50 protein-coding genes (2 of these 50 only partly in view) are annotated in these 55,845 nt (G+C 69.4%); 26 read left to right on the top strand and 24 right to left on the bottom strand.

Annotated features, from left to right (window positions below; genetic code table 11):
• Positions 1 to 328 carry the start of a response regulator transcription factor gene (locus tag ACSQ2F_RS16900; protein WP_436026858.1) on the bottom strand. It extends 359 nt beyond the left edge of the window, so 328 of the gene's 687 nt are visible here — the first part of the coding sequence; its start codon is at positions 326 to 328; the stop codon falls past the left edge of the window.
• Positions 329 to 430: 102 nt separating this feature from the next.
• Here ACSQ2F_RS16900 and ACSQ2F_RS16895 point away from each other — a divergent pair, with 102 nt between their 5' ends.
• Positions 431 to 778 (top strand): GFA family protein, encoded by a 348-nt coding sequence (locus tag ACSQ2F_RS16895; protein WP_436024891.1) that lies wholly within the window; start codon positions 431 to 433, stop codon positions 776 to 778.
• 22 nt (positions 779 to 800) lie between these two features.
• On the opposite strand, the gene ACSQ2F_RS16890 is transcribed toward ACSQ2F_RS16895, so the two are convergent.
• The 3 genes from ACSQ2F_RS16890 to ACSQ2F_RS16880 form a co-directional block, all read right to left on the bottom strand.
• Positions 801 to 1,358, bottom strand: coding sequence for a YcbK family protein (locus ACSQ2F_RS16890; RefSeq protein WP_436024889.1), 558 nt, complete (start codon positions 1,356 to 1,358; stop codon positions 801 to 803).
• Entirely contained in the window at positions 1,355 to 3,016 is a 1,662-nt protein-coding gene (locus ACSQ2F_RS16885) for a L,D-transpeptidase family protein (protein ID WP_436024887.1), read from the bottom strand. Before ACSQ2F_RS16885 ends, ACSQ2F_RS16890 begins: the two co-directional genes overlap by 4 nt.
• Positions 3,017 to 3,142: 126 nt before the next feature.
• Positions 3,143 to 3,322, bottom strand: coding sequence for a DUF3606 domain-containing protein (locus ACSQ2F_RS16880; protein ID WP_436024885.1), 180 nt, complete (start codon positions 3,320 to 3,322; stop codon positions 3,143 to 3,145).
• A gap of 200 nt (positions 3,323 to 3,522) precedes the next feature.
• Here ACSQ2F_RS16880 and ACSQ2F_RS16875 point away from each other — a divergent pair, with 200 nt between their 5' ends.
• The 6 genes from ACSQ2F_RS16875 (at position 3,523) to ACSQ2F_RS16850 (ending at position 6,496) form a co-directional block, all read left to right on the top strand.
• A complete protein-coding gene (locus ACSQ2F_RS16875; protein WP_436024883.1) occupies positions 3,523 to 3,939 on the top strand; it encodes a nuclear transport factor 2 family protein in 417 nt (138 codons plus the stop codon).
• Between the two features lie 5 nt (positions 3,940 to 3,944).
• Entirely contained in the window at positions 3,945 to 4,616 is a 672-nt protein-coding gene (locus tag ACSQ2F_RS16870) for a DUF2238 domain-containing protein (RefSeq protein WP_436024881.1), read from the top strand.
• A gap of 3 nt (positions 4,617 to 4,619) precedes the next feature.
• Positions 4,620 to 4,889 (top strand): hypothetical protein, encoded by a 270-nt coding sequence (locus ACSQ2F_RS16865; protein WP_436024879.1) that lies wholly within the window; start codon positions 4,620 to 4,622, stop codon positions 4,887 to 4,889.
• Positions 4,890 to 4,902: 13 nt separating this feature from the next.
• On the top strand, positions 4,903 to 5,208 hold the full coding sequence (locus ACSQ2F_RS16860) for a DUF1330 domain-containing protein (RefSeq protein WP_436024877.1): 306 nt from the start codon (positions 4,903 to 4,905) through the stop codon (positions 5,206 to 5,208).
• Between the two features lie 20 nt (positions 5,209 to 5,228).
• Positions 5,229 to 5,606, top strand: a complete 378-nt coding sequence (locus ACSQ2F_RS16855) for a class I SAM-dependent methyltransferase (RefSeq protein WP_436024875.1) — start codon at positions 5,229 to 5,231, stop codon at positions 5,604 to 5,606.
• 233 nt (positions 5,607 to 5,839) lie between these two features.
• The gene (locus ACSQ2F_RS16850) at positions 5,840 to 6,496 is read left to right on the top strand and encodes a class I SAM-dependent methyltransferase (protein WP_436024873.1); all 657 of its coding nucleotides are present in this window, start codon (positions 5,840 to 5,842) and stop codon (positions 6,494 to 6,496) included.
• 45 nt (positions 6,497 to 6,541) lie between these two features.
• Here the strand turns inward: ACSQ2F_RS16850 and ACSQ2F_RS16845 are convergent, their stop codons facing one another.
• The 9 genes from ACSQ2F_RS16845 to ACSQ2F_RS16805 form a co-directional block, all read right to left on the bottom strand.
• Complete coding sequence (locus ACSQ2F_RS16845; protein WP_436026857.1) at positions 6,542 to 8,398, bottom strand: glucokinase; 1,857 nt, start codon at positions 8,396 to 8,398, stop codon at positions 6,542 to 6,544.
• Positions 8,399 to 8,504: 106 nt separating this feature from the next.
• Positions 8,505 to 10,304, bottom strand: coding sequence for an alpha-amylase family glycosyl hydrolase (locus ACSQ2F_RS16840; protein WP_436026855.1), 1,800 nt, complete (start codon positions 10,302 to 10,304; stop codon positions 8,505 to 8,507).
• 67 nt (positions 10,305 to 10,371) lie between these two features.
• On the bottom strand, positions 10,372 to 10,821 hold the full coding sequence (locus ACSQ2F_RS16835; protein WP_436024870.1) for a pullulanase-associated domain-containing protein: 450 nt from the start codon (positions 10,819 to 10,821) through the stop codon (positions 10,372 to 10,374).
• A gap of 94 nt (positions 10,822 to 10,915) precedes the next feature.
• Positions 10,916 to 11,806, bottom strand: a complete 891-nt coding sequence (gene malG / locus ACSQ2F_RS16830; RefSeq protein ID WP_436024868.1) for a maltose ABC transporter permease MalG — start codon at positions 11,804 to 11,806, stop codon at positions 10,916 to 10,918.
• Positions 11,807 to 11,818: 12 nt separating this feature from the next.
• Positions 11,819 to 13,351 (bottom strand): maltose ABC transporter permease MalF, encoded by a 1,533-nt coding sequence (gene malF, locus ACSQ2F_RS16825; protein WP_436024866.1) that lies wholly within the window; start codon positions 13,349 to 13,351, stop codon positions 11,819 to 11,821.
• A gap of 66 nt (positions 13,352 to 13,417) precedes the next feature.
• Entirely contained in the window at positions 13,418 to 14,620 is a 1,203-nt protein-coding gene (malE, locus tag ACSQ2F_RS16820) for a maltose/maltodextrin ABC transporter substrate-binding protein MalE (RefSeq protein WP_436024864.1), read from the bottom strand.
• A 44-nt stretch (positions 14,621 to 14,664) separates the two neighbouring features.
• A complete protein-coding gene (locus tag ACSQ2F_RS16815) occupies positions 14,665 to 15,741 on the bottom strand; it encodes an ABC transporter ATP-binding protein (RefSeq protein WP_436024862.1) in 1,077 nt (358 codons plus the stop codon).
• Positions 15,742 to 15,760: 19 nt separating this feature from the next.
• On the bottom strand, positions 15,761 to 17,431 hold the full coding sequence (locus ACSQ2F_RS16810) for an alpha-glucosidase (protein ID WP_436024860.1): 1,671 nt from the start codon (positions 17,429 to 17,431) through the stop codon (positions 15,761 to 15,763).
• Positions 17,432 to 17,628: 197 nt separating this feature from the next.
• Positions 17,629 to 18,894 carry a maltoporin gene (locus ACSQ2F_RS16805; protein WP_436026853.1) on the bottom strand — a complete coding sequence of 422 codons (1,266 nt, stop codon included), beginning with the start codon at positions 18,892 to 18,894 and terminating at the stop codon, positions 17,629 to 17,631.
• A gap of 441 nt (positions 18,895 to 19,335) precedes the next feature.
• Here ACSQ2F_RS16805 and ACSQ2F_RS16800 point away from each other — a divergent pair, with 441 nt between their 5' ends.
• Together ACSQ2F_RS16800 and ACSQ2F_RS16795 are read left to right on the top strand one after the other, a co-directional pair.
• Entirely contained in the window at positions 19,336 to 20,319 is a 984-nt protein-coding gene (locus tag ACSQ2F_RS16800) for a glucokinase (RefSeq protein WP_436026851.1), read from the top strand.
• 63 nt (positions 20,320 to 20,382) lie between these two features.
• Entirely contained in the window at positions 20,383 to 21,210 is an 828-nt protein-coding gene (locus tag ACSQ2F_RS16795) for an SHOCT domain-containing protein (RefSeq protein ID WP_436024858.1), read from the top strand.
• A gap of 41 nt (positions 21,211 to 21,251) precedes the next feature.
• Here the strand turns inward: ACSQ2F_RS16795 and hexR are convergent, their stop codons facing one another.
• On the bottom strand, positions 21,252 to 22,148 hold the full coding sequence (gene hexR / locus ACSQ2F_RS16790) for a transcriptional regulator HexR (RefSeq protein WP_436024856.1): 897 nt from the start codon (positions 22,146 to 22,148) through the stop codon (positions 21,252 to 21,254).
• A 53-nt stretch (positions 22,149 to 22,201) separates the two neighbouring features.
• The gene (gene pgl, locus ACSQ2F_RS16785; RefSeq protein WP_436024854.1) at positions 22,202 to 22,921 is read right to left on the bottom strand and encodes a 6-phosphogluconolactonase; all 720 of its coding nucleotides are present in this window, start codon (positions 22,919 to 22,921) and stop codon (positions 22,202 to 22,204) included.
• Between the two features lie 90 nt (positions 22,922 to 23,011).
• On the opposite strand from pgl, the gene edd reads away from it, so the two are divergent.
• The 8 genes from edd to ACSQ2F_RS16745 all read left to right on the top strand — a co-directional run bounded on the left by edd (position 23,012) and on the right by ACSQ2F_RS16745 (position 31,552).
• Entirely contained in the window at positions 23,012 to 24,967 is a 1,956-nt protein-coding gene (gene edd, locus ACSQ2F_RS16780) for a phosphogluconate dehydratase (protein WP_436024852.1), read from the top strand.
• Positions 24,954 to 25,574, top strand: coding sequence for a bifunctional 4-hydroxy-2-oxoglutarate aldolase/2-dehydro-3-deoxy-phosphogluconate aldolase (gene eda, locus ACSQ2F_RS16775; protein WP_436024850.1), 621 nt, complete (start codon positions 24,954 to 24,956; stop codon positions 25,572 to 25,574). Before edd ends, eda begins: the two co-directional genes overlap by 14 nt.
• A 17-nt stretch (positions 25,575 to 25,591) precedes the next feature.
• On the top strand, positions 25,592 to 27,058 hold the full coding sequence (gene zwf / locus ACSQ2F_RS16770) for a glucose-6-phosphate dehydrogenase (RefSeq protein ID WP_436024848.1): 1,467 nt from the start codon (positions 25,592 to 25,594) through the stop codon (positions 27,056 to 27,058).
• Between the two features lie 64 nt (positions 27,059 to 27,122).
• Entirely contained in the window at positions 27,123 to 27,746 is a 624-nt protein-coding gene (locus ACSQ2F_RS16765; protein ID WP_436024845.1) for a LysE family translocator, read from the top strand.
• Between the two features lie 99 nt (positions 27,747 to 27,845).
• The gene (ada, locus tag ACSQ2F_RS16760; RefSeq protein ID WP_436024843.1) at positions 27,846 to 28,928 is read left to right on the top strand and encodes a bifunctional DNA-binding transcriptional regulator/O6-methylguanine-DNA methyltransferase Ada; all 1,083 of its coding nucleotides are present in this window, start codon (positions 27,846 to 27,848) and stop codon (positions 28,926 to 28,928) included.
• On the top strand, positions 28,925 to 29,623 hold the full coding sequence (locus ACSQ2F_RS16755; protein ID WP_436024841.1) for a 2OG-Fe(II) oxygenase: 699 nt from the start codon (positions 28,925 to 28,927) through the stop codon (positions 29,621 to 29,623). The genes ada and ACSQ2F_RS16755 overlap by 4 nt, the downstream gene beginning before the upstream one ends.
• Positions 29,620 to 30,270, top strand: a complete 651-nt coding sequence (gene alkB, locus ACSQ2F_RS16750) for a DNA oxidative demethylase AlkB (protein WP_436024839.1) — start codon at positions 29,620 to 29,622, stop codon at positions 30,268 to 30,270. The genes ACSQ2F_RS16755 and alkB overlap by 4 nt, the downstream gene beginning before the upstream one ends.
• 73 nt (positions 30,271 to 30,343) lie before the next feature.
• The gene (locus tag ACSQ2F_RS16745; RefSeq protein ID WP_436024837.1) at positions 30,344 to 31,552 is read left to right on the top strand and encodes a YbfB/YjiJ family MFS transporter; all 1,209 of its coding nucleotides are present in this window, start codon (positions 30,344 to 30,346) and stop codon (positions 31,550 to 31,552) included.
• Between the two features lie 15 nt (positions 31,553 to 31,567).
• On the opposite strand, the gene ACSQ2F_RS16740 is transcribed toward ACSQ2F_RS16745, so the two are convergent.
• The gene (locus ACSQ2F_RS16740; RefSeq protein ID WP_436024835.1) at positions 31,568 to 31,723 is read right to left on the bottom strand and encodes a DUF3096 domain-containing protein; all 156 of its coding nucleotides are present in this window, start codon (positions 31,721 to 31,723) and stop codon (positions 31,568 to 31,570) included.
• A 51-nt stretch (positions 31,724 to 31,774) separates the two neighbouring features.
• The gene (locus tag ACSQ2F_RS16735; RefSeq protein ID WP_436024833.1) at positions 31,775 to 32,887 is read right to left on the bottom strand and encodes a S1C family serine protease; all 1,113 of its coding nucleotides are present in this window, start codon (positions 32,885 to 32,887) and stop codon (positions 31,775 to 31,777) included.
• Positions 32,888 to 33,066: 179 nt separating this feature from the next.
• Here ACSQ2F_RS16735 and ACSQ2F_RS16730 point away from each other — a divergent pair, with 179 nt between their 5' ends.
• Both ACSQ2F_RS16730 and gudD read left to right on the top strand, forming a co-directional pair.
• Positions 33,067 to 34,023, top strand: a complete 957-nt coding sequence (locus ACSQ2F_RS16730; RefSeq protein WP_436024831.1) for a Bug family tripartite tricarboxylate transporter substrate binding protein — start codon at positions 33,067 to 33,069, stop codon at positions 34,021 to 34,023.
• A 50-nt stretch (positions 34,024 to 34,073) separates the two neighbouring features.
• A complete protein-coding gene (gene gudD, locus ACSQ2F_RS16725; protein WP_436024829.1) occupies positions 34,074 to 35,408 on the top strand; it encodes a glucarate dehydratase in 1,335 nt (444 codons plus the stop codon).
• Positions 35,409 to 35,706: 298 nt separating this feature from the next.
• On the opposite strand, the gene ACSQ2F_RS16720 is transcribed toward gudD, so the two are convergent.
• On the bottom strand, positions 35,707 to 37,635 hold the full coding sequence (locus tag ACSQ2F_RS16720) for a PhoX family protein (RefSeq protein WP_436024827.1): 1,929 nt from the start codon (positions 37,633 to 37,635) through the stop codon (positions 35,707 to 35,709).
• A gap of 145 nt (positions 37,636 to 37,780) precedes the next feature.
• Between ACSQ2F_RS16720 and ACSQ2F_RS16715 the strand changes: the two genes are divergently transcribed.
• The 5 genes from ACSQ2F_RS16715 (at position 37,781) to rtcA (ending at position 43,473) form a co-directional block, all read left to right on the top strand.
• Positions 37,781 to 38,305, top strand: a complete 525-nt coding sequence (locus tag ACSQ2F_RS16715) for a hypothetical protein (RefSeq protein WP_436024825.1) — start codon at positions 37,781 to 37,783, stop codon at positions 38,303 to 38,305.
• A gap of 12 nt (positions 38,306 to 38,317) precedes the next feature.
• A complete protein-coding gene (locus ACSQ2F_RS16710) occupies positions 38,318 to 38,551 on the top strand; it encodes a hypothetical protein (RefSeq protein WP_436024823.1) in 234 nt (77 codons plus the stop codon).
• Positions 38,552 to 38,626: 75 nt separating this feature from the next.
• Positions 38,627 to 41,359 carry a DEAD/DEAH box helicase gene (locus tag ACSQ2F_RS16705; RefSeq protein ID WP_436024821.1) on the top strand — a complete coding sequence of 911 codons (2,733 nt, stop codon included), beginning with the start codon at positions 38,627 to 38,629 and terminating at the stop codon, positions 41,357 to 41,359.
• A 60-nt stretch (positions 41,360 to 41,419) separates the two neighbouring features.
• Entirely contained in the window at positions 41,420 to 42,205 is a 786-nt protein-coding gene (locus tag ACSQ2F_RS16700; RefSeq protein ID WP_436024819.1) for an SDR family NAD(P)-dependent oxidoreductase, read from the top strand.
• A gap of 161 nt (positions 42,206 to 42,366) precedes the next feature.
• Positions 42,367 to 43,473 (top strand): RNA 3'-terminal phosphate cyclase, encoded by a 1,107-nt coding sequence (gene rtcA, locus ACSQ2F_RS16695; RefSeq protein WP_436024817.1) that lies wholly within the window; start codon positions 42,367 to 42,369, stop codon positions 43,471 to 43,473.
• 78 nt (positions 43,474 to 43,551) lie between these two features.
• On the opposite strand, the gene ACSQ2F_RS16690 is transcribed toward rtcA, so the two are convergent.
• The gene (locus ACSQ2F_RS16690) at positions 43,552 to 44,034 is read right to left on the bottom strand and encodes a DUF1854 domain-containing protein (RefSeq protein WP_436024815.1); all 483 of its coding nucleotides are present in this window, start codon (positions 44,032 to 44,034) and stop codon (positions 43,552 to 43,554) included.
• 21 nt (positions 44,035 to 44,055) lie between these two features.
• Positions 44,056 to 46,320, bottom strand: coding sequence for an ABC transporter ATP-binding protein (locus ACSQ2F_RS16685; RefSeq protein WP_436024813.1), 2,265 nt, complete (start codon positions 46,318 to 46,320; stop codon positions 44,056 to 44,058).
• A 184-nt stretch (positions 46,321 to 46,504) separates the two neighbouring features.
• Here ACSQ2F_RS16685 and ACSQ2F_RS16680 point away from each other — a divergent pair, with 184 nt between their 5' ends.
• Together ACSQ2F_RS16680 and cphA are read left to right on the top strand one after the other, a co-directional pair.
• Positions 46,505 to 48,715, top strand: a complete 2,211-nt coding sequence (locus tag ACSQ2F_RS16680) for a cyanophycin synthetase (protein ID WP_436024811.1) — start codon at positions 46,505 to 46,507, stop codon at positions 48,713 to 48,715.
• 46 nt (positions 48,716 to 48,761) lie between these two features.
• The gene (gene cphA / locus ACSQ2F_RS16675) at positions 48,762 to 51,332 is read left to right on the top strand and encodes a cyanophycin synthetase (protein WP_436024809.1); all 2,571 of its coding nucleotides are present in this window, start codon (positions 48,762 to 48,764) and stop codon (positions 51,330 to 51,332) included.
• A 76-nt stretch (positions 51,333 to 51,408) separates the two neighbouring features.
• On the opposite strand, the gene ACSQ2F_RS16670 is transcribed toward cphA, so the two are convergent.
• The 4 genes in view from ACSQ2F_RS16670 to ACSQ2F_RS16655 are tightly spaced (at most 41 nt apart) and all read right to left on the bottom strand, a layout consistent with a single transcriptional unit that may run on beyond the window.
• Entirely contained in the window at positions 51,409 to 52,641 is a 1,233-nt protein-coding gene (locus ACSQ2F_RS16670; RefSeq protein WP_436024807.1) for a TetR/AcrR family transcriptional regulator, read from the bottom strand.
• A gap of 41 nt (positions 52,642 to 52,682) precedes the next feature.
• Positions 52,683 to 53,813, bottom strand: a complete 1,131-nt coding sequence (locus ACSQ2F_RS16665) for an ABC transporter ATP-binding protein (RefSeq protein ID WP_436024805.1) — start codon at positions 53,811 to 53,813, stop codon at positions 52,683 to 52,685.
• A complete protein-coding gene (locus ACSQ2F_RS16660; protein WP_436024803.1) occupies positions 53,806 to 54,786 on the bottom strand; it encodes an ABC transporter ATP-binding protein in 981 nt (326 codons plus the stop codon). The genes ACSQ2F_RS16665 and ACSQ2F_RS16660 overlap by 8 nt, the downstream gene beginning before the upstream one ends.
• A 2-nt stretch (positions 54,787 to 54,788) precedes the next feature.
• Positions 54,789 to 55,845: the 3' portion of an ABC transporter substrate-binding protein gene (locus ACSQ2F_RS16655; RefSeq protein WP_436024801.1), read on the bottom strand. The gene runs 635 nt beyond the window's last position; the window shows 1,057 of its 1,692 coding nt (coding positions 636–1,692); the start codon falls outside the window, past its right edge — the gene reads right to left on this strand; the stop codon is at positions 54,789 to 54,791.

Genomic DNA, 55,845 nt, shown 5'->3' with positions numbered 1-55,845 from the left:
CTTCAAGCTCGGGGAAGTCGAACGGCTTGGTGAGGTAGTCGTCCGCGCCCGCGTTGAGTCCGGCCACCCGGCTCTCCAGGCTGTCGAGGGCGGTGAGGATGAGCAGCGGCACCTCCGGATGCGCCGCGTGCGCCCGCTTGAGCACCGTCAGCCCGTCCACCATCGGCAGGCCCAGGTCGATGATGCCGAGGTCGAAGGGTTGATTGAGCAGCAGGTACTCGGCCACCGCGCCGTTGGGCGCCAGCACCACCTCGAAGCCGGCGCCACGCAGGCTGGCCGACAGGGCATCGGCGAGGGTGGGATCGTCTTCGGCGAGCAGCAGGCGCATGGCGGGAGGGGATGGCACGCGACGGATTGTGGCATGTGACCTTCGTTGTTCTACCATCCGGAAGGCCGACGAGAACGGCCGGCGACACCCGGAGGAAACGTCATGACGCACCAGGGAAGCTGCCACTGCGGACGGATCCGCTTCAGCGTGGACGGCGACATCGACAGCGCACTCGCCTGCAACTGTTCCATGTGCCAGCGACGCGGCTCGCTGCTCTGGTTCGTGCCACGCGAGGCGTTGCGGCTGCAGACGCCCGACGAGGATGCGGCCACCTACACCTTCAACCAGCATGTGATACGACACCGGTTCTGCCCCGTGTGCGGCATCCATCCGTTCGGGGAGGGCACCGACCCCAAGGGCCGTGCCATGGCGGCCATCAACATCCGGTGCGTGGAGGACATCGACCTCGCGGCCGTGCCGGTCACGCACTACGACGGTCGGGCCAGCTGAGCCCCGCGCCCGACCGCGCGGGTCACCAGTGGCGCACGCGCCCGGTGTCGATGTGCACGAACTGGTCGCGCGGGTAGTAGCCCACGCCTCCGCCCTTGAGCGACAGCGCGGCGTCGCGCAGTTCGGCGAGTGGCACGCCCGGCAGGCGCACGTCGATGGCGCGGCCGTCCATGTGCAGGCTCCGGGTCGCGACGCCGCCGCCTCGGGTCGCCTTGAGGTGGGCGTTGGTGGCCGGCGCCCGGTAGCCGGAAATCACCTCGTAGGCCCGGTCCGTGCCGAGCGCCCGGCGCACGGCGTGCAACAGGTCGTGCAGCTGGGGATCGATGCGCCCCACCTGGCCGGAGTAGTGGTCGCGCAGGAAGCGGTTCAAGGAGCCGAGGGCGACCGGGTCGTACTCGTCGCCGACGGCATAGACCAGGTCGATCGTCTCGCGGGTATGGGTGTGCACCAGGCCGAGGGCCCGCGGCGCCGCACGCGCCCGGGAGGGCAGCGAGAAGGAGCCGACGGCTGCGGCCGTGGCGAGCCCCGCGCCGTGACGGAGCAGGCGCCGGCGGGCGTGTTGCGGCGGAGACAGGGTCATGGGCGCGAGCCTCCCAGGCGTTCGGTGCGGTTCTCGAGCGCGGCGCTCAGACGCCGATCGTGACCGTAGAGGTCATCATAGAAGTAGATCCGACCGCCTTTGACCAGGGAGGTTCCGTAGGCGATCAACACGGGCACCGGGCGCGCCAGCTTCAGGGTGTTCGACGTCCCTGCGGACATCGTCGCGCGGATGCGCTCCTCCGTCCACTCGGGCTGGTCCTGCAACACGAAGCGCGCCAGGGCGACCGGCTGCTCCACACGGATGCAGCCATGGCTGAAATCCCGCCGCTCCCGCTCGAACAGCGAGACCGACGGCGTGTGGTGCAGGTAGATGTTATCGGCATTGGGAAAGACGAACTTGATGTCGCCCAGCGCGTTGTGCGGCCCGGGACGCTGACGGATGCGCAACTGGCCGGCCAGCACCGCATCGAGGTGGCCCGGCGTCACGCCGGTCGACACCTGGCCGCCCGGGCCGACGAACTCGAAGCCTTGCCGCGCCAGGTAGCCGGGGTCGCGCCGCAGCTTCGGGATGGTTTCACCGCGCGCGATCGAGGGTGGCACGTTCCAGTAGGGACTGAACTCGATGAAGCGCATCACCTCGTCGAACAGCGGCGTGCGGGTATCGAGTGCCTTGCCGACAATGACCTTCATCTCCGCCTCGACGCTGATGCGGCCGTCCTGCACCTCGTAGGCGCGCAGCACGAATTCGGGGATGTTGATGACGATCATGCGGCTGTCCTGCATGAGCGGCGTCCAGCGCATGCGTTCGAGGCCGAGCTCGATCTGGCGAACGCGGTCGGCCGGCGATACCTGCAGGGCGGCAAGGGTGGCGCGGCCGATCACGCCGTCGGCTGGCAACCCGTGCCGTGTCTGGAAGGTGCGCACCGCCTCCACCACGACGGGCTCATAGGTGGGCTGCGGCACGACGGGCGCTGCGGTCGGCGGCACGCTTGTCGCCGCCGAGGCTGACGCCGCGGCAGAAGTCGCCGCAGTGCGACCCGCCGACCCGTCGGACCGCAGGTCTCCCAAGGCGACCAGCCGCTCCGCCAGCAGATCGAGGCCGGTCCAGGCCTGTCCGGGCTCCAGCTTGGTCGTCCGCCTGCCGGCCGGGGCCGGCAGCGGCGGCAACGGCTGCTTCCAGGCGTTGTGAGAGGCCAGCGTGCGGTACAGCACCAAGGCCTGCCGCATCTGATCGTATTGGGGCAGCGCGGGTGCGGCGGCCTGTGCGGCCGCAACGAGTTCCTGGGGTGATTGCACCGCCTGCAGCGCGGCGACAGCGTCGTAGGCCTGTGCCTGCACGCTGAAGTCGTGATGCAGGCTGCGGGGGTCGATGCGGCCGAGGCGCAGGTCTCTCAGGTAGGCCACAGTCGCGGACGTGAGCGCGGCCTCTGCCTGGGCCTGTCGGGCAGGGTCGTTGCCCGCGCCGTTCAGCAATTGCCTCAACCGTGTCGTCCCGTAGTCCCGGGGATCAAGGCCGTGCTCCTGCGCGTGGGCCAGCAGGTCGAGGGCCTGTTCAGCCAGCGGACCGGGCGCGCCCTGCTGGAACCAGGGGGGTGACGGTGCGGGCACGACGGCCTGCGCCTGGACCCCCACCGAAAGGCAGAGGGCCAGCGTGGCCAGCACGGCGTGGCGCCGGCGCAGTTGCGGCAGAAGGGACATGCTGCCATTTTCCCTTGTGCCCGGCGCGCTGACGTGATCCAGCGCAGGCGCGGCCAAGGCCGATGCCCCGCCGACAACGACGGCGGGGCGGGCGCACCTTGTGCCCCGGCCGCCGCCTGTGTCGGCTCAATGGCCCTTGAGGTGCTTCTCGATCGCGTCAGCGCTCGTGCCGACCGCTTTCGCAGCGTCCTTGAGCTGCTCCGGCGTCACGCCGAACTTGCGCGACCAGTCGCGCAGTTCGTAGTCCTCGTTGACGTTGATGCGGGTGCGGTCCTGGCCGCCCGAGCGGGTCTTGTCATCTGCCATGAGATCTCCTGAAGTGCGGCACGGCCGCGGCGGATTCCATCTTGCGGACATCCGCAGGAACGTCAGCCGGTGACGGCCCATTCGAGGTGCAGGCTTTTTCCGACAGCACGTGCCGGACATGGCCGCCGCGGCGCGCGGTGCTAGATTCCGCTCCCACGGGGCGCTCCGAAGGAGGAGGTCCCTCAACAGGAGCCGACCCGATGACCTCTCCCGCCCACGACACGATCGCCGCCTGGCACGAACTGGTGCGCACCCGCGACACGCGGGGCATCGCCGCGCTCCTGGCGGACGAGGTGGTATTCCATTCGCCGGTCGTTCACACGCCGCAGGAGGGGCGCTCGGTGACCCACCAGTACCTGAGCGCCGCGTTCCACGTCTTCTTCAACGACAGCTTCCGGTACGTCCGCGAGGTGGTGTCCGGGCCGGATGCCGTGCTCGAGTTCACCGTGGAGCTCGATGGCATCCTGGTCAACGGGGTCGACATGATCCGGGTGAACGAGGCGGGCCGCATCGTCGAATTCAAGGTGATGCTGCGCCCCCTCAAGGCGGTCAACCTGATCCATCAGAAGATGGCGGCGATGCTGGAGGCCGGCGCCGCGCGCGGGCGCGGCGCCTGAGCCCCGTGCCTGCCGTGCGCCCGGTCCCCGTCACCACCTTCAACCCGGCGCAGCTGGCGTGCGCCGCGGTCGTGCTGGCCAGCCTGCTGGTGTGGTCGGGGTGGCGGCCGTTCGACCGCGCCACCTGGTTGCTCGAGGTGCTGCCCGTGCTGGTGGCAGTGCCGCTGCTCGGTGCGACGTACCGCCGCTATCCGCTCACGCGGCTGCTCTATGTCGGCATCTTCCTGCATGCGCTGGTGCTGATGCTGGGTGGCGCCTACACCTATGCCCGGGTGCCGCTCGGGTTCGAACTGGCCGAGTGGTTCGGCCTGCAGCGCAACCCGTACGACAAGATCGGCCACTTCTTCCAGGGCTTCGTGCCGGCCTTGGTGACGCGCGAGATCCTGCTGCGCGGAGAGCATGTGGCGGGGCCCCGGATGCGGGCGTTCCTCGTCATCTGCGTGGTCCTTGCGATCAGCGCCAGCTATGAGTTCATCGAATGGGGCGCGGCGCTCGCCATGGGGCAGGGTGCCGACGAGTTTCTTGGCACCCAAGGCGACCCGTGGGACACCCAGTCCGACATGTTCCTTGCCCTCATCGGTGCGGTGGCCGCGCTGGCCCTGTTCTCGCGCTGGCATGATCGACAACTGGCGCCGCCGCGCGTGGCCGCCGGTGCATACCCGAAACGAGCTGACTGACTGATGACCAAGACCGTGTTGATTGTCGTGCTTGCGGCCCTGGTGGCCGCCTTCGCATTGAACCCTTCCGCCGAGCGCCACCGCAGCGAGGTGCGCGACGCCGTGGCCGAGCGCAGCCCGGTGGCGGGCCTGCTGGGCGTCGGCGCGCTCACGGCGTTCGTGTCGACCTACCATCCGCTGGGAGTGGCCTCGTACACGACGGTGAACGACCGCGTCGTGTCGGTCGGCGCCTTCGGGGTCGTGTACGTGCGCCAGCCAGCCGCAACGCGTTGAGGAGGAACATTCCATGAGCAAGGGCTACTGGATCGCCCGTGTCGATGTGTCCGACCCCGAGGCCTACAAGGCTTACGTGGTGGCGAACGCCGAGGCCTTTCGCCAGCATGGCGCGCGCTTCCTCGTGCGGGCGGGCCGCTTCGAGAACCCGGAGGGCACGAGCCGCAGCCGCAACGTGGTGATCGAGTTCCCCTCGTACCAGGCGGCGCTCGACTGCTGGAACTCGCCGGCCTACCAGGCCGCGCTTCGCATCCGCCAACCCGTGTCCACGGGCGACGTGGTCATCGTCGAGGGTTACGACGGGCCGCAGCCCGTCTGAGTCGTGGACGGGGTGACGCGGTGAGCGAGCGCCTGCGCCGGGCCGTCGAACGCCTGGACGTGCAACCGGGCGACGTGGTACTGGAAGTCGGGTGCGGCCACGGCCTGGCGGCGTCGCTGATCTGCGAGCGCCTGCGCGGCGGGCACCTCGTCGCGATCGACCGCTCCCGGGCGATGATCGACGCGGCCCGCCGACGCAACCAGCGGTTCGCCGATGCCGGATGCGTCGAATTCGTCTGCACGGCCTTCGAAGATGCCGACTTCGGCGCACGCCGCTTCGATCGCATCCTCGCCCTGAGGGTGGGCCTCTTTCACCGTGACCCCGAGGGCGCTGCGGCCTTGGTGGCGAAGTGGCTTCGGCCCGGCGGTCGCGTGGTCGACGAGTACGACACGCCCTGAACCCGCCGCGGCGTGCGGAAATCACACAGCCGTTGCGCCGCAGGCCCGCCCGACCGGTTATGGTCGGGTCACATCGCATACGCCACCCCACGGGGGCGGTGGCCGGATCGACCTGGTGCACGCCTTCTCGTGCCCGCCGGGGACCACGCTCTCCCGCCCAGCCGGCCCCCCACTCGCCGGCTTCACCGCCCGACCCGCCGGCCTGCCGCCAGCGGAGGTGCACAGGATCCGCGTTGCCCGGCTATCTCACCAAGACCGAGACCCTCGTGGTCGGCGGCATCGACACCATCGTTCGCTCGCTTCTCGATCGCCAGCAGTTCGCCGACCCCCTCGGTGAAGCCGAGCGCATGGGCATCTCGTCGGCGGCCTGGCCGCTCTTCGGGCTGGTCTGGCCCTCCGCGCTGGTGCTGGCGGACCATGTCCAGCGCCTCGCGTTGGCGGGTCGCTCCATCCTCGAAGTCGGCTGCGGACTCGGTCTTGCCAGCGTGGCGCTGCACCGGCGCGATGCCCGGGTGACCGCGAGCGACTGCCATCCGCTGACGGAGCGATTCCTGGCCGAGAACGTGCGGTTGAATGGCCTGTTGCCGCTGCCGTACCGGCGCGGCGACTGGTCGACACCGAACCCGGCACTCGGCCGCTTCGACCTCATCGTCGGCAGCGACGTGCTATACGACCGAGGGCAGCCGGTCGTGTTGTCCGCCTTCATCGAACGCCATGCGGAGCCGACCGCGGAGGTGGTCGTCGTCGACCCGGACCGGGGCAACCGACCGGCCTTTACCCGCTGCATGCAGGCGCTGGGCTTCTCCGTGAGCGAACAGAAGGTCTTCGTGCTGCCGGGCGAGGGCGGCGCCGCCTACAAGGGCCGCCTGCTGCGCTACCTCAGGGCCTGATCCGGCCCGCCGCCGATTCGCAGCCGCAGCGGTCTGGGGGCGGCGTCAACCGATGTGGGAGATCCAGACACCGGGCGCTGCGGGCGAAGGCGCGTCCGCGCCGACGGCCCGGCCGACATTGGCCGCCGGCATGCGCCGCACCGCCAGGCCAACGGCCACCATGTCAATCACGAGCAGATGCAGCACCCGCGAGATCATGGCGACGAATGTGGAACTGTCCTCGTCGTGGTCCACCGCCACGCACACGTCGGCCTTGCGCGCCAACGGCGACTGGGTGGAGGTGATCGCCACCACCGAAGCGCCGCGCTCGCGGGCCGCTTCGGCAGCGCGCAGGAGTTCGGGCGTCTGGCCTGAACTGGAGATGAACACCGCCACATCCTTCGGCCCGAGCGCTTCAGCGGCGATGCTGAACACGGCCGCCTCGGTGCGTGCCACCACGGGAATGCGGAAGCGGAACAGCTTGTGCTGGGCATCCAGGGCCACCATGGCGGAGTTGCCCACGGCGTAGAGTTCGACCCGCTGGGCATCGCGCAGCAGGTCGATCACCCGTTCCACCGTTTCGACGTTGAGCGCGTCACGGAACTGCACGATGGACGAGACGGTGTTGTCCAGCACCTTGGCGCAGAGGTCGGACGTGGCGTCCTGGCGGCGCACCTGGGTCCGCTGCAGCGGGACGGTGCCGGTCAGTCCGGAACCGAGCTTGAGCTTGAAGTCGGCCAGCCCCTCGAAACCGAGCGAGCGGCAGAAGCGGATGACGGTCGGCTGGCTCACCTCGGCGCGCCGCGCGATCACGCCCACCGCATCGTTCAGCACGGCGCGCGGGCTGTCCAGCACCACGTTGGCCACGCGGCGCTCCGCGGGCGAAAGCCCCTCGCGGGCGTTGCGGATGCGCTCGAGCAGCGGGTTGCCGCCGTCCCGGTTCGGCACGTGCTCGGCCAGCAGTGTGGAGACGCCCTGGAACGCCAGGTTGTCGGCCGTCAGGACGAAGGTGGGAATGCGTGACAGGTAGGCGGAGAAGCGGCCTTTCGCCTCGAAGCGCTGGCGGAACCCCGAGCGGTCGAACAGGTCGCCCAGGCGCGGCACGATGCCGCCACCCACGTAGATGCCGCCCGTCGCGCCGAGCGTGAGGGCCAGGTCCGCGGCCACCGTGCCGAGCATGGCGCAGAAGCAGTCGATGGTCTCGATGCAGAGCGGACACTCGCCTCGCTGCGCGCGGCGAACGATCTCCGCAGTGACCAGGGCGGGCTCCGCCTCCGGATGATCCTCGCGCAACGCTTCGTAGACGAGTTCCATGCCGGGCCCGGACACCAGCCGCTCCGCCGAGACGTGCGGCAGCGTCTTCCAGACGTGGCGCAGCACGCGGAGCTCGCGCTCGTCGAGCGGAGCGAAGCTGGCGTGACCCCCTTCGCTGGCGAGCGTCACCCAGCGATCGTTGGCCGGAATGAGGGCCGACACGCCGAGGCCGGTGCCGGGTCCGAGCAGGCCGATGACGCCATCGGGCGCGGGCGCGCCGCCGCCCACCTGCAGCCGTCCGTCGTCACCGACGCCGGGCAGCGCCATGGCCAGCGCGGTGAAGTTGTTGACCACCAGCAAGGTCGACAGGCCGAGCGCCTGCTGCACCGCCTGGATGGAGAACTCCCAGGCGCGGTTCGTCATGCGCACCCAGTCGCCATCGATGGGATAGGCGATGGCAAAGGCGCCGTGCCGCGGGCTCAGGTCCGGGACCGTGGCCAGGTAGGCCCGCACCAGCGGCACGAACTCGGAATAGTCGCCGCAAGGCAGCACGGCGACCCGCTCGAAGCGACCACGCACCCGCTCGATGCAGAAGCGGGCGTAGGTCGCCCCGATGTCGGCCAGCAGGCGGGGCTCGGCGTCGCCGAGTCCCTCGGGATCGTTCGCCATCAGTTGGGCCAGTTGCGGGTCGGTGGAGATGGCGGTTGCGGGCATGTCGGTACGGGGGCGGGTCTGTGCCCACTGTACCGAACGGGCCGCACGGCCGATGACACGGTCAGGGCGCGCGCTCCAGCAGCACCCAGCGGCCGGCGCCCGATGCGAGCGTCACGCGGCCCGCCTGGACGCGCCCCGTCTGCCCGGAGTACGCGTCGCGCACCGCCGTGCCGTCGGCGAAGGTGTCGCCCACGGCGATGCCCTGCTGACCCGCGGCGTTCATCGCCACCACCACCCGATCGCCGGTCGGGGCGTCGATGCGGCTGAAGGTGTAGGGCGCGTCGGCGAGCTGCCGGTGCGTGCCTCGGGCCAGTGCCACGTGGCGTGCGCGGAAGCTGCCCAGCCTTCGCCAGTGCGACAGCAGGGCGGTGTCCGGGCTGGCCCAGTTCATGTCGGACCGCGTGCCCTGTTGCGGGTCGGAGTCCGGCACGGGGCCGAGCGGGCGTGCCGTCTCGTCGCCGTAGAAGATCTGCACACCGCCGGGCGCCAGCATCAGGGCCGCGCCGCCCGCTTCCAACTGCTGGCGATCAAACAGCGAGGTGTCGTGCGAGGACAGGTAGCTGAGGGTCGAATAGCCCGGTCGGCCCGACAGCAGCTGCGCGTAACGTGCGTACAGGGACTCGGGCCTGGCGAACTGCGCCCCGGCGGTCTGGAACTCGAAGTTGATGAGGGCGTCGAAGCCGCTGTCGTGCAGCGCGGTGCGCTCGGGACCTTGCCCCCAGTATTCGCCGACCATCCAGAAGGGCTCGTCGTCGATCTTCTTGTCGGGGTTGCGAGCCTTCCAGTCGGCGAGTGCCGTGGTGGAAGCCGCCTTCAAGGCGGCCCAGGCTTCGGGCTCCACATGCTTGACCGTGTCGGCACGGAAGCCGTCGATGCCGTACTCGCGCACCCAGTCGCTCAGCCACGTGACGAGGTAGCCCCGCACGGTCGTGTTCGGCAGGTCGCGGGCGCGGGTGTCGGGCTTGCCCGGCACGGCCTGGACCGGTGCGGTTGTCGGTGCCGCTGCCGGTTTGCGTGCCTTGCCGGACGACTTTGCCCGGCGATGCGGAGCGGCTTCGGCGGGCGCCGGCGTGCGGGACGCCCGGACCGGTTCCCTTGCCTGCAGGAACGCGGGCAGCTTCACCGCCTCCTGGCTCTCGGTGCGAAAGTCGGCCAGGAAGGCGAGCTGCATGGTCAGGTCGTCGCGTCCGCCGTCGATGTAGCCTGGCAGCCCCGCGCGCACCCAGTCCCGGCCCCACCACTGGCCGAAGTTGAAGTTGTTGTAGTCGATGAAGCCGTGGTAGTCCGTGAGCGTCGCGTTCTCGGCGCCCGGCCACAGCACGTCGAGCCCCAGGTCCTGGGCCGACTTGATGTCGAGGTAGCCGGGGTGGTTCATCACCACGTCGAACAGGATGCGAATGCCCTGGGCGTGCGCGGTGTCGACCATCTCGCGCAGCTCCTCGGGGGTGCCCATGGACTTGTCGAGGGTGGTGAAGTCGAGCGCGTAGTAGCCGTGGTAGGCGTAGTGCTTGAAGGCCTTGTTGCCGCCCACCACCCAGCCGTGGATCTGCTCGTAGGGCGCCGTGATCCAGATGGCGTTCACGCCCAGTTCCTTGAACCAGCCTTCCTTGAGCTTGAGCGTCACGCCCTTCAGGTCGCCGCCGTGGAAGGTGCCGATCTCCTGCAGTCCGTCCTTCTGGCGCCCGTAGGCGTTGTCATTGGCGGGGTTGCCATTGAGGAAGCGGTCGGGGATCAGGAAGTAGACGATCGGGTTGTCGGCGAAGCGGCCCGGCACCGCGGCGGGGGCGCTGGCAGCGGCGGCGGGGGCCGTCGCAACGGCCGGCCCGGTCGGGCCGGGGGAGGAACACGCCGCGACCAGCACGGACAGCAGGGCGGCGGCGAGCCGGCTGGGAAGATGAGGATTCACGGCGTGTGCGCTCCGTCAGGGGTCAGCTGCAGGGCTTGGCCGCGCGGGCCTTGCGGGCGTCGTCGAGCGAGTTGTAGATCTTGCGGTCACCGCTGTTCACCCAGATCTCCGGCGTCGCGTTGGCGTCGAACGACATGTCGCGGCCGCCCTGGTCCTTGGAGTCACCCTTGTGGATGATGTAGTTGACGCGGCCCTTGGTGAAGTCCTCCACCTTGACGTTCCAGAACACGCCGAACTCGCTCTTGCCGGACGGCACCATGGGCTTCTGCCATTCGATGCCCGGCAGCGGGATGCCGCCGTCCTTCCACAGGTGCGCGCCCCAGCCTTCGTAGTTGTTGTCGCAGCGGTTGTAGTGGATGGTGGCCTGGCCGGCCGGCGGCGCGGCGACGGCAGGGGCTTGCAACGACAGGGCGCCGGTGGCGATGGCCGCGGCCGCGGCGAGGGACTTCAGGATCGGGCGGATGTCAGTCATGGGGACCTCCTGGGCGGGAAGTGAAGTGCGGAGGCCGCGGCCTCCACGGGAATGAAGCGGTGAACGACGCGGACAGCAGACAGGTGGCGGAGCGTCAGCCCTTGATGCCGCCGGCGGTGAGGCCGGAGATCATCCATTTCTGCGCCAGGATGAACACGACGGTGATGGGCAGGCCCGACAGGATCGCGGCGGCCGCGAAGTCGCCCCACAGGTAGCGCTGCTCGTACAGGAAGAGGTTGGAGCCCACGGCGAGCGTCAGCTTGGCCTGCTCGTGCAGCAGGATGGACGCCACCGGATACTCGATGATCGCGCCGATGAAGGCCAGCAGGAACACCACCATCAGGATGGGCACGGCCATCGGCAGCAACACCAGGCGGAAGGCCTGCCACGGCGTCGCACCGTCGACCGTCGCCGCCTCTTCGATCTCCACCGGGATGGTGTCGAAGTAGCCCTTGATCGTCCACACGTGCAGGGCGATGCCGCCCGAGTAGGCGAGCAGCAGGGACCAGTGGCTGTCGATGCCGAAGGCGGGGAACACATTGCCGATGCGGTCGAAGATGGCGTAGATGGCCACGAGCGCCAGGACCGAGGGGAACATCTGCATCAGCATCAGGCCGGTGAGCGAGGCCTGCTTGCCGCGGAACTTCATGCGGGCGAAGGCGTAGGCCGCCGTCGTCGACAGGAAGAGCGTCACGAAGGCGGTGAGGCCGGCCACCTTCACCGAGTTCCACAGCCAGGTGAGCACCGGGAAGTCGGGTCGCACCAGCCGGCCGTCTTCGGCGGTGTACGAGATGCCGAGCGCGAGCTTCCAGTGCTCGAGGCTGATCTGGTCGGGGATGATGCTGCCCGAGGCAAAGTTGCCCGGGCGCAGCGAGATCGACAGGATCATCAGGAACGGGAAGATCACCACCAGCACCAGGCTGATGAGGAAGAGGTGCGCCAGCACGACGCGCCAGCGGTGGGATTTGTCGACGACGATGGCCATGGGAGCTTCCTTTCAGCGCGACTCTTCGCGGGCGATCTTGGTGAAGCGCATCTGCACGAGCGAGATGACGGCCACCATGGCGAAGATGACGGTCGAGATCGCCGCGGCGAGGCCGAACTGCTGGCCCGAGTCCTCGAACGCGATGCGGTAGGTGTAGGACACCAGCAGGTCGGTGGTGCCGGCCGGCACGCTGGTGTCGAGGAAGTCGGGGCGGCCGCCCGTCAGCAGGGCGATCAGCACGAAGTTGTTGAAGTTGAACGCAAAGGCCGAGATGAGCAGCGGCGTGAGCGGCTTCATGATCAGCGGCAGGGTGATGCGGAAGAAGTTGGTCAGCGGGCCGGCGCCTGCCACGGCCGAGGCCTCGTAGAGGTCCGACGGGATGGCCTTGATGAGGCCCATGCACACCACCATCATGTACGGGTAGCCGAGCCACACGTTGACGATGAGCAGCATGATCTTGGCGAGCATCGGGTCCGAGAACCAGGCGGGGCGAATGCCGAACAGGGCTTCGAGGATCAGGTTGATCTCACCGAAGTTGTTGTTGAAGAGGCCCCGGAAGACCAGGATCGAGATGAAGCCCGGCACCGCGTAGGGCAGGAACAGCATGATCCGGTAGACGCCCTTGAACTTGAGCGCGTCCCAGTTGAAGAGCACCGCGAGCAGCATGCCGAGCGCCGCGGCGAACAGCACCGTGAGGGCCGAGAAGGTCACCGTCCACAGGAAGATGCGGATGAAGGGCTCGCTGAAGGCGCTGTCCGTGAAGATGCGGCGGTAGTTGTCGAAGCCGATGTTCACCTGGAAGCCGGGCTGCACGCGTTCGCCGCGCTGGTTCTCGTAGAACCCGGTCTCGAAGTTCGCGGTGAGCACGTCGCCGGTCTGCTGGTTGCGCAAGGTGCCGTCGCCCTGCGGCTCGTAGAGCGGCTGCACGGGCCCGAACTGGCGCAGGCCCGTCATGCGGATCTTGCGGCCGTCGGGCAGCACGAACGTGATCGCCTTGAGGGCGGCCTGGCGGCTGATCACCTCGCGCAGCTGGACCGGATCGCCCAGGTCGATGGGCACCTGGGCGGCGGGCTCGGCCGGCAGCTCCAGGGGCGTGGTGTTCTTGAGGGCCAGCGGCCCGGAGACGAATACCTTGTCCTCGCCTTCCTCGAACCGGGCGCGGAACTCGGCGCCGTCGGCATGGAGGGTGAAGCCCACGGCGCTGCCCTCGGCCTCGTAGGTTTCATCGACGAGGTACTGGGTGGCGCGGGCGAAGGTGAGCAGGTTCTTCGAGCTGTGGTTCGTGAAGCCGATGCCCATCGTGTAGATCATCGGGAACACGACGAAGATCAGCGCCGCGCCGATTCCCGGAAACAGGTAGCGGTAGGCGTACGCGCGCGAAGAGGTGTAGACCCAGCCCGCCAGCGCGGTGATGACGAGGATGGTGCCGGCCAGCAGCGTCTCGCCGGCGGCGTGCACCATCACCACGATGTACAGCGCGGCGATCAGGGCGGCGGTCAGCAGCGCGGGCGCAGTCCAGCGCGACAGGGTCATCTTCAGGCTCATGGCGGAAACGTTCAGGGTCGAAAACCCGCCGGCGCTCGTGGCGCCGGCGGGCAGGTCACGGCGGGATTACTTGGCAGCGATGCGCTTGGCAGCGCCGTCGAGCGCTTCCTTCGGCGACTGGCGGCCTTCGGTCATGTTCTGCAGTGCCGACTGCATGGACGACCAGAAGCGACCCATCTCCGGGTTGTTGGGCATCGGGGCGCCGTCCTGGGCGCTGGCCATCGTGGCCTGGATGTTCGGATTGCTCTTGAGCTCCGCATACAGGGCCTTGCTGGCCGGCGTGCCGAGCGGCACGTCGTCGTTGATCTGCTTCAGGCCGTTGACGCTCAGCATGTGGTTCTCGATGAACTCCACCGCGATGTCACGGTTTGGCGAGGCCTTGGAGATCATCGCGCCCAGCACGCCGACGAACGGGGCGGCCTTCTTGCCGGCCACCGTCGGAATCTTGGCCACGCCGTAGTCGATCTTGGCCTTCTTCAGGTTGTCCCACGACCACGGGCCGTTGATCATCATCGCGACCTTGCCCTGCGCCATGCCGGCTTCCATCTCGGCGTAGCCGGCGCCCTTGGTCATGACGCCATCCTTCACCATCTTGGCGATCAGCTCGGCGCCCTTCAGGGCGCCGGCGTTGTTGACGCCGGTGTCCGAGGCGTCATAGGTGCCGTCCGGACGGGCCTTGAACGCATAGCCACCGTTGGCCGCGAGCAGCGGCCAGGTGAAGTAGGTGTTGTTGTAGTCCCAGAGGATGGCCTTCTTGCCCTGGGCGGAGAGCTTCTTGTCGAGGGCGGCGATTTCCTCGAAGGTCTTGGGCGGGTTGGGCACCAGGGCCTTGTTGTAGACCAGGGCCACGGCCTCGATGGAGATCGGATAGCCCCAGGTCTTGCCGCCCGAGGTGAAGGCCTTCCAGGCCAGCGGGTCGACGTCGGCCTGGACCTTCTTGCCCGGGCTCACGGTCTGCAGCAGGCCGCCGGCGATCCACTCGCCGATGCGGTCATGCGGCCAGATCCAGATGTCAGGGCCCTTGCCGGCGGCCGCGGCCTGCTGGAACTTGCCCGGGGCATCCTCGGGGTGCTCGACGACCACCTGCACGCCGGTCTTCTTGGTGAACTCTTCGCCCACCTTGGCCAAGCCGTTGTAGCCCTTGTCGCCGTTGATCCAGATCAGCAGCTTGCCGGGTTCGGCCGCGTGGGCGGGCAAGGCCAGGCCACCACTCAGGGTCAGGGCCGCAGCGGCGGCCAGCAGGTGAATCTTCTGGCGTTGGATCTTCATCTTCGGTTCTCCTTCGGTGATTGCTCGGGGCAAGGGACAAACGGTCAGGGCAGGGTGATGCCCTGTTCGTCGAACAGGAAGCAGCGCGCCGGCGGCAGGACAAGCCACGCGGTGTCGCCGGTGTTGAGCGGGTTCTCGGGATCGGTGCGGATCGTCAGCGGCTCCGGGGCATTGCCGACGGTCACATGCAGGTAGGTCGAGTCGCCCAGGTGCTCGGCCAGTTGCACATGGGCCTGCACCGCGCCCTCGGTGCGCGTCGCGCTGGCCACGATGTGCTCGGGCCGGATGCCCACCGTGACCTTGGCGCCGACGGCGAGGCGGCCGCTGTCGGCGGTCACCGTGACGTTGCTGCCATCGGCCAGGCGCACCTGGCTCGGGCCGCTGAGGGTGCCCTCGATGAAGTTCATCTTCGGCGAGCCGATGAAGCCGGCCACGAAGCGGTTGACCGGGCGGTGGTAGAGCTCCATGGGCGTGCCGACCTGCTCGATGCGGCCGGCGCTCAGCACGACGATGCGGTTGGCGAGCGTCATGGCCTCGACCTGGTCGTGCGTCACGTACACCATGGTCGTCTGCAGCTCGCGGTGCAGCCGCGACAGCTCGACGCGCATCTGCACGCGCAGGGCCGCGTCGAGGTTCGACAACGGCTCGTCGAACAGGAACACGCCGGGCTTGCGCACGATGGCGCGGCCGATGGCCACCCGCTGGCGCTGGCCGCCGGACAGGGCCTTGGGCTTGCGGTCGAGCAGGTGCTCGATCTGCAGGATCTGCGCGGCGCGCGCCACGGCCGCCTTCATCGCGTCCTTGGTGAAGCCGGCCAGGCGCAGGCCGAAGGCCATGTTCTCGGCAACGCTCATGTGCGGGTAGAGCGCATAGCTCTGGAACACCATGGCGATGCCCCGCTTGGCCGGGGGCACCTCGTTGACCAGCTGGTCGCCGATCCACAGCTCGCCGGCGGTGATCTCCTCCAGGCCGGCGATGCAGCGCAGCAGCGTGGACTTGCCACAGCCCGACGGGCCGACGAAGACGACGAACTCGCCGTCCTGGATGTCGAGATCGATGCCATGCAGCGTCTCGACCTCGGCGTACGACTTGCGCAGTCCCTTGAGTTTCAGGTGTGCCATGGGTGTCTTTCGCGGCGGCTCAGGCCGTGATCTCGCCGAAGTAGAGGCCGTGGGCGGGCAGGGTGAAGCGGTTGCCGTCGCGCTGCCCCTGGAGCGCGACATCGAGCGGCGTCGTTGCCTGTGTCGAGGGCACGGTGAGGGTGAACTCCACCGGATCACGGCCCAGGTTGAACAGGCACAGCAAGGTCTTGCCCGGGCCACCATACTCCGGCGTGCGCACGAGCGCCAGCACGGGTTCTGGCGCGTCGAGGAATCGGATGTCGCCCGTCACCAGCGCGGGCTGCGTCTTGCGCCAGGCCAGGAGCCGGCGAACGAAGTTCAGCGGCGAGCGCGCGTCGGCCTCGTTCACGTCCACCGCGCGCGCCAGGTGCTCCGGCGGCACCGGCAGCCAGGGCTCCACCGGCTTGCCATGGCTGAAGCCGCCGTTCGGTTCCGCCTGACGCCAGGGCATCGGCGTGCGGCAGCCGTCGCGTCCCTTGAAGTCGGGCCAGAAGGTGATGCCGTAGGGGTCCTGGATCTTCTCGTAGGGAATGTCGACCTCGGTCAGGCCGAGTTCGTCGCCCTGCCACCAGCAGACGCTGCCGCGCAGGGACACCAGCATGGCGGCAGCCACCTTGATGTAGTCGGTGCTGGCGCCCGGCCCGCCCCAGCGGGTCAGCACGCGCGGCACGTCATGGTTGCCGAAGGACCAGCTGGCCCAGCCATCGTGCATCTGGGCCTCGAGCGCCTCGACTTCCGAGCGGATGTGGCGCGCCGAGTTGTCGGTGGTCAGAAGGTTGAAGCTGTAGGCCATGTGCAGCTTGTTGCCGTCACGGGTGTACGCGGCCATGGTCTTGAGCGAGTCGTCGTCGCCGATCTCGCCGACGCTCGCGGCGCCATATTCGTTGAGCAGGGTGCGGATGCGCTCGAGGAAGGGCAGGTTCTCGGGCTGCGTCTTGTCGTACAGATGGCGCTGCATGCCGTACGGGTTGCTCTCGCCCACACTGCGCGTGTCGCGCACCTCGGCCGGGGGGTTGTCGCGCAGCTGCAGGTCGTGGAAGTGGAAGATGCAGGCATCGAAGCGGAAGCCGTCCACGCCGCGGTCGAGCCAGAAGCGGATGTCCGACAGGATCTGCGCCTGGACTTCCGGGTTGTGGAAATTCAGGTCCGGCTGGCTGGTGAGGAAGTTGTGCAGGTAGTACTGGCGGCGGCGGGCGTCCCACTGCCAGGCCGAACCGCCGAACACGCTCAACCAGTTGTTGGGTGGCGTGCCGTCGGCCTTGGGGTCGGCCCAGACATACCAGTCGGCCTTCGGGTTGTCGCGGCTGCTGCGGCTCTCCTTGAACCAGGCGTGCTGGTCCGAGGTGTGCGAGAGCACCTGGTCGACCATGAGCTTCATGCCGAGTTCGTGGGTGCGGCCGATCAGGCGGTCGAAGTCGGCGAGGGTCCCGAACATCGGGTCGACGTCGCGGTAGTCCGCGATGTCGTAGCCGAAGTCCTTCATCGGCGAGCGGAAGAAGGGAGACACCCAGATGGCGTCCACGCCGAGGCTGGCGATATAGGGCAGGCGGTCGATGATGCCCGGCAGGTCGCCGATGCCGTCGCCGTTCTGGTCCGCGAAGCTGCGCGGATAGACCTGATAGATCACGGCACCGCGCCACCAGTTGGCGGCGGCGGTTGCGGAGGAGGGGGAAGTGGAAAGGGTATTCACGGCAGGGACTCGGGTCTGACGGTTCAACGGAACTGGTTCAAGGCCATGGGCGCGTGACGCGACGCCCATGGCCTTGAAGGCAGGCGCGGCGGCCGAAGCCGCCCGCCTGCCCTGGGCTGGAAAGTTCGGGGCCCGGCCGGCTGATGGCGCCTCGTGAGCACCATGCACCTCGCCGGCGGTCGATCAGCCCCGGGAAATCACCACCACGACTCGACCTGCACGCCGTAGGACATGCCATTCGTCTTGGTGCCGAACACGCCATTGGCCACGGTGCCGTTGGCCTCGTTCCACTTGGCGTAGGTCACGAAGCCACGGAACACCGGACGCGACCAGAAGCCCTTGGACAGCGCCAGCTGCGGTGCGATCGTGAACTTGGCGAGCTTGGCGGTCGCGCCGCCGCTCGTCTTGCCCTGGTCGTAACCGGCTTCCGCGGCGATGCTGAAGTTGTCGTTGAAGTTGTACTGCGGGCGGATGCCGGCGCTGGCCCAGGTCTGGTCCGTGCCGTCTTCCTTGTTCACCTTGCCGTACGACACGGTGGCCAGGCCGGTGATGTTGGTGCCGGCCAGGTCGAAGTAGAACTGGTCGTGGATGCGCCAGGAATTGTCGTTCTCGGCCGCTTCGGTGCCGCCCACATAGGTGGGAACGTAGCTCCAGTCGGCACCCAGGCCCGTGCCGATGATGAGGGCGAACTTGTTGAAGCCGCTGCCCAGGATGTTGCTCTGGGTGTGCTCGAGGAACAGCTGCGAGCCCTTGCCTTCGCTGCCGTTCTCGGCCGCCGTGCTGCCGAAGTGGTACAGCAGCTCGCCTTCCAGCTTGCCGTTCGGGTTCACCGGAATGTCGTAGAGGCGGGCGCTGACGCGCTTGGACGTGACGTCGTTGCGGGCGTGGCCGTTGCCGGTGCCGCTGCCCGTGTTGCGCGAGTGGTAGGCGAGGGCGAACTTGACCGAGCTGCCGAAGGCGATGTCCTCGATGCCGGCGCCCGGGCCGCTGTTGCTCCAGTAGTAGTAGTCGTTGATGTGGATGTCGTGGCGGTTGTAGTAGCGCTTGCCCACCCAGATCTTGGCGTCCGAGAACATCTGGCTCTCGCCGAAGAAGCCACCGGCCTGGAAGAAGTTCTGGCGGCTGGCGATGTTGAAGTTGTCGCCGTCCGTGCCTTCGAAGTCGTTGGCGTTCTTTTCCTGCAGGGCGAGCATCAGGTTGTACTTGGCCCAGGCGCCATCGGCCTTGCCGAAGGGGGCCACGACCATGGCTTCGCCGTACGAGTCGCACTCGTTGCCCAGGCGGTACTTCGCCTGGATGGGGGAGGCACCCTGGAAGCACTGCAGGCCGCCGCCCTCGCTGGTGGAGCCCACTTGCGTGCGCATGTAGCCGTGGAATTCCACGCTCTGGGCAGACGCGCTCGGCGCTGCGAATGCGCCGGCCGCGGCAGCCGCCACGGCCAACATCTTGAATTTCTTGATCATCACGGAGGGACTCCTCGTCTAGTTGCTGCTCGGAACCGACCCAGGCCTCAGCGGGCCCTTGTGTGTCGGCGGTTGGGGGAAGCGGTAGGCCGGCACGACGACAGCGGCAGCACGGCGGCCGGCAGCGCTGAAGCAGCGCGAGGCGGGCAGGCGGTGGTGCGGGGCGGAGGTCGGCATCTCGGCGGTGTTCTGGAGGAGCGGAGCGGCGTAGCTTGACTACAGACGAACGGAGCTCATTTGGATTGGGGGCGACTTTAGGCGGCGAACTGAATCGTGAAACAGCGGGAATACCCTAGGTTTCAGCCGCGCAAAACCCTGATGGCGTTTGCAGCAGGTGCCTGTCTGTGGACTACGCCAAAGCCATCGCATACGATGCGCGGATGTAGTCTGAATACAAGTGCAGTCCCCGAAGCGGGCGCCGCACGACACCTTTTCTCAGGGATGCTTCACTTGAACCAGGAATCCACTTATCCGCGCCTGCTCGGCGACATCGGTGGCACCAACGCACGGTTTGCCTGGCAGGCTGCTGCCGGCGCACCGCTGACGGACGTCGCGACCTACCCGTGCGCGGCCTACCCCACGGTGCTCGACGCCGTCGGCGAGTACCTCCGCGCGCACACCAAGCCGGCGCCCCGCTGGTCGGCGGTCGGCATCGCGAACCCCATCACCGGCGACCGGGTGCAGATGACCAACCACAACTGGTCCTTCTCCATTTCGGATGTGCGTGACCGGCTTGGTCTCGACCGCTTCCTGCTCATCAACGACTTCACCGCGCTTGCCCTGTCCTTGCCCGCGCTGTCGGCCGAGGAGCTGCGGCAGGTCGGCGGCGGTGCGCCGGTTCCCCATGCGGCTGTGGCGCTGCTCGGCCCCGGCACGGGGCTCGGTGTTTCCGGCCTCGTCCACTCGGCGGACGGCAAGCTCAGTGTCCCGCTCAACGGCGAAGGCGGGCATGTCACGCTCGGTGGGACCAACGCACGCGAAGACGCGGTGATCGCCGTGCTGCGCGAGCGCTTCGGCCATGCGTCGGCCGAGCGAGCCTTGTCCGGCCCTGGTCTGGTCAACCTCTACGAGGCCCTGTGCACGCTCGACGGCATTGCTGCGGCGCCGATGACCGCCGCCGCGGTGACGGCTGCGGCCGCAAGCGGCAGCGACTCCCGAGCGGTGGAGGCCGAGGGGATGTTCTTCTCCTTGCTTGGCACGGTCGCAGGCAACCTGGCACTGTCGCTCGGAGCCCGAGGTGGTGTGTACATTGGCGGGGGCATCGTCCCGCGGCTGGGCAGTCGCATCGACGCTTCCGCGTTCCGTTCGCGCTTCGAGCAGAAGGGGCGTTTCCAGGCCTACCTCGCCGCCATTCCGGTGTTCGTGGTGACGGCCGAGGTCTCGCCCGCGCTGGTCGGCGCCGCCCGGGCGCTCGACGTGCTCTGAGTCGGCGTGGCCCGGCGCATTCCATTCCTTGACCCTCACCTTTTTCTGCAGGAGAAGCGGCACATGTTGAAGACCCCGTTCCGGTACACCCGCGGCACGGCCGCCCTGGCCCTGGCCATGGCGCTGTCCTTTCCCGCCGCGGCGCAGAAGCCGCTCGAGTTCCTCTTCGGCGGCATGCCGCCCAAAGAGGCCAAGGGCGAGAAGCTGGTGTTCCGCATCAACGAGCTGAGTGCCATCCAGTTGGTGCCGCGTGAGACGGGCAGCACGCCCAACCAGCACCCGGCGCGCGTGGCGCCCGACGTTCTGCGGCAGCAACTCGCCGGCCTGCGCGTGGTGACGGAGAAGGGCAACGTCGAGCCGCTCTTCGGGGAATCCGAAGCGCAGGACATCGCCGAGCCTTTGGCCAATGCGCTGGCCGCCGCCGGTCCGGAGCAGGACCTGCTGCTGCTCTCGAGTTCGCGTCGCGACGGCGCCTTCCTCACCCCGCCGGTCGGGCTGACGGCCCGGTTGTTCGTGGCCGGTGAGCGCTTGAACGTGCTCGTGCAGGATGCGCGCGTGGACTACTACGGCCGCTGGCGCGGCACGCACATCCGTCCTGAATTCACCTTCGGTTCCCGTCAATCGGCGGGCAAGGCTCGCCTGCAGGCGCAAGGCGGCACGCTGCAACGCAGCGACTGGGCGGTGCTGCCGCTCGTGGCGGTGGCCACACCGGCGCCGGCCTCCACCGCGATGCCGGCGGTGACCGCAGCTCCGGCGGCCCAGCCCATGGCGCCGACCCCGGCCGTCGATGCGGAATCGCGCCTGCGGACCCTCAAGCGCCTGCGCGACACCGGCCTCATCACCGAGGACGAGTACCAGCAGAAGCGCGGCGAAATCCTGAAGTCGCTGTGAGTTCCGGGGCCGCGCCTGTGCACGAGGTGCGGCCTTCGGTGTCAGGACTCCGGGGTGCGCTTTTCCTGCAGCACTTCCTTGGAGCGCCGGAGCTGGCCGACAAGGGCCGGTCCGCGTGCAAGGGCCACCGATACCGCCAGGACATCGAGCACCGCGAGGTGGGCGAGGCGGGAGGTCATGGGGGCGTACACGTCGGGATCCTCGGGAACGTCCACGTTGAGCGAGAACTCGCACGCCTGAGCCACGGGCGACCCGGGCACGGTGATCCCGATGGCGGTCGCGCCGGCCTCCCGGGCGATCTCGATGCTGCGGATGATGTCGCGCGTGCGCCCGCTTCCCGAGATGGCCACGAGCACGTCGCCCGCCCGCAGCATCGAGGCCGACATGGCCTGCACATGGGTGTCGGAGTGGGCGGCCGTGGGCACGCCCAGGCGGAAGAACTTGTGCTGTGCATCGAGCGCGACGATGCCGGAGTTGCCGACCCCGTAGAACTCGATTCGGCGCGCCTCGGCCAGCGCCTGCACCGCGCGGTTCAAGGAGGCCGGGTCGAGGTGGTTGCGCACCGTCACCAGCGCCGCGATGGCACGGTCGAACACCTTGGCGCCCACCTCGGCCGTGGAGTCCTGGGCATTCACGTCATGGTGGATGTAGGGCAGGCCGGTCGCCAGGCTCTTGGCCAGTCGCAGCTTGAACTCACGCAGGCCCGAGAAGCCGAGCGCGGTGCAGAAGCGGGCAATCGTGGGCTGGCTGACGCCGGCTCGCGCCGCCAACTCGGAGAACGACAGGTCGATGACGTCGTTCGGGTGCGCGAGCACGTAGTCGGCGGCGCGCTGCTCGGACGGGCGCAGCTGCCCGCGCGCGGACTCGATCCGCTGCAGCAGGGTGGCGGAGGCCGGCGGCGATGCAGCGGCGGTTCGGGTGCGGGCGGGGCGGGACATCGGTGCGGTGCTCGGGAGTCGCGCCCGGCGGGCGCGGCAAGGGGTTCTCGGGTTCAGGGGCTCCAGTACATCCTAAGGGGTTGGCGGCGGTGCTGGAGCAGATGATCGATCGGCAGCGGCGCATCGCGTCGTGCATCGCGCGCTTCGCGCGACAGCAAGGCCGCCTTCGCCGGTCCGCTGGCCAGCAGCGTGAGGTGCCCTGCACCGAGGAGCGCCGCCAGGTTCATGCCGAGGCGAGCGTGGGGCGCGGTGGGTGGCTCGATCGCGACCAGCGACGCAGGCGCCGAGGGATCGAGCGCTGCTGCCAGCCCCGGGGCGCGCGGGAAGAGCGAGGCGATGTGGCCGTCCTCGCCCATGCCGAGCACGACGGCGTCGGCGCCGGCCAGCATCGGCTGCAGCGCCCGGTTGCGGTCGGCGACCGCTTCGGCAGGGTGGTCCGCACGCGTCTTGAGCGGCACGAAGTTGGCGCCGGCAGCGTGCCGGGTCAGCAGTCGCTCGCGCAGGAAGCGCTCATTGCTGTCGCCGGAGGCCGGATCCACCCAGCGTTCGTCGACCAGCGTGAGCATGACGCCCGGCCAGTCCAGCCGCGAGCGCGACAGCTCGTCGAAGAGCAGGCCGGGGCTGCGGCCGCCGGAGACCGCGAGCGTCGCGCTGCCTCGGCGGTCGAGCGCCGTCGCCAGCTGGCGGACCAGATCGTGGGCCAGGGCCTGGGCGGCCTGGAGGGGGTTCTCGAAGACGAGGAGTTCCGGCTCGTTCGGTGCGGGAGTGAGCATGGGCAAGGTCCGGTAGTTTCTCTACAGAATGGGCGGTGGCGACGGCATCATCGGCGGCGCCGAGTCGATTTCATCGGATCTGTATGCGACATGCCGGGCTGGCAAATCCACAAAAGAGCATGTAGCATTGCTACAAGTATCGCCGAAGTCTCGCGTCAGATCGACAGCAAACCGACAAATCCCATGTCCCTTCATCCCGTGGTGGCGCGTGTCACCGACCGGGTGCGCGCCCGCAGTGCCACCACCCGCGCCCACTACCTCGATACCGTGGCCGCCAGCCGACAGGCTGGCGTGGCCCGAGGCACCATCTCGTGCACGAACCTCGCGCACGCCATGGCTGCTCACCCCTCGCATGAAAAGCTGGTGTTGCGTGAGGCCCACCGGCCGAACGTGGCCGTCGTCACGTCGTACAACGACATGCTGTCGGCCCACCAGCCTTATGCGGACTATCCCGCGCTCATCAAGCGCGCGCTGCACGCGGCTGGCGCCGTCGGCCAGGTGGCCGGCGGCGTGCCGGCCATGTGCGATGGCGTGACGCAGGGCCAGCCCGGCATGGAGCTGTCGCTGTTCTCGCGCGATGTGATCGCGATGTCGACGGCCGTCGCCTTGTCGCACGGCGTGTTCGATGCGGCCCTGTGCCTTGGCGTCTGCGACAAGATCGTGCCGGGCCTGCTGATCGGTGCGCTGCACTTCGGCCACCTGCCGGTGATCTTCGTGCCCGCCGGTCCCATGCGCACGGGTCTGGCCAATGACGAGAAGGCGAAGGTGCGGCAACTGCACGCCAAGGGGCTGGTCGACCGCAGCGCGTTGCTCGAAGCCGAGAGCCAGGCGTACCACGGCGCCGGCACGTGCACGTTCTATGGCACCGCCAACAGCAACCAGTTGCTGATGGAAGTGATGGGCCTGCACCTCCCGGGATCCGCCTTCGTGCCGCCCGACACGCCGCTGCGTGCCGCACTCACCGAGGCGGCCGCGGTGCGGGTGGCGTCGCTCACCGCGCAAGGCCCTGCCTACACGCCGCTGGCCGACGTGGTCGACGAGCGCTGCATCGTCAATGCCATCGTGGCCCTGCTCGCAACCGGGGGCTCCACCAACCACACCATCCACCTCGTCGCCATGGCGCGCGCGGCCGGCATCGTCATCGACTGGGACGACTTCGACACGCTGTCACAGGCGGTGCCGCTGCTGACGCGCATCTATCCCAACGGCTCGGCGGACATCAATCACTTTCACGCGGCGGGCGGCATGGGCACGCTCATCGGCGACATGCTGACGGAAGGTCTGCTCCATGAGGACGTGAGCACGGTGGCCGGTCCGGGCCTGGCACGCTACGCCGAGGAGCCCGTGCTGCGCGACAACGAGGCGATCACCTGGCGCCGGGCGCCGGCCCGCAGCCTGGATGCCGCCGTGCTGCGGCCGGCCGCCGATCCCTTCAGCCCGGACAGCGGCCTGCGCATGCTGAGCGGCAACCTGGGCCGGGCGGTGATCAAGGTGTCGGCGGTCAAGCCCGAGCATCGCCGCGTCGAGGCGCCGGCCGTCGTGTTCGCAAGCCAGGCTGAGTTCATGCAGCGCTACAAGGCAGGCGATCTCGACCGCGACTTCGTGGCCGTGCTGCGGTTCCAGGGCCCGAAGGCCAATGGCATGCCCGAGCTGCACCAGCTGACCCCGGCGCTCGCCAATCTCCAGGACAAGGGGCGCGCCGTCGCGCTGGTGACCGACGGTCGCATGTCGGGCGCGTCCGGCAAGGTGCCGGCCGCCATCCACATCACCCCCGAGGCCCTGGGCAACGGCCCGATCGGCAAGGTGCGCGACGGCGACATCGTGCTGCTCGACGCCGACCACGGCACCCTGCATGTCCACGTGCCCGCCGGCGAGTGGGCCGCCCGGCCCCTGGCGGCAGTGCCCGACCTCGGCCAGCGCGGCATGGGCCGCGAACTGTTCACCGCCGCGCGTGCCGCAGCCGGAACGGCCGAGGAGGGCGCATGCTCCTTCGGCTGGTCCGCCATCCCGCCTCAACCCGAAGGAGCCGTCCATGAAGCCCGCTGAAGTCCTGTCCTTGTCGCCGGTGATGCCCGTCATCGCGCTGGAGCGCGTGGCCGATGCCGTGCCGCTGGCGCGCGCGCTGGTGGAGGGCGGCATCCGCCTGCTCGAGGTGACCCTGCGTACGCCGGTGGCCCTCGACTGCGTGCGCGCGATCGCCGCCGAAGTGCCCGAGGCCGTGGTCGGGGTCGGCACCATCATCAGCGCCCGCGATCTCGACGCGGCGCAGGCCGCCGGTGCGCGCTTCGGGGTCAGCCCCGGCGCGTCCGCAGCCCTGTTGTCGGCCGCTGCGCGCAGCGGCCTGCCGTTCGTCCCGGGCGTGATGACGCCTTCCGACGTCATCAACGCGCTCGACGCGGGCTTTGACGTCATGAAGCTCTTCCCCGCCGCTCAGGCTGGCGGGCTGGACATGCTCCGGGCGATGTCCGGACCATTTCCCCAGGTGCGCTTCTGTCCCACGGGCGGTGTCACACTGGAGTCCGCGCCGGCGCTGCTCAAGTTGAAGAACGTGGTCTGTGTCGGCGGCTCCTGGTTGACCCCGGCCCAGACCATCGCCAACGGCGACTGGGCCGCCATCCAGGCCCTTGCCCGCGCTGCCGCCGCGCTGCGCTGAAACCGGTTGCCCTGAACATGTTCGATCACCTGTCCACCCCCTGTCGGAGCCTCGTGCTCTTCGGTGCCACCGGCGACCTGGCTCGCCGCATGCTGTGGCCTTCGCTGTATGCGCTGCACCACGACGGCCTGCTGCCGGAGACGTTCAAGCTCATCGGGGCGGCCCACTCGAAGTACGAGCCGGCAGCCTTCGCCGAGCTGGTCCGCAATTCGGTGCTGGGGTCGGCCAATGCCGCCATGTTCGATGAAGCCCGCTTCGAGACGTTCATCCGCCGCGTCTCGTATGTCTCGATCGACGCCTCGAGCGATGCCGGTATGGCGCCGCTGCGCGAGGCCCTGACCGGCGTGGACGGCGGAACGATCTTCTACCTGTCCACCTCGCCGCACATGTTCGGCCCGATCTGCCGCACGCTCGGTGCCTGGGGCGTGCACGCGGACAGCCGCGTCGTGGTCGAGAAGCCGATCGGCACCGACGAGGCAAGCGCCAATGCGGTGAACGACGCCATCGCCTCCGCCTTTGCCGAGCACCAGGTGTTCCGCATCGACCACTACCTGGGCAAGGAGGCGGTGCAGAACCTGCTGGCACTGCGCTTCGCCAACGCCATCTTCGAGCCGCTGTGGAACGCGACGGCCATCGAGCAGGTGCAGATCACCGTGGCCGAGACCGTCGGCGTGGAAGGCCGCTGGGGCTACTACGACGGCGTGGGTGCGCTGCGGGACATGGTGCAGAACCACCTGCTGCAGCTGCTGTGCCTCGTGGCCATGGAGCCCCCGGCCAGCTTCACGCCCTCGGCCGTGCGCAACGAGAAGGTGAAGGTGCTGTGGTCGCTGCGTCCCATCACCGCCGCCAACGTCGCGACCCACACCGTCACTGGCCAGTACACCGAGGGCTTTGCAGGCGGGCAATCCGTCCCGGGCTACCGCGACGAGGCGGGTGCCAACCGTTCGAGCGACACCGAGACCTTCGTCGCCTTGCGGGCCGAGATCGACAACTGGCGCTGGGCCGGCGTGCCGTTCTACCTGCGCACCGGCAAGCGCATGCAGCGCCGCTCGAGCGAGATCGTCATTCACTTCAAGTCGGCGCCGTACAACATCTTCGCCGGCATCGGTGCGGGCTTGCAGCCCAACGTGCTGCTGATCAAGCTGCAGCCGGAGGAGATGATCACGCTCAGCCTGATGCACAAGCTGCCGGGCCGCAACGACATGCAGCTCGGCCAGGTGGGGCTCAACCTGTCGCTCGGCGACAAGTTCACGCAGACGCGACGACGCATCGCCTACGAGCGCATGTTGATCGACGTGCTGGCGGGGAACCCGTCGCTGTTTGTGCGGCGTGACGAGGTCGAGGCCGCGTGGAAATGGATCGACAGCATCGTCGCCGGCTGGCAGCAGACCGGCCAGAAGCCGCGCCCCTATGGCGCCGGGTCGTGGGGACCGAGTGCTGCCATCGGCCTGCCGGAACGCTTCGGGCATTCCTGGAGCGAGTGAGGGCTGCCGCGGGCGTGCAGCGGTGCGATGATGACGGCTTCGCCCGCTGACGCCCGTCCCGCCCATGCCGTCCATCGACACCTTCGCCGCCTTCTTCGGCGTCTCCGTGCTGCTGTGCCTCAGCCCGGGCCCGGACAACGTGTTCGTGCTGTTCCAGTCGGCCTTGAACGGGCGCCGCGCCGGCCTGAGCGTGGTGCTGGGCCTGTGCTCCGGCCTGCTCGTCCACACCGCCGCCGTGGCCCTCGGCTTGGCCGCCTTGCTCGCCACGTCTGAAGTCGCCTTTTCAGTGCTCAAGCTCGTGGGGGCGGTGTACCTCGCCTGGCTCGCATGGCAGGCATTCCGTGCACCGGTGGGCCCCGTCTCCGGGCAGGCCGCACCGGCCGGCTTCTGGCCCATGTACCGACGAGGCGTGGTGATGAACCTCAGCAACCCGAAGGTCACGATCTTCTTCCTCGCCTTCCTGCCCCAGTTCGTCGATCCGGCGCGTGGCGCCGCCGGTGTGCAGGTGTTGTGGCTGGGCGCTGCCTTCATCGCGGCCACCCTGCTCGTGTTCGGCGCGATCGCGTGGTTCTCCGCCGGTTTCGGGCGCCTGCTCCAGCGCTCGCCCGGGGTGCAGCGCGGGCTGAACTGGGCGGCCGGCACGGTGTTCCTGGGCCTGGCGGCTCGGCTCGCCCTCGCGGAGCGCTGAGCAGGCGCGCCTTCGCGAATTCAAGCGCAAGCCGCGGGGTGATCCGCAACGCCAGGCGCCGCACGATGTCGCTTCCGCCAAACTGATGTGGAGCACATCATGAAACGAGACCTCCCTTTGCCCAGCGACAGCGACAGCGACGACGCGCGCTGGGCGGCCGTGCAGGGCCGCGATGCAAGCCTTGACGGCCGCTTCTTCTACGCCGTGGCCACGACGGGCGTGTACTGCCGGCCGTCCTGCGGCGCTCGCCTGGCGCGGCGCGAGAACGTGACGTTCCACCCGACCGCGGCCGATGCCGAGCGCGCCGGCTTTCGCCCGTGCCGGCGCTGCCGGCCGGAGGGGCCTTCCCGCGCCGAGCGACACGCCGAGCGCGTGACGCTCGCCTGCCGAACCATCGAATCCGCCGAATCGCCGCCCGAGCTGGCGGTGCTGGCGGCGGCCGCGGGTCTGAGCCCGCATCACTTTCATCGGGTGTTCAAGGCCGTGACGGGCCTGACGCCGCGCGCCTATGCCCGCGCGCAACGGGCCGCGCGTGTGCGGGACGGCCTGGGCCGCGCCGGGACCGTCACCGAGGCGTTGCACGAGGCCGGCTACCCTTCGCAGGCCCGCTTCTATGAGGACGCCGCGGGTGTACTCGGGATGGCGCCGCGGGTGTACCGCTCGGGTGGCGCCGACACCCTCATCCGCTTCGCCATCGCCGCCTGTTCGCTCGGCGCATTGCTGGTGGCCGCCACCGATCGCGGCCTGTGCGCCATCGCGCTGGGCGACGATCCCGCGCCCCTGCTGCGTGACTTGCAGGACCGGTTCCCCAAGGCCGAGCTGGTGGGCGGGGATGCGACCTTCGACCAACTCGTCGCACGCGTGGTGGCCGTGGTGGAAAGCCCGACCGTCGCGGGGGCGGCCGAACTGCCGCTCGACATCCGCGGCACGGCCTTCCAGCAGCGCGTCTGGCAGGCACTGCGCAGGATCCCTGCGGGCGCGACGCGGACCTACAGCGAACTGGCCCGCGAGATCGGCGAGCCCGCCGCCGTGCGTGCGGTGGCCGCGGCCTGCGGCGCCAACACGCTGGCGGTCGTCGTGCCGTGTCATCGCGTCGTGCGAACCGACGGCAGCCTGAGCGGCTACCGCTGGGGCGTGGCCCGCAAGCAGGCGCTGCTCGAACGGGAGGGCAGCGGCACATGAGTCGCCTCGATGCGTTCGACTGGCCGGCCGTCGAGTCCGCGCTGGACGAGGAGGGCCAGGCGGTGCTGCAGGGGCTGCTCACGCCGAGGGAATGCGAGGCGGTCGCCGGATGGTATGGCGAGGGCGAGCGTTTTCGCAGCAAGGTGGTGATGGCGCGGCACGGCTTCGGTCGGGGCGAGTACCAGTACTTCGCCTACCCGCTGCCGCCGCTGTTGGCGGCCCTCCGGCCGGCCCTCTATGCCCGGCTCCAGCCCATCGCCAACCGGTGGCATGCGGCGATGGGCCTGGCCGCCGGGTTCCCGGCCGATCACGCCGAATTCCTGGCCCGTTGCCATGCGGCCGGGCAGGTGCGTCCGACGCCGCTTCTGCTGCAGTACGGCGAGGGCGACTACAACTGCCTGCACCAGGACCTGTACGGCGACCATGTATTTCCGCTTCAGGTGGCGGTGTTGCTCTCCGCGCCCGGGCGCGACTTCACGGGTGGCGAGTTCGTCATGACGGAGCAGCGCCCGCGCATGCAGTCACGGCCGATGGTGGTGCCGCTGGGCCAGGGAGATGCCGTGGTGATGGCGGTGAACCAGCGACCGGTGCAGGGCACGCGCGGCACCTACCGCGTCCAGCTGCGCCATGGGGTGAGCCGGGTGCGCTCGGGGCGCCGGCACACGTTGGGCGTGATCTTCCACGACGCGACATGACGGCCGACCTCTTCGACGACCTGCCGGCGCCTGTCTCCGAAGAGCGTCTGGCCGACGGGGCGGTGCTGTTGCGGGGCTTCGCGCTGGCGGAGGCGACGGCGCTCGTGTCCGCTGCGGAAGACGTGATGCGACGGGCACCGCTTCGCCACATGGTGACGCCCGGCGGCCGCGCCATGGCGGTGGCGATGACCAACTGCGGCCCGTTGGGCTGGGTGTCGGATCGCCGGGGCTACCGCTACCAGGGCACGGACCCGGTGTCTGGCGAGCCGTGGCCGGCCATGCCGGGCGCGATGGTCGCGCTCGCGACGCGCGCCGCGGACCACGCCGGCTATCCCGGCTTCGTGCCCGACGCCTGCCTGGTGAACGAGTACCGGGCCGGCACCCGGCTGTCCCTGCACCAGGACCGCGACGAGCTCGACTTCGCCGCGCCGATCGTCTCGGTGTCGCTCGGCCTGCCCGCGGTGTTCCTCTTCGGCGGGCAGGCGCGGAGCGGGCCGGTCAGCCGCTACCGGCTCGCCCACGGAGACGTGGTGGTGTGGGGCGGTGCCTCGCGCCTTGCCTTTCACGGCGTTGCACCCTTGGCCGCCGGGTTGCATCCGCTGCTGGGCGAGCGTCGCATCAACCTGACCTTCCGTCGCGCCCGATGACCTCGGTTCGTTGAGGTCGGCGCCCTCGGGTATCGTCGACCCTTTTCGCCTTCGCCTGCCGAGAGATCCGACCATGCCCGACGCTCGACCCGCTGCCACCGCGACCGCCGCGATGGCGGGCCTGTTCGCCCTGGCCGTCGCCATGGGCATCGGACGCTTCGCCTTCACGCCGCTCCTGCCAGTGATGCTGACCGATGGGCTGGTGGACCTGGCTTCGGGCAGCTGGCTCGCCACGGCCAACTACATCGGCTACCTGGTCGGCGCACTCGCCTGCACGGCGCATTCGCGCTTCACGGCACGCAGCGGCCGGCCTCCAGCGGACAGCGCGGGGTTCGTCCGCGCCGGCCTGCTGGCCACCGTGGTGCTCACCTTGGGCATGGCGCTGCCGGTGCCGGCCGCCTGGCCGACCTTGCGCTTCCTCGCCGGGGTGGCCAGCGCGCTCGTGTTCGTGCACACCTCGGGATGGTGCCTGGCTCGTCTCGCCCAGCTGGGCCGTCCGGCGCTCGGCGGAATGATCTACGTGGGTCCCGGCGCCGGCATCGTGGTGAGCGGGCTGCTGGTGGGCGGCATCGGGTGGGCGGGCGGTGGGGCCGCCACGGGATGGGCCGTGTTCGCCGTGCTCGCCGCGGGGCTGAGCGCGTTGGTCTGGCCGGTCGTGCGCCCCGGGGTCGTCTCCGCCGCCCCCTCCGCCACGGCGCCTGCAGGCCGGATGGGCCTGGAGACGACCTTGTTCATCCTGGCCTACGGCCTCTCCGGCTTCGGCTACATCATCACGGCCACCTTCCTGCCGGTGATCGCCCGCGGCGCGCTGCCGGGCTCGGCCTGGCTGGACTTCTTCTGGCCGCTGCTCGGAGCCGGCGTGATGGCCGGCGCAGTGCTCGCGACGCGCACCCCTGTGCACGTCGATCGGCGGCACGCGCTGGCCGTGTGCTACGCCGTGCAGGCGGTCGGCGTCGTGGTCGGCGTCTGGTGGCCGGGCGTGGCGAGCTTCGCCATCGGCAGCCTCCTGGTCGGGCTGCCCTTCACGGCGATCAGCTTCTTCGGCATGCAGGAGGCGCGGCGCCTGTCACCGGCCGCGCCGGCAGGCCTGATGGGTCTGGCGACGGCGGTGTACGGGGTCGGGCAGATCGCCGGCCCGCCGCTGGCCGCCTGGCTGGTCGGACGCAGCAGCGTGCCGGCGCAGGGCTTCAGCCTGGCGATCGACGCTGCAGCCGCCTCGCTGGTGCTGGGCGCCGCGTTGCACGTCATGCTGGCCTGGCGGTGGCCCGCGAGCACCCGTTGAGGCGGTGCACCGCTGTCAGTGGATGCGGATCGAGCCCAGGCCGAAGAGCCCGATGATGCCCACGGCAATCAGGTAGATCGCGACGATGAAGTTGAGCAGCTTGGGCATGATCAGCACGAGGATGCCGGCGACCAGCGAGATGAGCGGCGTGAGCGACAGGTTGATGGACAAGGGATGTTCCTTCCGGAGGTTGGGGCGGGCAAAGCGGGAACTGTAGCCGCCTCACTCGCGCAGCTCGGCCAATGTGACGACGACCTTGCGCACTTTTCCCGCACGCCACACGGTGAGCGTGACGCGATCACCGGGTTGGAAGCGCTCGAGCGCGTTGAGCATGTCGTCGAGGTCCTCGGTCGGTTCGTCGTCCACTGCCTGGATCACGTCGCCCTGCACGATGCTGCCTTCGGTGCCGCGCATGAAGGGCGCGAGGCCGGCGCGCCCGGCCGGGCCGTTGGGGACGACGCGCACCAGGGGAACGCCCTTGGGCAGTCCGAGCGTGCGGCCCATTCCTTCGGGGCCGGTCGACACGCCGATGGAGGGCCGCACCATCCGGCCGTCGCGGATGAGTCGGGGCACGATCCGGTTCACTTCGTCCACGGGGATCGCGAAGCCGATGCCGGCGCTGGCGCCCGACGGGCTGTAGATCGAGGTGTTCACGCCGATCATGCGGCCAGCCGAATCGAGCAGCGGGCCACCCGAATTGCCCGGGTTGATCGCCGCATCGGTCTGGATCGCGCCGCGAATGCTGCGGCGCGTGACGGCCTCGATCTCCCGGTTCAGTGCGCTGACCACGCCCACCGTGAGCGTCTGATCCAGGCCGAACGGGTTGCCGATGGCGAACACCCGCTGCCCGACCGCAAGCCCCTTGCTCGTGCCGAGCGCGATCGGAATGAGCTTGCTGCGCGGCGCGTCGATCTTGAGCACGGCCAGGTCGCGGTCCGGAAACGCGCCGACCAGCTGGGCGCGGTGACTGCTCTGGTCCGACAAGGTGACACGGGCGCCATTCGCCCCCTGGATGACGTGGAAGTTCGTGACGATGTGGCCCAGCTCGTCCCACACGAAGCCGGTGCCCGTGCCCTGCGGGACCTGGTGCACGGTGGTGGAGAAGAAGTCGCGCTCGAGACCGAGCGCCGTGATGTTGACCACCGAGGGGGAGGCACTCTTGAACACCGAGATGTTGGTCTGCTCGTCCGGCGTGAGGGGGCCCCGCGCGGCCACGGCACGCGGCGTGGCCTCCGGCCGGGCCACTGCGGGCAGTGTCGTGGCCAGCGCGAGCAGGCAGGACAGCAGGCGGGCGGAACGTGCGAACGGAAGGGGCGCGCGGCGGGACGTCGTCATGTCGGCAAGGCAGCGTGATGAACCAGCCGCCATGGTAGGGCAGCGCCTGACGGAGCGTGGGATCGGGGCCCTGCCGGCTTCGCTCGGCACGCCGTCTCCCCCGGGGAATCCCTGCCTTGACGGACGCTTCTGTTAACGATAACAATATGACCTTCATCGTTGCCACGCAGGACCGGTCCATGAAGAAAATCCTCTGCACCCTCGCGGCCTGGGCCGCCCTCAGCGGCTCGGCATGGGCCTGGCCCGACAAGCCGGTGACGCTGCTCGTGCCCTTCCCACCCGGCGGCTCGACCGACAGCCTGGCGCGCACCCTCGCCGCGAAGATGCAGGAACAACTCGGCCAGACGGTCGTCGTCGACAACAAGCCCGGCGCCACCGGCACCATCGGCGCCGGCCAGGTCAAGCGCGCGCCAGCCGACGGCTACACCGTCCTGGTCTCGTCGCTCGGCCCGTTCGTCATCGCGCCGCACCTCATCAAGAGCGTGCCGTATGACGCGGCGCGCGACTTCGACCTGTTGATGGTGGCCGTGCAGGCCCCCAACGTGCTCGTCGTGCCGGCCGCTTCGCCGCTGAAGTCGGTGGCCGACGTGCTGGCCGCACAGAAGAAGCAGCCGGGCAAGGTGAGCTTCGCCTCGTCCGGCAACGGCTCGTCCGATCACCTCACCGCCGAACTGTTCTGGCAGCAGACCGGTACGAGCGGGTTGCACGTGCCGTACAAGGGTGGCGCGCCCGCCATCACCGACCTGCTCGGCGGCCAGGTCGAAGCCTCCTTCCAGAACATCAATGCCGTCATCTCCCACATCCAGGCCGGCAAGCTGCGCGCCCTTGCCGTGACGGGAGAGAAGCGGGCGGCACTGCTGCCACAGGTTCCCACGCTGACCGAGTCGGGCGTGGCCAACGCCGACGTCTATTCATGGCAGGGCATTGCCGCGCCCAAGGGCCTGCCGGCAGAGGTCAACAAGCGCCTGCACGCGTCGCTGGTCGCCGCGCTGCAGGACCCCGCCGTGCGCAAGAAGCTCACCGACGTGGGGTTCGAGATCGTGGCCAACACCCCTGAACAGTTCGGCCAGTTCCAGGCGGCGGAGTTCGCCCGCTGGAAGAAGGTCATCGAGGTCGGCCGCATCACCGCCGACTGAAGCCGCCCCGCACCGTCCCGTCCCGTCCCATTCGCCCCGCCGGAGTCTCCATGTCCACCCCCAAGGTCGTCGACCTCAAAGTCATTCCCGTCGCCGGACGCGACGGCATGCTGCTCAATCTGAGCGGCGCGCATGCGCCCTTCTTCACCCGCAACATCGTGGTGCTGACCGACAGCGACGGCCACCAGGGCGTCGGGGAGGTGCCCGGTGGCGAGAAGATCCGCCAGACGATCGAGGATGCGCGGGCGCTTGTCGTCGGCCAGCCGATCGGCGATCACCTGCGTTTGCTTCAGTCGTGCCGCGAGCGCTTCGCCGACCGCGATGCTGGCGGCCGCGGCCTGCAGACCTTCGACCTGCGCGTTGCCATCCATGCCGTGACGGCCATCGAGTCCGCGCTGCTCGACCTGCTGGGCCAGCACATGGACCTGCCCGTGGCTGCCCTGCTGGGCGAAGGCCAGCAGCGTGACCGCGTCGAGATGCTCGGCTACCTGTTCTTCGTCGGCGACCGCACGCGCACTGACCTTCCCTATGCAGCCCCGACGGACGAACCGGCCGATGCGGACGACTGGAAGCGCATCCGGCACGAGGCCGCGATGACGCCCGAGGCCATCGTCCGTCTGGCCGAGGCGGCGCATGCGCGATACGGCTTCAACGACTTCAAGCTCAAGGGCGGCGTGCTCGCCGGCGAGGCGGAGGTGGAGGCGGTGCGGGCGCTGCACGAGCGCTTTCCCGAGGCCCGAGTCACGCTGGACCCGAACGGTGGCTGGCTCCTCAAGGATGCGGTGCGCCTGATGCGGGACATGCACGGTGTCGTGGCCTATGCGGAGGATCCCTGCGGCGCCGAGGACGGATTCTCCGGTCGCGAAGTGATGGCTGAGTTCCGCCGTGCCACCGGCCTGCCCACCGCCACCAACATGGTGGCGACGGACTGGCGCCAGCTGACCCACGCCCTGTCGCTGCAGTCGGTGGACATTCCGTTGGCCGACCCGCATTTCTGGACCATGGCCGGCTCGGTGCGCGTGGCACAGACCTGTCGCGACTGGGGTCTCACCTGGGGCTCGCACTCCAACAATCACTTCGACGTGTCGCTCGCCATGTTCACGCAGGTGGCCGCCGCGGCCCCTGGGCGCGTCACCGCGATCGACACCCACTGGATCTGGCAGGATGGACAGCGTCTCACCAAGGACCCGCTGCAGATTCGAGGCGGCTTCGTCGACGTGCCGAAGAAGCCGGGCCTGGGCGTCGAACTCGACATGGACGAAGTGATGAAGGCCCATGCGCTCTATCAGGCCCATGGCCTCGGCGCGCGCGACGATGCGATCGCCATGCAGTACCTCCTGCCGGGATGGCGCTTCGACCCGAAGCGGCCCTGCATGGTCCGCTGAGCGCGCAGGCCGCGGCATACGTCACGACGGGGTTGCCGGCACGGGGTGCTTCCCCTGATGCGGCGGCAGCGCCGCTTCGCTACATTGCAATCAGACGGCGGCGCGGCGACATTCCCATCCGCGCCAAGAAGACCGGCAATGCCCGTGACCGGCGCCGTCGCCATACACCCTCGATCCGGGCCACACGGAATCGGGCACCGCGTCGCTCATCGCATCCGCGTGAGGCAGCCTGCTTCCCGGCCGGACCCTGCCACAGCGAAGCCTCCCGCCCACAGGCCTTGATGCAGGCCTGCGTACCTCACGCCCCGATCACGCCACCGTCCGCCCGTCGAATCACCACCGTGGCTGACCGCGGTCGGCCGCCATCGGGCCAGCGCGAACTGCGGGCCACGCCGCTGCCGTCGTCGCCGCCTTCCGAGGGGCCCTCGCCGGGATGCTGGATGTTGACGAAGAAGGTGCGCAAATCCGGAGTCGCCGTGACGCCCGTCACTTCGCAGTCCACCGGCCCGGCAAGGAAGCGGCGCACCTCGCCGGTCTGCGGATCGGCCGCCAGCATCATGTTGTTGCCCAGCCGCTCGAATTCGCCGCGGCCCATGACCGCGCTCGACATGTCGGTCTGCATCCACAGCACACCTCGCGGGTCCATCCACAGCCCGTCCGGGCAGGCGAAGGCGTCGCCGCGAACGTTGCCCTGCGCCTGCGGACGCGCGTTCACCGGGTCGCCCGCCAGCACGAAGTGGTCCCAGCGGAACACCGCGGCGTCGAAGTCGCCTTCCTCGCGCCAGCGGATCACCTGGCCCATGGTGTTGTTCGCGCGCGGGTTGGCTGCATCCGCTGCGGGCTGCCCAGGACGCCCGCGCTGGCTGTTGTTGGTCAGCGCGCAGTAGACCTCGCGACGCGCAGGATCCACCGTGATCCACTCGGGCCGATCCATCCGGGTGCCGCCCAGCGCGTCGCTGGCCTGTCGAGCCCGAACCAGCACATCGCCGGCATCGGTGAAGCCACCTTCGACCGTCAGCGGGCCATGGCCGTGGACGAGCGGCAGCCAGCGTCCCGTGCCATCGGCATCGAAGCGAGCGACGTACAGCGTGCCGTGGTCCAGCAATCCGGCGTTGGCACGAGCGCCACCCGCCGCGACCCGGTCCCGGCTGACGAACTTGTAGATGTATTCGAAGCGTGCATCCTCGCCGGTGTACACGACAGCGCGCCCGTCGGACGTGACGGCCACGGTGGCGCCTTCGTGCGCCCCGCGCCCGAGCGCCGTGCGCTTCACCGGCGTGGACGACGGGTCCATCGGATCGATCTCGACGATCCAGCCGAACCGGTTCGGCTCGTTCGGATGGCGCGTCGCATCGAAGCGCTCGTCATGTTCGTGCCATCGTGTGCCGATGCCACCGGGCCGCAGTCCCCAGCGCTTGCCATGGGCATCGGGTTCTGCGGGCCCGTTGAAGTACAGGATGAAGTTCTCCTCCGACGTGAGGTAGGTGCCCCACGGCGTGATGCCGCTGGCGCAGTTGTTCATCGTGCCGAGCACGTGCAGGCCTTGCGGATCCGCTGCCGTTCGAACATGCGGATGACCGGCGGCGGGGCCTGCGAGGCGCATCGGCGTGTACGCCGTGATCCGCCGTGCGTAGCGGGACGGGCGCACCACCGTCCAGCCCGTCTCGCCGAGCACGACCTCGATGACCGACACGCCGTGCGCCGCCTGCGCCTTGCGCACCTTCTCGGCGGTCCAGGTGGCCATGCCGTCCGCGAACAGCAAGCCGTTGTCCGCGTACTCATGGTTCATCACCAGCAAGCCGCGTCGCGAGCCGTCGAGCGGGTAGTAGTGCATGCCGTCGTGGTGCATGCCCATTTGAGCCGCCTGATCCTCGGCGGTGTTGCTGCCATCGGGCCGGAATGCCGGCGACGCTTTGGCGAGGCCCACCGGGTCGCCCCATGGCGCAATCACGCGGGCCTCATAGCCTTCGGGCACCACCACCGTGTCCGCCCTCGAGGCGGCAATGCCCGTGAAGCCGAGGCGACCCGCGGCCGACGGGCGAAGTCCGGTCGGCGCGGCAATTGAACAAGCGGACAGGGCTCCGGCGGCCACCGGCGCCATCAGGCCCTGCAGCGCGGCGCCGAGGCCGCCCCGCAGCACGATGCGGCGGCCGGGGTCGGAGACCTCGTGGATCGACGGGTTCGTCGAGCGGTTGCTGTCTTCCATCGAGCCGAAGTCCTTCGCCATGCGCTTCTCCACCGGGTGTTGGCGACATTGTGGCAAACGCAAGCGACGCGTAGTCCCATCCCTACGCACAGGGGCGCGCGGGTCCGATGGGCTCGCCGAGCGATCAGCGGTGCAATGAGGCTTCCGGACTTCACAGGAGATCCACATGGCATTCGACAAGCACCATCCCGAACGTGACGCGAACCTCGACCCGATCACCCACGAGCCGGGTGCGCACCCCGTCGGCACCGGCCTCGGCGCAGCGGCTGGCGGCATGGCCGCTGGCGCGGCGGTCGGCACGGTGGCCGGCCCCATCGGCACCACGATCGGCGCGATCGTCGGCGCAGTGGCGGGTGGCCTCGCCGGCAAGGGCGTGGCCGAGATGATCGACCCCACGGCCGAAGACGAGTTCTGGCGCAGCAATTACAGCGCCCGCGATTACGTGGAGCAGGGCTCCACCTACGACGACTACGGTCCGGCCTATCGCTATGGCGTGGATCGGTACCGCTCGGCACCGGGCCGTTCCTTCGACGACGTGGAGCCGGAACTGTCGCATGACTGGGGCACCGCTCGCGGCACCTCGCGCCTCGGCTGGGACCGCGCCCGCCATGCCACGCGTGACGCGTGGTCCCGTCTGAGCGACACCACCGAGCGCGCCATGCCGGGTGACTCGGACCGCGACGGCAAGTGATGCGAGGTACCGATGCTGCACACGCTTTCTGATCGCTATCACCTGCTCCGCGAGGAGCTTCTGCGTCTGCAGTCGGCCGAGGTCCGCGACATGCCTGCCATCGACCGCACGCTCGATGCGCTTGCCGCCGAGTACCGGCACCTCAAGTCGGAGGACGGCCAGCACGGCAACAATCCGATCGAGTGCCGGCATGGCGAGCCGTCGGTCCTGCAGGTCGGGGCAGACGAGGACCTGCCTCAGCGCTGAGCCCGTCACGGACCGGTTGCGGCGATTCGGCGCCACGCGGTGTGGTGCAATCGCCGCAACCTCTCGTCCGTCGACATGCCTTTGCCGCTCCCCGATCCAGGCAACGATACGCCCCCCGAGTCCGGCGATTCGCCGCCCGCCGACGCCGCGCGTGAGCGCGCCGTGCTGGCGTGGGTCGACGCGCTGCGCGCTCGCGCCGACGCCGCAACGCTGCGCGCGCTGCCCGAACTGACGCCCGAAGACTCGGCCCGGGTCATGGCGCTGATGCGTCACCCGGAACCGCCCGCACCAGAGGCGGCCGGGGTGCAAGCCGATAGGCCGCACCGCGTTGCCTTTGCCACGGCCTCTTTTTACTTCCAGCCCCGACTCACGCTGCACACGCTCGGCCGAGGCGAAGGCCTGCTCGGCATGAAGCCGACCGGGCGCATCGGTCCGCGCGGCCCGGCCGTGACCGTGGCCTTCGTCGACTGGACCTACCGCCGTGCCGATGGCGCGTGCGCCGAGGTGCCGGCGCCCACGTCCGTTCTCAACAGCCGCGCTGCCGCGCCCTTGCTCGCACGCACGCCCGAAGGCCGTGAGGTTCCGGTGACGCGTGACATTCGCGCCGAGGCGGACGCGATGGACAGGGTCTGGGACCTGGGGCTCATTCCCTTCGAGGCCTCCTCCCTGCAGTGGCGTGATCGGCCATGGATCGGCCCCGGAACATCCGTCTGGACCCTCGAGCAGGAGAATCGCTTTGCCGACCTGTGGGCCGACGACCTGCCCGGCCTTCGGCTGGCCGGCTGGCGCGTCATGGTGCGTCCCGGTTTTGCGCACGAAAGCGTCCCGGTGACCGCCTGGCGCCTGGTGCTCGATGCGGCCACAGGCGAGCCGCTCGCTCGGGAACCCCTCGCGTTCTCCGGCGAGGCCTTGCCGCGCATCGGGCCGCTGCGTCAGCCGAAGCAGGAGGGCTCCTTCCTGCTCAGCCTGGGTGTGGAAATCGAAGGGGAGCGCTGGGACCTGGCGCCCCTGTTGTGGGACCTGCTGCGGCGCGACGCGCGATGGCTCGATGCGCGCCAGATCGCGCTCATCGATGACCGCGCCATCATCACCTTGCGTGCGCCGGGCGGGCGCCGGGTCGAAGCGCCCGCGGCGCCGCTCAAGGCGATCGTCGGCACGATGGTCGACCTGCTCTCCGGTCCGGAACCCGCGCAAGGGCCGCTGCGCCTGTCCGCCTGGGACCTGCACCGGCTCGATGACCTGCGCGCCAGCCTGCTCGACACGCAGGCCAGCCGGGCCGGCGTGCATGGCGCCTGGCAGCTGCAGGGCGATGCAGGCTTGCGCAGCTTGGCGCAGCGCCTGCGGGAGGCGAAGATGCCGGAGGCCCTTGCCGTCGAAGACCCGCCGGGCCTCGGCGTCACCTTGCGCCCTTACCAGCGCCGCGGCGTCGCGTGGTTGCAGTACTTGCGCGCGCATGACCTGGCCGGCATCCTGGCGGACGACATGGGTCTCGGCAAGACGGCGCAGGCGCTGGCCCATGTGCTGCTGGAAAAGCAGGCGGGCCGGCTGGACGGCTCGCCGGTGCTGATCGTGGTGCCTACCTCCCTGGTCTTCAACTGGCAGGCCGAAGCGGCCCGCATGGCGCCGGGTCTGCGCCTTCTCACCTTGCACGGTGCAGACCGTGGTGAGCGCATGCATGGCATCGCCGCGCACGACGTCGTGCTCACGACCTATCCGCTCGTCTGGCGGGACATCGATACGCTGGCCGCCCGTCGCTTCCACCTCCTCATTCTCGATGAGGCCCAGACGGTCAAGAACCCCACGGGCCGAGCCGCCGGCGCACTGCGCCGGCTGCAGGCGGCGCACCGACTGTGTCTGACCGGAACCCCGCTCGAGAACCATCTCGGCGAGCTCTGGGCGCAGTTCGACTTCCTGATGCCGGGCTTTCTGGGCGACCTGCGCAGCTTCACGCGACGCTGGCGCAAGCCGATCGAGGAGAACGGTGAGACCCTGCGAGCGGAGTTGCTGCGACGCCGGGTCCGGCCCTTCATCCTGCGGCGCCGCAAGGACGACGTGGCGACGGAGCTGCCGCCCAAGACGGAGGTCATCGAACGGGTCGAGCTGCAGGGGCGCCAGCGCGCCTTGTACGAAAGCGTGCGCGTGGCCGCCGATGAACTGGTTCGACGCGTGCTGCAGCGCCATGGTTTCGGGGGCGGCCTGATCACGATCCTCGATGCGCTGCTCAAGCTGCGGCAGGTGTGCGACGACCCGCACCTGCTGGCCGGCCGCAAGGTTCCCGCGGGTATCGAGAGTGCCAAGCGCGAGCGCTTGCGTGAGCTGCTGCCGTCGCTCGTCGCTGAAGGACGGCGAGTGCTCGTCTTCTCGCAGTTCACCGCCATGCTGGCGCTGCTGCGCGGCGACCTCGAGGCGCTCGGCATTTCCTTTCTGAGCCTCACGGGCGAGACGCCTGCGGGCGAGCGCGGCGCCACCGTGCGCGCGTTCCAGTCCGGCTCCGTGCCCGTGATGCTGCTGAGCCTCAAGGCGGGCGGCGTCGGGCTCAACCTCACGGCGGCCGACACGGTCATTCACGTGGACCCCTGGTGGAACCCGGCCGTCGAGCGCCAGGCCACCGACCGCGCGCACCGCATCGGGCAGCAGCGCCCGGTGTTCGTCCACAAGATCATCGTGGCGGGCAGCATCGAGGAGCGCATCCTCGAGTTGCAGGCGCGCAAGGGCGCGCTGGCCGAGGGCGTTCTCGGTGAGGACGGCGGGCTCGGCATGAAGTTCTCGGCCGCTGACCTGGATGCGTTCCTCGCCCCTCTGTCCTGACGGTCGATGCAGAATGAACGACCGTGCATTTCGCACGCGTCATCATTCGAAGGAGACTCCATGAAGCGCCTGCAAGGCAAGTCCGTTGTCATCACCGGTGCGGCGAGCGGCATCGGCCGGGCCGCCGCCCACCTCTTCGCCGCCCATGGCGCGCGCCTGTTGCTCGTCGACCGGGCTGATGACGTGCTCGCCACGGCCAGTGCCGTGCGATCCGAGGGCGGCACGGCCGTCGCACGCGTGGCCGATGTGTCGAGCGAAGAGGCAGTGCAGGGCTTCATCGGCGAGGCCGTGCGCCTGCACGGCGGACTCGATGCGGTCTATGCCAATGCCGGCATCAGCGGCGGTGGCATCGCCTTCGATGACCTCACGCCGGACGACTGGCTGCGCGTGCTCAACGTCAACCTCATTGGCGTGTTCCTGGCCATCAAGCATGCGGCGCGCGTGATGGTGCCGGCCGGGCGTGGCGCCATCGTCTGCACGGCGTCCGTCGCCGGCATCCGATCCGGCGCGGGCGGCGCACCCTACAGCGCCAGCAAGGCGGGCGTGATCAGCCTCGTGCAGACCAGCGCCAACCAGTTCGCGGGGACCGGCGTGCGGGTGAATGCCGTCTGTCCGGGCCTGGTCGAGACGGGCATGACGCAGAGCATCTTCGACCGCGCGCGCGAACGCGGCGTGGAGCAGAAGATCGGGCAGCTCAACCCCCTGCGTCGCAGCGGGTTGCCGCAAGAGATCGCCCAGGCTGCGCTCTTTCTCGCCTCCGACGAGGCCGCGTATGTGAACGGCCAGGCGCTCGCCGTCGACGGCGGGCTGTCGAGCTCGCTGCCCGTGGTCCCCCCGCGCGCCTGACGCCGGAGGGCAGGGGGCATCAAGGGTTCCGCGTGCGACGGGCCGACCGGCGGCCGAGCCGGGATCGGTTCCATGCGGCGCTGTCGGACGCCCGAGGCGCGCCGTACGCGAATCCTGCATCTCGGGTAACCTCCGCTCCGTCACTGATGTGGAGCCTTTTGATGGACGAGCCCGTCCGCGCCCTGCCAGGTGCCGCGTCGGGCGGCACGCCGTTGCGGCCCACCCTCCTGGAATTCGACGCGCCCCTGCACACCGGGGCGCATGGGCTTCGCACCGCCCTCGCCTTGTCCTGTGCCACGGGCCGGCCCTTCCGGATGCGGCACGTTCGCGCCGCGGCCGAGCGCCCGGGTCTGCAGCGTTCGCATCTCGCGTGCGTGCTGGCCGCCCAAGCCATCACGCAGGCCCGCGTCAGCGGCGTCGAGCCCGGCGCCACCGAGTTCGGTTTCGAGCCCGGCCCGGTGCAGGCTGGCGACTACACCTTCGGGGTCGGTGGAGGCGGCAGCTGCACCCTGCTGTTCCTGACCGTCTGGCCCGCGTTGATGACTGCCGGCGGCCCGAGCCAGGTGGCCCTGCGGGGCGGCACCCACACGCCCGAGGCGCCTCCGTTCCAGTTCGTGTCGCGCGCCTGCGCCCCGCTGGCGCGCCGCCTGGGGGCCGGGATCGAACTCCGGCTGCGCCGCCATGGCTTCCAGGCCACCGGCGGCGGTGGCTTCGAGGCGCAGGTGTCGCCACCGGAGGGAGGCGCGCTCCAGCCCTTCGACCTGCTGGAGCGCGGCGCGGCCGGCGCGGCGTACGCCGAGTGCCTGGCCGCCGCGGTGCCACGCCATGTCGCCGTGCGTGAGCTCGACATGGTCGGGCGACTCCTCGACTGGCGCGGCGACCAACTTCGCCAACCCCTGATGCGGCAGAACGAGGGGCCGGGCAACGCGCTGCTCGCCACCGTGGAGCATGCGAACGTGGTTGAAGTCATCAGCGCCTGCGGCGAAAAGGGCGTCAGCGCGGAGACGGTGGCGCGCCGTGTGGCGCGCGAGGTGCGCGAGCACCTGGCCAGCCCTGCCGCCCTCGGGCCTCACCTGGCGGTGCAGTGGCTCCTGCCCCTGGCCCTCGCCGTGCAGCGCAGTGGCCAGGCCGCCCGCTTCACGTGCACGGCGCTCAGCCCGCATGCGCAGGCGAGCCTGGAGATGATTCCCCGGTTCCTGCCGGTCACCGTGGCGGCGGAGCGCCTGCCAGGCGGGTGGCTGGTGCGCGTGGCGCCCGAGGTCGGCTGAGGCGGCGCTGCCCCGGGCGGCGGTGTCGACGGTCGGCGAGGTCCCGCGCCGCCAAGGCGCAGGCCTGCGAGGCGCGCCCTACAGGAACCGATCGAGCAGGCGGCGGGACGTCTTGTCGAGGGCCATCCGGTCCCGGATGAGGAACTGGACACCGCGCGCGTCGGCAATCATCAGCGCGCCGTCGCGCAGGCGACGGATGTTCTCCTCGACCTCCAGCACGAGGCGGGTATCGCCGCGATCCGTTTCCACGTCCCAGGCGCTGGGCGTGGCGAAGGTCGACACGCTGCGGATGCGCTGGATCACCGGCACGAATTCGCGTTGGGCGAGGTCTTCCTCGACCAGCCTGCGCAACGCGGGATCGGCCTGGCTCAGGCGATCGATCCAGGCGAGCTCGTGGCCGTCGGTGCCCACGATGGAGACACCCTCGTCCGGTGCCGCGATGGGAAAGGCGCGCACCGGCACGCAGTCCTCCGAGCGCGTGCCGTCGGCGGCGATGTGCACGAGGTGCCCGTGCGCGTTGCGCTCGAGTCGGAAGGGCAGGGGCGTGATGGATTCGTTCATGGCTCGGACTGCGTGCAAGGTTCAGGCGTCGCCGGCAGGGTGGGCCGCATGGGCAGGCGGCGTGATGGCAGGGGGCTCCTCGCCATCGTCGTCCACGCGGCGCACCTGCGCTTCATACAGGCGCCAGTAGGCACCCTGGCGCGCCATCAGTTCGTCGTGAGGTCCGACCTCCACCACCTGGCCGCGGTCCATGACCACGAGGCGATCGGCCTTGCGCAAGGTCGACAGCCGGTGTGCGATCGCAATGGTGGTGCGGCCCTGCACCAGGTTGTCCAGGGCCTTCTGGATCTCTTTCTCGGTCTCGGTGTCGACGGAGGAGGTTGCCTCGTCGAGGATGAGCAGGCGTGGATCGATCAGCAGGGCACGTGCAATGGAGATGCGCTGCCGCTCGCCGCCGGAAAGGCCTTGCCCGCGTTCGCCGACGAGCGAGTCGTAGCCCTGAGGCAGGCGCAGGATGAAGTCGTGCGCATGCGCGGCGCGAGCGGCGGCCACGATCTCCTCGCGGCTTGCATCCGGGCGACCGTAGGCGATGTTCTCGGCGATGGTGCCGAAGAAGAGAAAGGGCTCCTGCAGCACGAGGCCGATGTTGCGGCGGTAGTCCGCCACCCGGTAGCGGCGGATGTCGTGGCCGTCGAGATGGATGGCACCGTCCGTCACGTCGTAGAAGCGGCAGATGAGGTTGACGAGGGTGCTCTTGCCGGACCCGCTGTGGCCCACGAGGCCGATCATCTCGCCGGGGCGGATGTCGAGGTCGAGTCCCCGGATCACGCTGCGGTTGCCGTAGCGAAAGCCGATGTTGCGCATTTCGATGCGGCCTCGCGCGTGCTCGAGCGGCACCGGCGCATCGGGCTCGGGCACGTTGGACACATGGTCGAGGATGTCGAAGATGCGCTTGGCACCCGAGGCGGCCTTCTGGGTGACGGAAACGATGCGGCTCATCGAGTCGAGGCGCGTGTAGAAGCGGCCGATGTAGGCGATGAACGCCGTCAACACACCCACGGTGATGCTCTGGTGCGCCACAAGCCAGATGCCGAAGCCCCACACCACCAGCAGCCCGATCTCGGTAAGGAGCGACACGCTCGGCGAGAAGAGAGACCAGGTGGCGTTCAGCCTGTCGTTGACTTCGAGGTTGTGCGCGTTGGCGGCGCGGAAGCGGTCGGCTTCGCGGCGCTCCTGGGCGAAGGCCTTCACCACGCGGATGCCCGGAATGGTGTCGGCCAGCACGTTGGTGACCTCGGACCACACCCGGTCGATGCGTTCGAAGCCGGTGCGCAGGCGGTCGCGCACCTTGTGGATCATCCAGGCGATGAAGGGCAGTGGCAGCAGCGTGACGAGGGCCAGCCAGGGGTTGATGGAGAACAGGATCACGGCGGTCATCGCGATCGTCAGGACGTCGGTCGCGAAGTCCAGTGCATGCAGCGAGAGGAACACGTTGATCCGGTCGGTCTCCGAGCCGATGCGGGCGATCAGGTCGCCCGTGCGCTTGCCGCCGAAGTAGTCGAGCGACAGCTTGAGCAGGTGGTCGTAGGTGGTCGTGCGCAGGTCGGCGCCAATGCGTTCCGAGACCAACGCCAGCAGGTAGGTTCGCGCCCAACCGAGACCCCAGGCGGCGACGGCCGCGCCGAGCAGGCCGGCCAGGTAGAGCCCCACCTTGAAGGGGTCGATCTGCGCGCCGTTCTGGAACGGAATCAGCACGTCGTCCATCAGCGGGATGGCCAGGTAAGGCGGCACCAGCGTGGCGGCGGTCGAGGCCAGGGTCAGTGCAAAGCCCGCGGCCAGTTGCTTGCGATACGGCTTCGCGAAGCGCCACAGTCGAAGCAGGACCCAGGTCGAGGGCACGGGCTCGGGGTCGGACGAAAACGAGGTGTCGTCGTCGGGTTCGCCCGGCTCGGGCGCACGGCCCGAACGAAGGCTCGCGATGCGCTCGTCGAACGCACGGTGCAGCTTGAGCGCTTGCGCGTGAGACCCGAGCGTGAAGCGCCAGATGGCCAGTCGAGCTGTCGGTGAGAGCAGCTCGAGCGTGCCCACGCCGCCATGGTCGTGTGATCGAAGCCACAGGTCAGGGGCCAGCGAATGGGTGGTCCACGTGTCGCCGATCGGCGACAAACTCAGCAGCCGTTGGTCGGTCAACGCGACCATGCCCTGACCGAAGTGCAACGAGCTGCTTTCGAGGTCAACCACCAGCGTTGCAAGGACGTTCTCATCGACTGCGAGCTGTGCTCGCAGGGCCGCCTGGATGGAATCGGAGCGGGCTTCCAACGCTTGAACGGAATCGAGTTGTGGCATGGTGATGATGGCGTACCGCGGGGCAATGCAGGGATCCGCGATCCGGGGCGGTGCAAGGAATTCTCGCCGATGCGCGCCGTTCCGTGTGGTCTCCGAAGGTGCGGAGCACTTCCATACGGCGCACAATTGCGGCCTGGACCGGGTCTTGCCGGTCATGACCTCCTTGCCGAAAAAGCCGCCCCACATGACCAAGAAGGCCGACATCCAGCTGCAGCGCATCCGCTACCTGCGTGGCCCCAACATCTGGACCTACCGTTCCGTCCTCGAGGTCTGGCTTGACCTCGGCGAACTCGAGGACCACCCTTCCAACCTGCTGCCCGGTTTCAACGAGCGTCTGCTCAAGATGCTGCCTGCGCTCATGGAGCATCACTGCGGCGTCGGTGAACGCGGGGGCTTCCTGCAGCGCCTCGAAGCCGGCACCTGGGCGGGTCACATCCTCGAGCACGTCGTGATCGAGTTGCTCAACCTCGCACGCATGCCCACGGGCTTCGGCCAGACCCGCAGCACCTCGAAGCACGGCGTCTACCGCATGGTCTTCCGGGCGCGCGAGGAAACGGTGGCCCGTGCCGCCCTGGCCGAAGGCCACCGGCTGCTCATGGCAGCCATCAACGACGAACCCTTCGACGTCGAAGCGGCCGTCGCCCGCCTGTGCGAGAAGGTCGACGCCTGCTACCTCGGCCCGAGCACCGCCCACATCGTCGGCGCCGCCACGGACCGTGGCATTCCGCACATCCGGCTGAACGCCGGCAACCTCGTGCAACTCGGCTATGGCGCGAGCCAGCGCCGCATCTGGACGGCCGAGACCGAGATGACGAGCGCGATCGCCGAAGGCATCGCTGGCGACAAAGACCTGACCAAGCAGCTGCTTTCGACGGTCGGTGTCCCGGTTCCGGAAGGCCGTGTGGTCACGTCGCCCGCCGAAGCCTGGGATGCCGCGGAAGACATCGGCCTGCCGGTCGTCGTCAAGCCGCTCGACGGCAACCACGGCCGCGGCGTCACCATGGACCTGAGCGATCGCGCCGACATCGAGGCCGCCTTCAAGGTGGCGCTCGAGCAGGGCAGCGGCGTGCTCGTCGAGCGCTTCATCCGCGGCCAGGAGCACCGTCTTCTCGTGGTCGGCGGCCGGGTGGTTGCCGCGGCACGCGGCGACATCGCCTACGTGACGGGCGACGGCAGCTCGACGGTCGAACAACTGGTCGATTCCCAGCTCAACACCGATCCGCGTCGAGGCGAGAACGAGGACTACCCGCTCAACCACCTCATCTTGTCGCGCGAGGCCACGGTGCTGCTCGATCTGCAGCGCCAGGGCTTGTCACCCGAGGCCGTGCCGGCCGCGGGTCGCCAGGTCTTGATCCAGCGCAATGGCAACCTGTCGGTCGACTGCACCGACCAGGTCCATCCCGATGTGGAACATGCCGTGGTGCTCGCCGCCCGCGTGGTCGGCCTCGACATCGCAGGTGTGGACCTGGTCTGCGAAGACATCGGCAAGCCGCTCCAGGTCCAGCGGGGCGCGGTGGTCGAGGTGAACGCGGGCCCGGGCCTCCTCATGCACCTGAAGCCCGCAGTGGGAGCGCCTCGTCCGGTGGGTCGGGCGATCGTCGATCACCTGTTCCCCGAGACCGAAGCGGGCGCGGGCCGCATTCCCGTCATCGGCGTGGCGGGCTCGCGCGACACCGGCACCGTGGCCCGCCTGGTGGCCTGGCTGGTGCACCTGAGCGGACGCAAGGTGGGCCTGGCCTGCCAGGACGGCCTGTTCCTCGACCGCCGTCGCGTGGAGCAGACCAACTCGGCGAGCTTCGATCCCGCCCACCGCCTGCTGATCAACCGCCAGGTGCAGGCCGCGGTCATCGAGAACGGCGCCGAGTCCATCCTGCGCGACGGCCTGGCCTACGACCGGTGCCACATCGGCGTCGTGACCGACTTCGACGGCTGGGAGCGCCTCGGCCACTACGACATCCAGGAAGCCGACCAGATGGCCAAGGTGCTTCGCACCCAGGTCGACGTCGTGCTGCCCGACGGCGTGGCCGTGCTCAACGCGGCCGACCCGCGCGTGGCGGACCTGGCTTCGCTCAGTGACGGCGGGGTGATCCTGTACGCCGCCGAGGGCGAGAACGAGCGCCTCGTGGCCCACCGCGCGGCGGAGGGCCGCGTTGCCTTCATCCGGCGCGGCCAGGTCGTGCTGGCGACCGGGCACAGCGAGGTCACGCTCCACAGCCTGCGCGCGGCGCCTCTGGTCACCGGCGATGCCGGCGGCGCGCGCCAGCAGGTGCTGCTGGCGGCGGTCACCACCGCCTGGGCGATGGGCATTTCGCTCGACCTGGTCGCCGCGGGCATCGAGACCTTCGACTGGGACCTCCTGCCCTCCACCGTGGCCACGGCTCCGGCCGGCCACTGACCGCCCGCGGCGCGAGCGCACCCCGAACACCAACCGAATCGACACGATGGAAGTTTCCCGCATCCGGGCCTTGCGCGGCCCCAATCTCTGGAGCCGGCACACCGCGATCGAGGCCATCGTGGCCTGCGAGCCGGGCGAATTGTCCAAGCGGGACATCCCCGGATTCGAGCCGCGCCTTCGCGCGCTGTTTCCGAGCATCGGCGAGCTGCGTCCGCGCGGCCACGTGGGCAGCATCTCGCTGGCCCACGTGCTCGAGATCGCGGCCCTGGCGCTCCAGGCCCAGGCGGGTTGCCCCGTCACCTTCAGCCGCACCTCGGCGACCGTCGAACCCGGCGTGTTCCAGGTGGTGGTGGAGTACAGCGAGGAGCCGGTCGGCCGCAAGGCGTTCGAGCTGGCCCAGGCGCTCATCGAGGCGGCACGCCATGACCGCCCCTTCGACGTCAACGCCGCCATCACCGAACTGCGCGACATCGACGAGGACGTTCGCCTCGGCCCGAGCACCGGAGCCATCGTGGATGCCGCGGTGGCGCGCGGCATTCCGTATCGCCGACTGACCGAGGGCAGCCTCGTCCAGTTCGGCTGGGGTTCGCGCCAGCGCCGCATCCAGGCCGCCGAACTCGACGCGACCAGTGCCGTGGCGGAGTCGATCGCCCAGGACAAGGACCTCACCAAGCTGCTGCTGCGCTCCGCCGGCGTGCCGGTGCCGCTCGGTCGGCCCGTCAAGACGGTCGACGAGGCGTGGGAGGTGGCCAACGAGATCGGGCTGCCCGTGGTGGTGAAGCCGCAGGATGGCAACCAGGGCAAGGGCGTCACCGTCAACATCGTCTCGCGCGACCACCTGGAGGTCGCCTTCCGCGCGGCCGCCGAGTACGGCGAGGTGATGGTCGAGAAGTTCCTGCCGGGCAACGACTTCCGCCTGCTCGTCGTCGGTGACCGCCTGGTGGCGGCCGCCCGCCGCGACCCGCCTCAGGTCATCGGGGACGGCCAGCACACGGTGCGCGAACTGGTCGACATCGTGAACGCCGACCCGCGACGGGGCGAAGGGCATGCCACGTCACTCACCAAGATCCGCTTCGACGACATCGCCGTCGCCCGCCTGAAGGTGCAGGACCTGGCACCCGACTCCGTGCCCGAGAAGGGCCGGCGCGTGATCCTTCGCAACAACGCCAACCTCAGCACGGGCGGTACCGCCACGGACGTCACCGACGACGTGCACCCCGACGTGGCCGCGCGCGCGGTGGAGGCGTCGCAGATGGTCGGCCTGCACATCTGCGGAGTCGACGTCGTGTGCGAGAGCGTGCTCAAGCCGCTCGAGGAGCAGCATGGCGGCATCGTGGAGGTCAATGCGGCTCCTGGCTTGCGCATGCACCTGTCGCCGAGCTTCGGCAAGGGCCGCAACGTGGGCGAGGCCATGGTCGCCAACCTCTTTGCGCATGGCGACGACGGCCGCATCCCGGTCGTGGCCGTCACCGGCACCAACGGCAAGACGACCACCGCCCGACTCATCGCCCACGTCGTCGCGACCAGCGGCATGCGGGTGGGCATGACCAACACCGATGGCGTCTATGTCAACGGCCGCCAGATCGACAGTGGCGACTGCAGCGGCCCGCGCAGCGCCCGCAACGTGCTCATGCACCCCGACGTCGATGCCGCCGTGTTCGAAACGGCCCGCGGCGGCGTCCTGCGCGAGGGACTGGGCTTCGATCGCTGCGACGTTGCCGTCGTCACCAACATCGGTGCCGGCGATCACCTCGGCCTCAACTACATCACCACCGTCGAGGACCTGGCCGTGCTCAAGCGCGTGATCGTCCAGAACGTCGCGCCGCGCGGCTACGCCGTGCTCAATGCCGCCGATCCCATCGTGGCCGGCATGGCGGCCACCTGCCCGGGACAGGTGATCTTCTTCGCCGCAGATCGGCAGCAGCCCGTCATGGCGACGCACAGGGCCCAGGGCCATCGTTGCGTCTACGTCGACGGCGACGCCATCGTCGCGGCCGAAGGGCCCTGGCGCGAGCGCGTGCCCCTGCGCGACATCCCCATCACCCGCAACGGCACCATCGGCTTCCAGGTTGAGAACGCCATGGCCGCGGTGGGCGCGGCCTGGGGCCTCGGCCTGCACCCGGACACCATTCGCCGCGGTCTGGCAAGTTTCTCGAACGATGCCGACAACGCGCCGGGCCGCTTCAATGTGATGACCTACCGCGGCGCGACCGTCATTGCCGACTACGGCCACAACCCGGACGCGATGCGCGCGCTGGTGGCGGCGGTGGACGCGCTGCCTGCCACGCGCCGCTCGGTCGTGATCAGCGGCGCCGGCGACCGCCGCGACGAGGACATCCGCGAACAGACCGTGATTCTGGGTGCGGCGTTCGACGACGTCGTGCTGTTCCAGGACGCCTGCCAGCGCGGGCGGGCGGACGGCGAGGTGCTGGCGCTGCTGCGCGAAGGCCTGGCCGATGCACCGCGCACGCAGCAGGTCGATGAAGTGCGCGGCGAGTTCGCCGCCATCGATCTCGCGCTCGACCGCCTGCAGCCCGGCGACCTGTGCCTGGTACTGGTCGACCAGGTCGAGGAGGCGCTGGCCCACCTCGCGGCGAAGGTGGCGGCGGCCGACTGAGGGCGACGGTGCCGTGTCGGCACCTCGTCATTCCTGGCGACGCGCGCGCCTCTTCATCGATGCGGGCTGAACCCGCTCAGCGCGCAGCAGGCGGGCAGAGGATGCCGGTGAACATGGGCCGCACGTAGAGTTCGGCCACGTTGTGTTCGGTCACACCCTGCACCCAGTGGCCGAGGCCGGCCGCGCCGCTGATGATGCCGGTGCCGATGTGCCCGGCCACGGTAGGATCAAGCGGCCGCACCGAGCCGTCGATGAGGCCATCGATCACCACACTGGTCTGCCGCGTGGTCAGCCGGTTCATGGTGCGCGTCACCTCGGCGCGACGGGCCGGGTCGGTGAGCGCCGTGATGGCGCCGTGGCGGAGCATCGGTCCTTCGGCCGACAACTGGAAGCGGGCCAGGGCCCGTGTGGACGCGCAGGCGCGTTCCCAACCGCTGCCGAAGTCCCGGTCGGCGAGGGTGAGGGCGGTGCGGATGATGTCGAAGCTCCGCTCGAAGCAGGCCCAGACCAGGTCTTCCTTGTTGTCGTTGTGGTGGTAGAACGAGCCCTTGGTGACATTGAGCATGGCGGAGATCTTGTCGACCGAGGCACCGCGGTAGCCCTGCTCGTTCACCATGTGGGAGGCGGCGCGCAGGAAGGCCTCGGCCGTGGGATCGGCATCCCGCCGGAACGTCCAGCTGCGCTCCTGCTCGCTGGCCGCCGTCCAGGCGGCCGGGTCGGGCGCGCTGCCGCGGATGACGATGTCGCTCACGCGGTCTGCCACGTCGACGTACTCGACGATCTCGTGCCGCGCGATCCATGCACGCATCCAGTGGCCCAGCGACAGCAGGGCGTAGGCGCGGGTGGACAGGTCCGCCCGGCTGAGGCTCGCCGTCTCCGGCGAGCGCAGCAAATCGCGGACCTTCCTGAACATCGCGGTGTAGGCCTTCGACACCGCCTCGAACTGCGGGCTCGGCAGGGCCCGCATGTCATTGAACAGCACGAGGGGCGGATGGCTGCCTTCGTCGACCGCAGCGAACAGCCGGGCCAGGCCGCGGCAGTAGGCAACGATGCGCGCGGTCACGTGGCGCTCGGCCGCCGCGGCCGTCGCCACCTGCATGAAGGCGTCGATCGAGCGCTGGAAGCAGGCGCTCGCGAGGTCTTCCTTCTTGCGGTAGTAGTAGGTGACGCTGTTGGTCACGAGCCCCACGCTGCTGGCGATCTCGGCCAGGGTGGCGCCCTTGACGCCATGCTGGTTGAACTGCAAGGCCGCGGCACTGAGGATGGCTTCGCGCTTTTCCTGATAACGCTGGGTCTGGACGGCAGACATCGAAGGGTGGTGGCGCGAGAAAGAGGTCGGGAATTATGCCGTCAGCCCAGCACGGCGGCGTTGCGCTGCAGCAGCGGGGCCGCTGATGAGACGGCCTGCTCGCCGGGCGGATGGACGAGGTGGCAGGCCACCGCCCGGTCGGCACCCGAGGCCATGAGCACCGGGTCCACCGTCTTGCAGACCGGCATGGCGTGCGGGCAGCGCGGATGGAATCGGCAGCCCGACGGCGGCCTCAGCGCACTCGGCACTTCGCCCAGCACGGGCACGCGCGGCCGCCGACGCTCCACCTCGGGGTCGGCCACCGGCACGGCCGACATCAGGGCCTGCGTGTAGGGGTGCTGCGGCCGCGCGTACAGGTCGTCGCGGCTGGCGATCTCGACGATGCGGCCGAGGTACATCACCGCGATGCGGTGGCTGATGTGGCGCACCACCGCCAGGTCATGGGCGATGAAGAGGTACGACAGCCCCAGGCGTTGCTGCAGCTCGACGAGCACGTTCACCACCTGCGCCTGGATGGAGACGTCGAGCGCCGACACGGGCTCATCGCAGATGATCAGGCTCGGCTCGAGCGCCAACGCGCGGGCAATGCCGATGCGCTGGCGCTGGCCGCCCGAGAATTCGTGCGGATAGCGGTCGGCCATGTGGGGCAGCAGGCCGACCGTCGCGAGCAGCGCGCCGACGCGTTCGTCGTACTCGGCCTGGTTGCGCACCAGCCGATGCACCGCCAGCGGCTCGCCGACCAGGTCGCGCACCCGCATGCGCGGGTTCAGGGATCCGTACGGGTCCTGGTAGACCATCTGCATGCCGCGCCGCAGCGGGCGCATGCGCTTCTTGTCGAAACGCGTGATGTCCTGGCCTTCGAACTCGATTCGCCCGCCCGTGGGCTCCAGCATGCGCAGCACCGCGAGCCCGGTGGTCGACTTGCCACAGCCGGACTCGCCCACGAGGCCGAGCGTCTCGCCGCGGCGCAGGGAGAACGACACGCCGTCCACGGCCTTCACCGTGGCCCGCGGCCGACCGAACGGCAGGCGGGACCCTACCGGAAAGTGCACGGACAGGTTGTCGACCCGGAGCACCTCCTCGGCGCCGGGCGCCGGCGAGGCGACGCCCGACGGCAATGGCGCTGCGGGCACGGCCGCGGGGCCGACGGAGCGGGCAGTGGTCTCAGACATCGGCGAAGCACGCTTTCATGTGACGAGGGCCCGAACCGGGGACTTCCATGAGCACCGGACGTTCGGTGCGGCACCGGTCCATGGCGAGGCGGCAGCGCGGCGCGAAGGCGCAGCCGCCGGGCAGCGCGGCCAGGTCGGGAGGCTGGCCTTCGATCGGGATCAGGCGCTGCGCGGTGTCGCTGTCGAGCCGCGGGACGGAGGCCATCAGGCCCTGGGTGTACGGATGGCGAGGGCGTCGGTACAGGTCGGACGCGGGTGCGGTCTCGACCACCCGGCCGGCGTACATCACGACGACCCGATCGGCGTAGCGGGCGACGACGCCCAGGTCGTGGGTGATGAGGATGAGCGCCGAGTTCACCTTGGTGGCGAGCTCCTTCAGCAGATCGAGGATCTGCGCCTGCACCGTCACGTCGAGGGCAGTAGTGGGCTCGTCGGCAATGATCAGTTGCGGCTCGCACGCCATGGCCATGGCGATCATGGCGCGCTGGCGCATGCCGCCCGAGAACTGGTGCGGATAGGCGTCACGCCGGGACTGCGCATCCGGCATCCGCACGCGCGAGATGAGTTCCACCGCCTTGTCGAGGGCCTGCCGCCAGGGCAGGCGTCGGTGGAGGTTCATGGGCTCGGCGATCTGGTAGCCGACGGTCAGAGCCGGGTTCAGCGATGACATCGGCTCCTGGAAGATCATGGCAATCCGGTTGCCGCGCACCGACCTCATCTGCGCGTCGGTCAGCTTGAGCAGGTCCTGCCCGGCAAACAGGATCTCGCCCCGTTCGATGCGCCCGGGAGGCGAGGGAATGAGCCGCATGATGGACATGGCGGTCACGCTCTTGCCTGAACCCGACTCGCCGACGATGGCCAACGTCTCGCCGGCGTCCACGTCGAACGAGACATCGTCCACCGCGGCGACCAGGCCACGGTCGGTCTTGAAGCGGGTGGTGAGCCCGCGCACGCGCAGCAGCGGCTCGGCCATGGTCAGAAACCCATCTTCTTCTTCAGTTCCTGGTCGACCCACATGCGGGCGTGGATGGGGCCCGGGCGCACGGCGCCCGCACGCAGCTCGCCACCGTAGTTCTTCACCCAGGGCCACCAGGCGGTGTAGGTGTACTGCACCGGCAGCCAGATGTACGGCGCCTTCTCGAGCACCTCGCGCGTCATCAGCTTGGTCATCGCCAGCCGGCGGCGCTCGTCGGGCTCCACCAGGATGGCGTTGAAGCGGCGGTCGAAGTCGGCATCGGCGTACATGGAGACGTTCCACTGCTGCCCGGTGACGAACTGCTTGCGCAGCGAGGTCGTGGGATTGGTGGGCGAGTTGGTCATGAAGTAGCCGGCTGCGTGCTTCTTGGTCGTCATCGCCGAGAGGAAGGCGCCGTACTCCAACTGCTGCACTTCCATCTTCACGCCGACCTTGGCCAGGTAGGCGCCCAGCATGGCGAGCAGGTCCTGCTCCATGCTGACGCTCGTGGCCTGGACCTTGAACGTGAAGCCGTTCGGGTAGCCGGCCTCGGCCAGCAGCTTCTTCGCCTTGACCGGGTCGTAGGTGAAGAGCTCCTTCACCGACGGCGGCATGGCGTCGAGCGGCTCGTAGGAACCGATGTAGTCCGGATGCTGGGGAAAGCCGAGCATTTCGGCATGGCCGCCGAAGTACGACTTGAGGATCTCCTGCTTGTTCACCGCCATGTTGAGTGCACGGCGTACGCGGATGTCATCGAACGGCTTGGTGTCCATGCGCATGGCGAGGTAGGTGCTGGTCATGCCGAGCCAGCGCGACCACTTCAGTTGCGGCGCACTCCGCTTCAGTTCGTCCACCGCACTCCAGCGCACCGCCTCCAGCACGTCGATCTTGCCGGTCCGCAGGGCGGTGAGCCAGGTGGATTCGTCCTTGATCGTGCGGTAGACGATCTTGTCGGCGAACGGCAGCTTGTAGGCCTTGCCGCCGATGGTCTCGCTGTCCCAGTAGCCGGTGTTCTTCGTGTAGCTGAAGGAGTTGCCCTGCACGTAGTCGGACAGCATGTAGGGGCCCGTGCCGTTG

Source organism: Rhizobacter sp. LjRoot28, from assembly GCF_964253025.1.
GTDB lineage: Bacteria > Pseudomonadota > Gammaproteobacteria > Burkholderiales > Burkholderiaceae_C > Rhizobacter.
The sequence above is the reverse complement of the archived record's forward strand: the minus strand, read 5'-3'. Positions and strand labels throughout refer to the sequence as shown.

What these genes read in the sequence shown, in the direction of transcription:
- ada (WP_436024843.1), top strand. Translation starts at nt 27,846, where the DNA reads ATGAAACGAGACCTCCCTTTGCCCAGCGACAGCGACAGCGACGACGCG.
- edd (WP_436024852.1), top strand. Translation starts at nt 23,012, where the DNA reads ATGCCGGGCTGGCAAATCCACAAAAGAGCATGTAGCATTGCTACAAGT.
- ACSQ2F_RS16705 (WP_436024821.1), top strand. Translation starts at nt 38,627, where the DNA reads ATGCCTTTGCCGCTCCCCGATCCAGGCAACGATACGCCCCCCGAGTCC.
- ACSQ2F_RS16895 (WP_436024891.1), top strand. Translation starts at nt 431, where the DNA reads ATGACGCACCAGGGAAGCTGCCACTGCGGACGGATCCGCTTCAGCGTG.
- ACSQ2F_RS16875 (WP_436024883.1), top strand. Translation starts at nt 3,523, where the DNA reads ATGACCTCTCCCGCCCACGACACGATCGCCGCCTGGCACGAACTGGTG.
- zwf (WP_436024848.1), top strand. Translation starts at nt 25,592, where the DNA reads ATGTTCGATCACCTGTCCACCCCCTGTCGGAGCCTCGTGCTCTTCGGT.
- ACSQ2F_RS16710 (WP_436024823.1), top strand. Translation starts at nt 38,318, where the DNA reads ATGCTGCACACGCTTTCTGATCGCTATCACCTGCTCCGCGAGGAGCTT.
- ACSQ2F_RS16815 (WP_436024862.1), bottom strand. Translation starts at nt 15,741, where the DNA reads ATGGCACACCTGAAACTCAAGGGACTGCGCAAGTCGTACGCCGAGGTC.
- ACSQ2F_RS16715 (WP_436024825.1), top strand. Translation starts at nt 37,781, where the DNA reads ATGGCATTCGACAAGCACCATCCCGAACGTGACGCGAACCTCGACCCG.
- eda (WP_436024850.1), top strand. Translation starts at nt 24,954, where the DNA reads ATGAAGCCCGCTGAAGTCCTGTCCTTGTCGCCGGTGATGCCCGTCATC.
- ACSQ2F_RS16845 (WP_436026857.1), bottom strand. Translation starts at nt 8,398, where the DNA reads ATGGCGAACGATCCCGAGGGACTCGGCGACGCCGAGCCCCGCCTGCTG.
- alkB (WP_436024839.1), top strand. Translation starts at nt 29,620, where the DNA reads ATGACGGCCGACCTCTTCGACGACCTGCCGGCGCCTGTCTCCGAAGAG.
- ACSQ2F_RS16890 (WP_436024889.1), bottom strand. Translation starts at nt 1,358, where the DNA reads ATGACCCTGTCTCCGCCGCAACACGCCCGCCGGCGCCTGCTCCGTCAC.
- ACSQ2F_RS16885 (WP_436024887.1), bottom strand. Translation starts at nt 3,016, where the DNA reads ATGTCCCTTCTGCCGCAACTGCGCCGGCGCCACGCCGTGCTGGCCACG.
- gudD (WP_436024829.1), top strand. Translation starts at nt 34,074, where the DNA reads ATGTCCACCCCCAAGGTCGTCGACCTCAAAGTCATTCCCGTCGCCGGA.
- ACSQ2F_RS16665 (WP_436024805.1), bottom strand. Translation starts at nt 53,813, where the DNA reads ATGTCTGAGACCACTGCCCGCTCCGTCGGCCCCGCGGCCGTGCCCGCA.
- ACSQ2F_RS16805 (WP_436026853.1), bottom strand. Translation starts at nt 18,894, where the DNA reads ATGATCAAGAAATTCAAGATGTTGGCCGTGGCGGCTGCCGCGGCCGGC.
- ACSQ2F_RS16795 (WP_436024858.1), top strand. Translation starts at nt 20,383, where the DNA reads ATGTTGAAGACCCCGTTCCGGTACACCCGCGGCACGGCCGCCCTGGCC.
- ACSQ2F_RS16800 (WP_436026851.1), top strand. Translation starts at nt 19,336, where the DNA reads ATGCTTCACTTGAACCAGGAATCCACTTATCCGCGCCTGCTCGGCGAC.
- ACSQ2F_RS16670 (WP_436024807.1), bottom strand. Translation starts at nt 52,641, where the DNA reads ATGTCTGCCGTCCAGACCCAGCGTTATCAGGAAAAGCGCGAAGCCATC.
- ACSQ2F_RS16730 (WP_436024831.1), top strand. Translation starts at nt 33,067, where the DNA reads ATGAAGAAAATCCTCTGCACCCTCGCGGCCTGGGCCGCCCTCAGCGGC.
- ACSQ2F_RS16755 (WP_436024841.1), top strand. Translation starts at nt 28,925, where the DNA reads ATGAGTCGCCTCGATGCGTTCGACTGGCCGGCCGTCGAGTCCGCGCTG.
- rtcA (WP_436024817.1), top strand. Translation starts at nt 42,367, where the DNA reads ATGGACGAGCCCGTCCGCGCCCTGCCAGGTGCCGCGTCGGGCGGCACG.
- ACSQ2F_RS16690 (WP_436024815.1), bottom strand. Translation starts at nt 44,034, where the DNA reads ATGAACGAATCCATCACGCCCCTGCCCTTCCGACTCGAGCGCAACGCG.
- malE (WP_436024864.1), bottom strand. Translation starts at nt 14,620, where the DNA reads ATGAAGATCCAACGCCAGAAGATTCACCTGCTGGCCGCCGCTGCGGCC.
- ACSQ2F_RS16860 (WP_436024877.1), top strand. Translation starts at nt 4,903, where the DNA reads ATGAGCAAGGGCTACTGGATCGCCCGTGTCGATGTGTCCGACCCCGAG.
- hexR (WP_436024856.1), bottom strand. Translation starts at nt 22,148, where the DNA reads ATGTCCCGCCCCGCCCGCACCCGAACCGCCGCTGCATCGCCGCCGGCC.
- ACSQ2F_RS16660 (WP_436024803.1), bottom strand. Translation starts at nt 54,786, where the DNA reads ATGGCCGAGCCGCTGCTGCGCGTGCGCGGGCTCACCACCCGCTTCAAG.
- ACSQ2F_RS16745 (WP_436024837.1), top strand. Translation starts at nt 30,344, where the DNA reads ATGCCCGACGCTCGACCCGCTGCCACCGCGACCGCCGCGATGGCGGGC.
- ACSQ2F_RS16880 (WP_436024885.1), bottom strand. Translation starts at nt 3,322, where the DNA reads ATGGCAGATGACAAGACCCGCTCGGGCGGCCAGGACCGCACCCGCATC.
- ACSQ2F_RS16680 (WP_436024811.1), top strand. Translation starts at nt 46,505, where the DNA reads ATGACCAAGAAGGCCGACATCCAGCTGCAGCGCATCCGCTACCTGCGT.
- cphA (WP_436024809.1), top strand. Translation starts at nt 48,762, where the DNA reads ATGGAAGTTTCCCGCATCCGGGCCTTGCGCGGCCCCAATCTCTGGAGC.
- malF (WP_436024866.1), bottom strand. Translation starts at nt 13,351, where the DNA reads ATGAGCCTGAAGATGACCCTGTCGCGCTGGACTGCGCCCGCGCTGCTG.
- ACSQ2F_RS16865 (WP_436024879.1), top strand. Translation starts at nt 4,620, where the DNA reads ATGACCAAGACCGTGTTGATTGTCGTGCTTGCGGCCCTGGTGGCCGCC.
- pgl (WP_436024854.1), bottom strand. Translation starts at nt 22,921, where the DNA reads ATGCTCACTCCCGCACCGAACGAGCCGGAACTCCTCGTCTTCGAGAAC.
- ACSQ2F_RS16765 (WP_436024845.1), top strand. Translation starts at nt 27,123, where the DNA reads ATGCCGTCCATCGACACCTTCGCCGCCTTCTTCGGCGTCTCCGTGCTG.
- ACSQ2F_RS16685 (WP_436024813.1), bottom strand. Translation starts at nt 46,320, where the DNA reads ATGCCACAACTCGATTCCGTTCAAGCGTTGGAAGCCCGCTCCGATTCC.
- ACSQ2F_RS16700 (WP_436024819.1), top strand. Translation starts at nt 41,420, where the DNA reads ATGAAGCGCCTGCAAGGCAAGTCCGTTGTCATCACCGGTGCGGCGAGC.
- malG (WP_436024868.1), bottom strand. Translation starts at nt 11,806, where the DNA reads ATGGCCATCGTCGTCGACAAATCCCACCGCTGGCGCGTCGTGCTGGCG.
- ACSQ2F_RS16720 (WP_436024827.1), bottom strand. Translation starts at nt 37,635, where the DNA reads ATGGCGAAGGACTTCGGCTCGATGGAAGACAGCAACCGCTCGACGAAC.
- ACSQ2F_RS16735 (WP_436024833.1), bottom strand. Translation starts at nt 32,887, where the DNA reads ATGACGACGTCCCGCCGCGCGCCCCTTCCGTTCGCACGTTCCGCCCGC.
- ACSQ2F_RS16835 (WP_436024870.1), bottom strand. Translation starts at nt 10,821, where the DNA reads ATGACTGACATCCGCCCGATCCTGAAGTCCCTCGCCGCGGCCGCGGCC.